This is a genomic window from Streptomyces sp. TRM68367, assembly GCF_014495685.1.
Taxonomy (GTDB): Bacteria; Actinomycetota; Actinomycetes; order Streptomycetales; family Streptomycetaceae; genus Streptomyces.
Window position 1 is genome coordinate 1 of record NZ_JACTVI010000031.1, and the last position, 55,944, is coordinate 55,944.

The window sequence follows — 55,944 nt, forward strand, 5'->3', positions numbered from 1 at the left end:
CCCGCCATCCACCAGGCCAACAGCAAGATCAACGCGCCCGCCGACACGCCCCAGGCGGCATAGAGGTTGACTCAGGAAACTCATGCGGGCACTGTATCCAGGGCGCTGAAGGGCACCGCGCCCGGCGCGTCCGGGGCATCGCGCCCACCTGGGTCCAGGCGCCGCGATCCGGCGCCGACCCCGCCTCGTATCCGAAAGCGCGGGCCACCGTATCCTGCGAGAACGCCCACGCCGACCACATGTCCAGACGTTCGGATTACACCTACACTCCACGTTCATGCTGCGCGCCCTGGCTGTCGACGACGAACGCCCCTCCCTGGAGGAACTGCTCTACCTGCTGAACGCGGACCCCCGCATCGGCAGTGCGGAGGGTGCGGGCGACGCGACCGACGCGCTGCGCCGCATCAACCGCGCGCTGGAGTCCGGACCCGACGGGCCGGAGGCGATCGACGTCGTCTTCCTCGACATCCAGATGCCCGGCCTCGACGGCCTCGACCTCGCCCGGCTGCTCACCGGGTTCGCCCAGCCCCCGCTGGTCGTGTTCGTCACCGCGCACGAGGACTTCGCCGTGCAGGCCTTCGACCTCAAGGCCGTCGACTACGTGCTCAAGCCCGTCCGCAAGGAACGCCTCGCCGAGGCCGTCCGGCGGGCCGTCGAGCTGCGCGGCGCCGCCCCCCGCATCCCCGTGCACGAACCCGACCCCGACCACATCCCCGTCGAGCTCGGCGGCGTCACCCGCTTCGTCGCCGTCGACGACATCACGCACGTCGAGGCCCAGGGCGACTACGCGCGGCTGCACACCGACAAGGGCAGCCACCTCGTCCGCATCCCGCTGTCCACCCTGGAGGAGCGCTGGCGCTCCCGCGGCTTCGTCCGCATCCACCGCCGCCACCTGGTCGCCCTGCGCCACATCGGCGAACTCCGCCTCGACGCGGGCACCGTGAGCGTCCTGGTCGGCTCCGAGGAACTCCAGGTCAGCCGCCGGCACGCCCGCGAACTGCGGGACCTGCTGATGCGCCGGACCACGAGCTAGCCGTACCAGGAAGCGAGGCGAGCACCCATGCCCCAGGACCCGACCGAGCGCCGTGCCGTCGTCATCGGCCCGCCCCGCCGCGCCCGCCCCACCTCCGGCTACTACCGTCCCCGCACCGAGATCGACGAGCAGACCACCCTCGGCCACACCTACGTCCGCTCCCTGATGCGCACCCAGCTGCGCGCCGCGCTCACCGTGTTCGCCATCCTGGTGCTGCTCGTCGGCCCGCTGCCGCTGGTGTTCGCCTCCATCGCGGGCGCCGCCCGCCTCGAATGGCTCGTGCTCGGCTTCTGCCTCTACGCCCCACTGGTCCTGCTCGCCCGCTGGTACGTCCGCCGCGCCGAACGCAACGAACGCGACTTCGTCCGGCTCGTCGAGGACCGCTGAGACCGAGGACCGATGCGCCCGTGAACTCCAGCTACGCCGTCCCCGCCGTCGCCCTCGTGGTCGTCGCGACGGTGCTCGTCGGGGCGTTCGGCCTGCGCATCTCCCGCACCACCTCCGACTTCTACGTCGCCTCCCGCACGGTCGGCCCGCGCCTGAACGCCGCCGCCATCAGCGGCGAGTACCTCTCCGCCGCATCCTTCCTGGGCATCGCGGGACTGGTGCTGGTCCAGGGCCCCGACATGCTCTGGTACCCGGTCGGCTACACCGCCGGCTACCTGGTCCTGCTGCTGTTCGTCGCCGCCCCGCTGCGCCGCTCCGGCGCCTACACGCTGCCCGACTTCGCCGAGGCCCGGCTCGCCTCCCAGGCGGTGCGGCGGCTCGCGGGCGCCTTCGTCGTCGGCGTCGGCTGGCTGTACCTGCTGCCCCAGCTCCAGGGCGCGGGACTCACCCTGACCGTGCTGACCGGGGCGCCGGACTGGCTCGGCGGGATGATCGTCGCCGTCGTCGTGACCGCCATCGTCGCGGCCGGCGGCATGCGCAGCATCACCTTCGTGCAGGCCTTCCAGTACTGGCTGAAACTCACCGCCCTGCTCGTCCCCGCCCTGTTCCTGATCCTGGCCTGGCAGGGCGACGGCGCCCCCCACCGCGCCTTCGACGAACCGGCCACCTTCCGCGAGCAGCGCGCGGTCCGCGTCGACGACACCCTCGACCTCAAGCTGGACCGGCCGCTGAGCGTCACGGTGAACGGCACCGTCGACGGCAGCGCTCACGACGGCTCCCGGCTGCGCCTGCCGGCCGGCACCCACCGCGTCGAGGCCGGCACCCGGCTGACCTTCCCCGCGGGCTCCCACGTCCCCGCGGCCGAGCCCAGCAGCGGCGGCGACCTGTCGCCCTCGCAGGCCGAGAGCCACGAAAGACGCCCCCTGTACGCCACGTACGGGCTGATCCTCGCCACCTTCCTCGGCACCATGGGCCTGCCGCACGTCGTGGTCCGCTTCTACACCAGCCCGCACGGGGCCGCCGCCCGCCGCACCACCGTCGCGGTCCTCGGCCTGATCGGCGCCTTCTACCTGCTGCCGCCGGTCTACGGCGCGCTGGGCCGCCTGTACGCCCCCGAGCTCACCCTCAGCGGCGACGCGGACGCCGCCGTCCTGCTGCTGCCCGGCCGCATGATCGGCGGCATCGGCGGCGACCTCCTCGGCGCCCTCATAGCGGGCGGCGCCTTCGCCGCCTTCCTGTCCACGGCGTCGGGCCTGACCATGGCCGTGGCGGGCGTCCTCACCCAGGACGTCCTGCCCTCGCGCGGTGTACGGCACTTCAGGCTCGGCACCCTGCTCGCCATGGCCGTGCCGCTCGCGGCGAGTGTGCTGGTCGGCGGGCTGCCGGTGGCCGACGCCGTCGGGCTCGCCTTCGCCGTGTCCGCGTCGTCGTTCTGCCCGCTGCTCGTGCTCGGCATCTGGTGGCGGCGGCTGACCCCGCCGGGTGCGGCCGCAGGCATGCTGGTGGGCGGCGGCTCCGCACTGCTCGCCGTCGCCGCGACCATGGCCGGTTATCCCCCCGGAGGGACGCTGCACGCCCTGCTCGCCTGGCCCGCACTGTGGTCGGTTCCGCTCGGCTTCCTCACCATGGTGCTGGTGTCCCTGGCCACCCCGGGCAAGGTGCCGGCCGGGACGTCGGCGATCCTGGCGCGGTTCCACCTGCCGGAGGAACTGCGGACGGAGGTGACGGCATGAGCGGATTCCTGGCGGGCCTGGTCGTCGCCGTGCTCCCGCTGCTGGCCGCCGGATTCTGGCTCGGCCGGCGCACCACACGGCCGCAGAACCTCGGCGGACTCGGCACCCCCGTCGAGCACGCAACCTTCCAGACCCTGCACACCGCCTCCCTCGCCGCGCCCCCGCTCCGGGCCGGCCTGACCGAGGAGACCGCCCGCAAGTCGGCCCGCAAACTGCGCTCCCTGCTCGGCACCGACGCCCTGTGCCTGACCGACCTCAAGGAGGTCCTGGTCTGGGACGGCGTCGGCGCCCACCACCGCGACGAGATCATGGAACACATCGCCGGCCCGCTGGAGACCGGTCGCGGCGAGGCCTTCCGGCTCACCTGCGACGCCCTCGACTGCACGGTGAGCTGGGCGGTCGTCGCCCCGCTCACCGTCGACGACCGGGTGCACGGTGCCCTCGTCGCCTGCGCGCCCCGCGAGTCCGCCGTCCTGGTCCGGGCGGCGGGAGAGGTGGCCCGCTGGGTCTCCGTACAACTCGAGCTGGCCGACCTCGACCAGTCCCGCACCCGCCTGATCGAGGCCGAGATCAAGGCCCTGCGCGCCCAGATCTCCCCGCACTTCATCTTCAACTCGCTCGCGGTCATCGCCTCGTTCGTGCGCACCGACCCCGAACGCGCCCGCGAACTCCTCCTGGAATTCGCCGACTTCACCCGCTACTCGTTCCGCCGGCACGGCGACTTCACCACCCTGGCCGACGAGCTCCACGCCATCGACCACTACTTGGCGCTCGTACGGGCACGCTTCGGCGACCGCCTCGCCGTCACCCTCCAGATCGCCCCGGAGGTACTGCCGGTCACCCTGCCCTTCCTCTGCCTCCAGCCGCTCGTCGAGAACGCCGTCAAGCACGGCCTGGAGGGCAAGGCCGTGTCCGCGGGCAAGTGCCACATCCAGATCACCGCACAGGACGCCGGCGCCGAGGCCCTCGTGGTCATCGAGGACGACGGCGCCGGCATGGACCCCGTCCTGCTGCGCCGCATCCTCGCCCGCGAGGTCAGCCCCTCGGGCGGCATCGGCCTGTCCAATGTCGACGACCGGCTCCGCCAGGTCTACGGCGACGACTACGGGCTCGTCATCGAGACCGCCGTGGGAGCGGGCATGAAGATCACCGTCCGGATGCCGAAGTATCAGCCGGGCGTGCACTCGGCGGGGCGGCTCACCCGGGAGTGAGCCTCACGTGCTGCGGGTGGCCACCATCCCCAGGGTGATCAGGCCCAGCACGACCCAGCCGAACCACAGCCAGCCGTTGCTGCCGAGCGCCACTGTGTAGGCCGTCACCACGACGAGCCCGCCGAGCGTCAGCGCCCCCATCGTCTTCGTTGAACCGTCCGTGGAACCGGGCATCGCAACACCCTCCTCATGGTTCGTTACCCTCCATGGTGCCCCCGTTCTGCCTGCCGACGGTGCATACGACGGCATGCGTGCCGGATTTCCACGGTCCCTCACCGGTCAGAGCGCCGCTCTTGTAGACGGAGGGGTCGAATCCGTAGTCGCGCGGCGGCACGTCCCGCGCGCACGCCCGGTCCGCCGCGGCACGCGCCTCGGCCCGCGTGACGCCGGCCCCCAGCCGGGTGAATCCGAGCACCACCTCCTCGTGCCGGCCCCCGCAGGGCACCAGCCGGACCTCCCGCCCGGACCGTACGTCCAGACAGTCCCGCCGCTGCATCGTCGTCGTGTCCGCGAACACCGACCCGAACCCGCGGTGCCCCGCGAGCGGCCCGTACACCGGCCCGTGCGCGCCCAGCACCAGGCAGGCGGTGCGCCGCCCGGCCGCCGCGAACCCGTCCCCGGTCGGTACGACGGCGTAGGAGCGGACGTCGGCGAGCTTCCCGCGCACCTCCCGCGTCCGCTCCTCGCACCGCACCGGCCCGTAGGCGCGCGCCTCCTCGGCGGAGCCGGCCTCGACGAACGCCAGCACCTGCCCGTCCGGCGCCTTGTCCCGGCACGTCGGATCCAGGCTCAGCCGGGGCGTGCCGGTGAACCGCTCGCCCGGCCAGTCGGCGAGCACGCAGTCACCGTCCTCCAGCGGCTCGGCGAGCCCCACACCGTCGCCGTACGGCGCCGCCGTGCCCTCGTCCGCCCGGTCGGCCAGCGCGTACCAGACGCCGCCGAGGGCGAGACCAAGCCCGAGGCCGCAGGCCAGAGCGGCCCGCAGGACGCGAGAAGGCGGCCGCCGATGCTCACCGGCCCCCGCCACGCCGGGCTCCTGACCGGCCCCGGCGACGACACGATGTTCACCGGCCACGAGAGGACCGAAGCCCACCGGCGCCGCCGCGGACGACACGGCCCACGGCGGATCGGACCCGGGATCGGTCCGGTGCCGCGGGTACATGACGATCCACGGCAGGCCCTCGTGCTCCAGCACGTCGTGCACGGTCACCACATGCGGATGACCGCGCAGTCCCGCCGCGTGCCGGGCCTCCGCACGAGCCCGGGCGACCCGGGCATCCCGCCCGCCACCGGCCTCGTCCGGATCGCGGAACACGATCTCCTTGAGCGCCACCTCACAGGCGAGGTGCTGGTCGTGCGCCAGCCATCATGTCCCATCCCGCCGCCGCCCAGGCGGCGCAGCAGCAGATAACGGCCGGCGACCCCGGCCCACGCCCGACGCCGACGATCCCGCAGGCATCAGTGCGCTGTCCCGGCCCCGTGCACGAACGCACGCAGTGACATCACCGCTCCCCCCGGCGATTCCCCCCGACGCGCCTCATGCTACTGAAGGGCGCGGCCCCTCACTGCCCGCGTGCGTTCAGTGAGGCCAGATAGGCGTTGTATGCCTCAAGTTCCTTGTCACCGTCGCGGTCGGCGGCCCGGTCCTCGCGCCGGGCCTGCCGCTGCTCCGAGCCGTACCACTGGAACAGCAGCGCGAGCAGCACCAGCACGGACGGGACCTCGCTGAACGCCCAGGCGATGCCGCCGGCCATGTTCTGGTCGGAGAGCGCCTCGATGCCGAGCGAGGCCGACGGGTGCGTGAACGTCTCCACCATGGGCGCGGACGCCATCATCAGCGCGATACCGAAGAACGCGTGGAACGGCATGCCCGCGAACAGCTCCAGCATCCGCATCAGATAGCCCGACCGGTGCGGTCCCGGGTCCACGCCCATGATCGGCCAGAAGAAGACCAGGCCGACGGCGAGGAAGTGCACCATCATCGCGATGTGCCCGGCCTTGGAGCTCATCAGGAAGTCGAACAGCGGGGTGAAGTACAGCCCGTACAGGCTGGCGATGAACAGCGGGATGGTGAACGCGGGGTGCGTGATGATCCGCAGATAGCGGCTGTGCAGCAGCTTCAGCAGCAGCTCACGCGGCCCCGTGCGGCCGCGGCCCGCCGGCGGCAGCGCGCGCAGCGCCAGCGTGATCGGGGCGCCGAGCAGGATGAAGATCGGCGACACCATGCTGATGATCATGTGCTGGACCATGTGCACGCTGAACATGACCATGCCGTAGTCGTTCAGCCCCGTACACATCGTCAGCGCGACACTGAGCACACCGACCACGTACGCGACGATCCGCCCCACCGGCCACTTGTCACCCCGCCTGACCAGCCGGACGACCCCCCACCCGTACAGCGCGAGCCCCACCACACAGCCGACGAGAAAGAACGGGTCCGTGGACCATGCGAGCCCTCGTCCCAGCGTGAACGGCGGCAGATCCATCATCATGCCGTGCCCGCTGTGATCCATCCGCCGGCTCCTGTTTCATGGGGTTGTGGGCCATCTGTCCGCACTCAGAGTACGGTCGGCCCCGGCCGCGCTTGCGACCGGGGTCCGTGCAGCCAACCCAGGGGCGCGGGGCTGTGCTCAACTACAGAACGCACTCCGCCTCGGCGTACCGGTCCTCCGGCACCGTCTTCAACGTCTCCACGGCCTCCGCCAGCGACACCATCACAATGCCGGTCCCCCGAAGCGCGGTCATCCGCCCGAACTCCCCCCGATGCACCGCCTCCACCGCATGCCAGCCGAACCGGGTAGCGAGCACCCGGTCGTACGCCGTCGGCGTCCCACCCCGCTGCACATGCCCGAGGATCACCGGCCGCGCCTCCTTGCCCAGCCGCTCCTCCAGCTCGACCGACAGCTGCCGCGCGACCCCGGCGAACCGCTCGTGCCCGTAGACGTCCTTGCCGCCCTCGTCGAACTCCATCGAGCCGGGCCGCGGCTTGGCCCCCTCCGCCACCACGACGATCGCGAACCGCTTCCCCGCCGAGAACCGCTCACCGACCCGCTCGGTCAGCTCCTCGATGCAGAACGGCCGCTCCGGTACGACGATGGCGTGCGCGCCGGCCGCCATGCCGGAGTGCAGCGCGATCCACCCGGTGTGCCGGCCCATGACCTCCACGATCAGCACCCGCTGATGGGACTCGGCGGTGGTCTTCAGCCGGTCCAGCGCCTCCGTCGCGACCCCGACGGCCGTGTCGAAGCCGAACGTCACGTCGGTCACCGCGATGTCGTTGTCTATGGTCTTCGGCACGCCCACGATCGGCAGGCCGCCGTCGGAGAGCAGCCGGGCCGCCTTCAGCGTGCCCTCACCGCCGATCGGGATGATCGCGTCGAGGCCGAGCTCCTCGACGTGCTCCCTGGCCCGCGCCACGCCGTCCCGCAGGTGCTCGGGCCGGACCCGGGAGGACCCGAGGATGGTGCCGCCGCGAGCCAGGATGCCGCTCACCGCGTCGAGGTCGAGCTTGAGGTAGTCGCACTCCAGGAGGCCCTTCCAGCCGTCCCGGAAGCCGATGACCTCGTCGCCGTGGTCGACGACGGCGCGGTGCACGACGGACCGGATGACGGCGTTCAGGCCGGGGCAGTCACCGCCGGACGTGAGGACACCAATGCGCATAGCCCGAAATACCTTCTCAACGTGGGCCGGGTACCGGACCACGTTGTCCGGCTGAATCGCGGCCACCATACCGGCGTGAGGGGGTGACTCCGTACCGTGCGTCCGCCTGGTGGACGCGCCCGCACATGTGAGCGGACGGGCCGTCAGGCGGGCCTGTGATCACCTGCCCGGACTGTCTTGCGCACACCTTGCGCAGAGCTGGAGCGCACATGACACGGGGCTGAAGGGACCCCCGCGCACACCCCCGTACGGCGCCGCGCAACCCCGCGCGACGCCTACGCAGGCTGCTGAGCGGCGGCGACCCGCTCGTTGCGGAGCGCCTCGTACCAGCGGTCGTCGGTCGGCGGCAGCGCGTTGACGTCGAGCGCCAGCTTCAGCAGCAGGTCGGCGATCTGCGGGTTGCGGGCCAGTACCGGCCCGTGCATGTACGTACCGAAGACAGTGTCGTTGTACGCACCCTCCGTACCGTCCCCGGTGCCGTTGCCCTGGCCCAGGCGGACCCGGGCCAGGGGGCGGGCGCCGGGACCGAGGTGCGTGACGCCCTGGTGGTTCTCGAAGCCGGTCAGCTGGGGCAGGCCCAGGCGCGGGTCGATGTCCGCGAGGACGTCACCGACGCACCGCTCGCCCTCGCCGCGCCCCGAGACCACGTCGAGCAGGCCGAGGCCGGGCTCGCGCTGCCCGAGGTCGTTGATGAACTCGTGGCCGAGGATCTGGTAGCCGGCGCACACCGAGAACACGATCGCGCCGTTCTCCACGGCCCGGTGCAGCCCCCCGTCGCGGCGCAGCCGCTCGGCCGCGAGCCGCTGCGGGCGGTCCTCGCCGCCGCCGATCAGATAGATGTCGCCGGAGGTCGGGATCGGCTGGTCGCTGCGCACGTCGAGCCGGGCCACGTCCAGGCCACGCTGCCGGGCCCGGCGCTCCACGACGAGGACGTTGCCCTGGTCGCCGTACGTGCTGAGCAGGTCCGGGTAGATCCAGACGACCCGCAGGCTGTTGTCGCTCACAAATTCCCCTGAATGTGTCAGTTGCCGACGCGGCGGCGCAGGTCCTGGAACGCGGTGTAGTTGGCGATGACCTCGATCCGGCCGGGCGGGCACATCTGCACGGCCTGGTCGAGGTTCTCGTACACCTGGAAGTGCTGGCCCGCGACCTCCAGGCGCACCGCGAGGTCCAGCCTCCGGTCGCCGATGACGCAGATCGGGTGTCCGGTCAGACGCGTGTAGTCGACGTCCCACAGCCAGGAGGTGTCGGTGCCGTCGGCGGAGCGCGCGTTCACCGACAGGATCACCGGGGAGGGCGGCGGGTCGATCAGCGAGAACGTCTCCAGCCAGCCGGCCGGGTTCTTGGCGAGCAGCAGCCTGAGGTCCCGGCCCTGGAACTGGACGATGTCGTAGCGCCCGGCGACGGCCTGCACCTGGTACATGCGTTCCAGGGCGACCTGCGGCGGCACTCCGAAGACGGCGGCGACGGCCGCGGAGCTGGTGGCGTTGGCCTTGTTGGCGCGGCCCGGCAGCTGGAGGTGGATCGGCCAGGCGGAGCCGTGCGGGTCGATGACGTGGTCACCGCGCAGCGCCCAGCTCGGCGTCGGGCGGCGGAAGCCGCACTCGCCGCAGTACCAGTCGTCGCCGGGGCGCTGCATCACACCGCCGCAGGACGGGCAGGACCAGGCGTCGTCCTTCCACATCTGGCCGGCGGCGACCCAGATCACGTTGGGGGAGGAGGAGGCGGCCCACACCACCAGCGGGTCGTCGCAGTTGGCGACGATCACTGCCTTCGACCCGGCGAGACCCTCACGCCAGTTCTCGGCGAGCATCCGGGTCTCGGCGGCGCGGTCGAGCTGGTCGCGGGAGAGGTTGAGCAGGGCGATGCACTTCGGCTCGGTGTCCCGGGCGACGCCGGCGAGGTACTTCTCGTCGACCTCGATGACGGCGTACCGGGCTTCCGAGTCGCCCGCGAGTGCCGAGGTGATACCGGCCGGCATGTTGGCGCCGAGCGCGTTGGAGACGACCGGCCCCGCCGCGCGCAGGGCCTCGGCGATGAGCCGGGTGGTCGTGGTCTTGCCGTTGGTCGCCGAGACCAGGATGCAGTCCAGGCTCTGGGCGAGCCGGCGTAGGAGGTCGGGGTCGAGTTTGAGGGCCACCCGGCCACCGATCACCGAACCGCTGCCGCGCCCAGCGGCGCGCGATGCCGCCGCGACCGCCTTGCCCGCGGTCACGGCCAGCTTGGCCCGCGGCGAGAGCGGGTCCGAGTTGCCTGCCATCAGTTCTCGATCCTCCTTGCGTACGCGCCGCGCCTTGAAGCCTGACGGCCACGTGGTGTGGACCTCAGCCTATCGAGATCCATTCGCACTCCCGAATCGCGCACCACCGTGAGGCCCGCGGCGCGGGCGCTGGTCGAGAGGACCATACTCTTGCCGCCATGCGACACGGCTCGATCCCCGGCGCCCGCGGGCGCGTGCGGCCCCTTTCTTTGCTCGGTGACCCGATTCTCCACGGCTCATGCGCCGAGGTCACCGACTTCGGTCCCGAACTGGCCGGTCTCGTCGAGGACTTGTTCGCGACGATGTACACCGCGCAGGGGGTCGGCCTGGCCGCGAACCAGATCGGCGTGCCGTTGCGGGTGTTCGTGTACGACTGCCCCGACGACGAGGAGGTCCGTCATGTGGGCCACGTCGTGAACCCGCGGTTGATCGAGACGGACGGCGTGGTGATGCGCGGCCCCGAGGGCTGCCTGTCCCTGCCGGGCCTGGAGGCCGGAACGGAACGCTACGACCACGCCGTCGTCGAGGGCGTCACGGTGACCGGTGCCCCGGTCACCGTGCACGGCACGGGTTTCTTCGCCAGGTGCCTCCAGCACGAGTACGACCACGTGGAGGGCCGCGTCTACGCCGACCACCTCACGGGCTGGCGCCACCGAAGACTCATGAGACAGGCGAACCGAGCTTCATGGCACCGGTGAGCGTGCCGACCCGAAAGGGGCGCGGGGCTGTATCGATATGCGGCTCCGCCGCGTGGGCGCGACCAGCCACAGATAACCCGCACCCGGCAGACAGCCGTCAGAACCCCGGACCTCCCATCCTGTCCCCCGCAGCCGCAAGACGACCCCACAACAGGTCAGCCAAACTCCGCACCAACTCGACCCGCGAACAGGGCCGTTCTCCCAGCCACCAGTCCCCGGCAGCATGCATCATCCCGACGATCCCATGCCCCCACACCCGAGCCAGCCGCTCACTCTCGGGCCCGAGATCCAGCCGCTCCTCGATCACCTGCGCCAGTTCCTCGCCCATCCTGCGGAGCAACGGCGCCGAGTGCTTGCCGATGTCGAACCCGGGCTCGCCCGCCTGGCCACCCTCCGCCGGATGCATCAGGAACCGGTACACCTGAGGCCGCGCCTCGATCGCGGTCAGATACGTGTCCAGCGTCGCCTCCACCCGCTCCCGCCGCTCCGCAGGCGCGTCCAGCGCCGCCCGCAGCGAGTCCAGCAGTGCATCGGTGTGCCGCTTGGCCAAAGCGGCGTACAGTCCCCCCTTGTCACCGAAGTGTCGGTAGAGGATCGGCTTGGTGATACCCGCCTCGGCGGCAATCGCGTTCATCGAGGCCTGCGGACCGTCGCGCAGCACCACCCGGTCGGCGGCCTCCAGCAACTCGCGTCGTCGGCGGTCGGCGGACCGCTGTTGTTCGGTCCGCTGTGTGGTGTCCATGAGCTCTCCCCCACCCGTCCTCAATCGGTGATGCCTGCGCAAAGTAACACCCAACACCCACGGCATCGAACGGGCTGCCGACCGGTCGGTAGGAGTTGACTTTTCCTACCCGCCAGTAACAGACTGGTGTTACCGCAAGTAACATTATGCAGTTTCCGCCGCTGGAGGGGACATGGCCGAGTTCACCATGGAGCTCAACGACGAACAGAAGGAGGTCAGGGACTGGCTCCATGGCTTCGCCGCGGATGTGATCCGCCCCGCGGCCGCCGAATGGGACGAGCGTGAGGAGACTCCCTGGCCGGTCATCCAGGAGGCTGCGAAGGTCGGCATCTACTCCCTCGACTTCTACGCCCAGCAGTACTTCGACCCCACCGGCCTCGGCATCCCGATGGCCATGGAGGAGCTGTTCTGGGGGGACGCGGGCATCGCCCTGTCCATCGTCGGCACCGGCCTGGCCGCCGTCGGCGTCCTCGCCAACGGCACCGAGGAGCAGGTCGGCACCTGGATCCCGCAGATGTACGGCGACGCCAACGACGTCAAGGTCGCTGCGTTCTGCTCGTCCGAGCCCGACGCCGGCTCCGACGTGGCGTCCATGCGGACGCGCGCGGTGTACGACGAGGCCAAGGACGAGTGGGTGATCAACGGCACCAAGACCTGGGCGACGAACGGCGGCATCGCCAACGTGCACGTCGTGGTCGCGGTCGTCGACCCGGAGCTGGGCTCCAAGGGCCACGCGTCCTTCATCATCCCGCCGGGCACGCCGGGGCTGTCCCAGGGGCAGAAGTTCAAGAAGCACGGCATTCGTGCATCGCACACCGCCGAGGTGGTCCTGGACGACGTTCGCGTGCCGGGTGCCTGTCTGCTGGGCGGCAAGGAGAAGCTGGACGAGCGGCTTGCGCGGGCGCGCGAGAGGGCGAAGGCCGGGGGTGAGCGGGTCAAGAACGCCGCGATGGCCACGTTTGAGGCTTCGCGGCCGGCGGTGGGGGCGATGGCCGTCGGTACGGCCAGGGCCGCGTACGAGGTCGCCCTCGACTACGCCAAGACGCGTGAGCAGTTCGGGCGGCCGATCATCGACAACCAGGGTGTTGCCTTCCAACTGGCCGACATGCGCACGCAGATCGACGCCGCCCGGCTGCTTGTGTGGCGTGCCTCGTGGATGGCGATCAACGGCAAGCCGTTCACTGCCGCAGAGGGTTCGATGTCCAAGCTGTTCGCAAGTGAGACGGCGAAGAAGGTCACGGCCCAGGCGATACAGATCCTGGGGGGCAACGGGTACACACGGGAGTATCCGGTGGAGCGGATGCATCGGGATGCCGCGATTTACACGATCTTCGAGGGTACGAGTGAGATTCAGCGGCTGGTGATTGCGCGGACCCTGTCGGGGATGCCGATTCGGTAGCGCCGTAGGGGGTGTGCGTTGCGGACTGCGGGCTGTCTGTTGCCGGGGCACAAAACACCCGCACACGGCACCGAACGCGCACTCCTACGGCGAAACGCCGAACCGTTAGTCGCGGGCCCCACTGCTATGCGCAATGCACGCCACATCAATCCGGTCAGCCAACTTCGCCAGCTCAATGGTCAACGCAGCGACGGTGTCCTCATCGAGCCCGTCCTCACCCGCTTCCACCAGCCGCACCCACCGCCCGCCCACCATGCGGAGCAGCTTGCTCACGTCGGCCGCAGCCACCTGCAAGGTCCCGCGGTCATCGACGATCAGAGGCAGAGTCACTTCGCGGTTCACACCCGCGATCGTAACCGCGCAGCGCTCACGCACCGTGCCAAACCGTCGTGATGTTGCAGAACTCCCGGATTCCATGCCCGGACAGCTCACGCCCGTACCCCGACCGCTTCACGCCACCGAACGGAAACGCCGGGTGAGACGCCGTCATCCCGTTGAGGTACACACTCCCCGCCTCCAGATCCCGCACGAACCGTTCGACCTCCTCCCCGTCCCGCGTCCAGACGTTGGAACTCAGCCCGAACGGCGAGTCGTTGGCGATCAGCAAGGCCTCGTCCAGGTCACCCGCCCGGTACAGCGCGGCCACCGGCCCGAACGCCTCCTCCCGGTGGATGCGCATCTCCCGGGTGACACCGGCGAGCACGGTCGGCGGGTAGTACCAGCCGGGCCGGTCGGGACGCTCCCCGCCGCACAGCACGCGCGCGCCGCCGCGCACCGCGTCGTCCACCAGCTCCTCAAGGTCGTCCCGGCCCTTCTCGCTGGACAGCGGCCCGACCTCGGTGTCCTCGTCCAGTGGGTCACCGGTCTTCAGCGCGTTCATGCCCCGCACGAACCGCTCGGCGAACGCGTCGTAGACGTCCGTGTGCACGATGAACCTTTTGGCGGCGATGCACGACTGCCCGGTGTTCTGCACCCGCGCGGTCACCGCGACCTGCGCGGCCCGGTCCAGGTCGGCGGACGGCATCACCACGTACGGGTCGCTGCCGCCCAGCTCCAGCACCGTCTTCTTGACCATCTCCCCGGCGGTGGAGGCGACCGCCCGGCCCGCGGGCTCGCTGCCGGTGAGCGTCGCCGCCTTCACCCGCTCGTCGCGCAGGATGTCGTCGACCGTGCGGGCGGGGACGAGCAGGGTCTGGAAGCAGCCCTCGGGGTAGCCCGCCCGGTGCAGCAGGTCCTCCAGGTACAGCGCGGTCTGCGGCACGTTCGAGGCGTGCTTGAGCAGGCCGACGTTGCCCGCCATCAGCGCGGGCGCGGCGAACCGGACCACCTGCCACAGCGGGAAGTTCCACGGCATGACCGCGAGCACCGGGCCGAGCGGCCGGTAGCGCACCCGGACGCGGGAGGCACCGGAGTCCTTCACGTCGTACTCGGCGGGCTCCTCGTCGGCGAGCAGTTCCTCGGCGTGCTCGGCGTACCAGCGCATCGCCTTCGCGCACTTCGTCGCCTCCGCGCGGGCCTGCCTGACCGGCTTGCCCATCTCGGTGGTCATCATGCGCGCGACGTCCTCCGTGTCCTCGTCGAGCAGCTCCGCGGCCCGGCGCAACAGGCGCGCCCGCTCGTCGAAGGACGTCGTGCGGTACGTACGGAAGGTGGCCTCGGCGAGCTGGAGCCGGCGCTCGATCTCCTCCTCGCCCATGGCCTCGTACGTCCTGACCGTCTCGCCGTTCGCCGGGTTCACCGTCGCGATGGGCATGGCTGACCTCCCTCGGAGCGACCTGTGTTTCGACCTTCCCGCGCGGCGGTGGGCGCCGCAACGCATGGACGGCTGTTCAGTCCGAGTGCTCCGCCAGCCGGTCGAGAAACGCGGCCTGCGCCTGCACGATCACCTCGCGCGCCCGGTCCAGGCCGAACCACGCCACCCGGTCCAGCTCGGCGAACTCCTGGAAGCGCCCGGACCGCGGCGGCCACTCCATCGTGAACGTGCCGGGGTCGATCGTCGCCGGGTCAAGATCGGCCTCGACCGCCCAGGCGGTGACGATCTTGCCGCCGGTCTGCCGGACCTCGCCCAGTGGTACGGCCTCGCCGTCGGGCGGCGGCAGCCCCAGCTCCTCCTGGAACTCCCGGCGGGCGGCCTCCCACGCGGGCTCGTCCGGGTCGTACTCGCCCTTCGGCACGGTCCACGCACCCGCGTCCCGCTTCGCGAAGAACGGGCCGCCCATGTGGCCGAGCAGCACCTCCAGGCCGTCGTCGGCTCGCCGGAACAGCAGCAGGCCGGCGCTCCGCCAGCCCTTCACGGCCGTACCTCCGGGTGCGCGGCGAGCAGGGTCTCCACCGTGTCGGCCTCCTCCGGGCGTTTGTCCTCGCGGTAGCGGACGACGCGGGCGAAGCGGAGGGTGACGCCGGCCGGGTAGCGGGTGGACCGCTGCAGGCCGTCGTAGGCGATCTCGACGACGAGTTCGGGGCGTACGGTGACCACCCAGCCGTTGTCCTCGACAGCCAGCTCCTGGAGCCGCTCGGTCTGCCAGGCCAGCATCGCGTCCGTCATGCCCTTGAAGGTTTTGCCGAGCATCGCGACGCCGCCGTCGGCGGTGCGGGCACCCAGGTGCAGATTGGACAGCTTGCCGGTGCGGCGGCCGTGGCCCCACTCGGCGGCCAGGACGACGAGGTCGAGGGTGTGGACGGGCTTGACCTTCAGCCAGGCCGCGCCGCGCCGGCCCGCACTGTAGGCGGCGTCGAGCGCCTTGACGACGACGCCCTCGTGGCCGCGCTTCAGCGTCTTGGCCAGGAACTCTTCCGCCGTGCGGACGTCCTCCGGCCCGGACACCGGCGTGCGCCGTACCCGCATCGGCTCCGGCACGAGCCGGGCCAGCTCCGCGTGCCGTTCGGCGAACGGCAGGCCGAGCAGGTCGCGGCCGTCGACGGACAGGGCGTCGAAGAACACGGGGGAGACCGGGACCTCGCGGGCGGCAGTGGCCACGTCGACGCGGGAGCCCACCCGTCCGGCGGTCTCCTGGAAGGAGCGCGGCCGTCCGTCCGCGTCGAAGGAGATCACCTCGCCGTCGAGGATGAACCGCTCGCCCCTCAACCCGAGTGCGGTGGCGGTCAGTTCGGGCAGGCGGTCGGTGATGTCGTCCAAGGTGCGGGTGTAGATCCGTACGGTGTCGCCGTCCCGGTGGACCTGAACGCGGATGCCGTCCAGCTTCTCCTCGACCGCGCAGGCGCCCAGCTTGTCGACCGCCTTGGCGACCGAGGAGGCGCTGTGCGCCAGCATCGGCAGCACCGGGCGGCCGACGGTCAGCCGGAACCGCTCCAGCGCGGCGGGCCCGTCCGCGAGCAGGGCCTCGGCCACCGCCTGCAGGGAACCGGCGAGCATCACCGCCCGCCGGACGTCCGCCGGGGGCGCCCCGGTCGCCCCGGCCAGGCCCTCGACCGCGACCGCGTCCAGTGCGCCCTGCCGGACCTCGCCGGTGAGCAGCCCGAGCAAAAAGCGCTGCTCGTCCGCAGTGGCCGCGCTCATCAACTCGCCGACGAGCCGGGATCGTTCCGCTTGGGAGCCGGGGCCGGACACCGCACCGAGCTCGGTCAGCCGGGCATCGACCTCGCGCACGGTGAGGCCGGGCTCGGGGGCCGGGGCGACCGGGCGGCTGAGCACCTTCCAGCCGACGCCGAGCCGCCCCTGGGGCAGCCGTCCCGCCAGATACGGGATCACGACCGGCACGTCGTCCGCCTCCGCGTCCCGGAACAGCTCCGCGAGCAGCGCGATCTTCCGGGACCGCGCCGAGGTGGCGGCGACCTCCCGGGACACCTGGGCCAGGCGGGCCAGCAACATGCAGCCATGGTGCAACGGAGGCGGGGCCTCCACACCCGGACGACGGCGGATGTGCGCCGCCGGGGCCGGGTGGCGGCGGATCTGTGTCGTCACACGGCCGTGGGACGCCGGTCCGGCGCTGCCGCGGATGGGGCGGTGGCGGTCCTGCGCCGGCCCGGCCGGCGGTGGCGGTCCCGTGCCATCCCTGCCGGGCAGCCCGCGCCCGCGCCGGGAAGCGCGGTGCGGCGGCGGTTCCAGTCGCCATACCTGGGTGTCGGCTCCTGTCGTCGCGGCTGTGTCGGGCTCGGCTGTTCGGGGATGGCGGTGGGCCCGTTGTGCCCGCGTGGCGACTTTTGGCTGTCCGGGGTGGGGGCGCGGTTGTGTGTCGTCTGTGTGTTGGCCTCCGGCTCTCCTGGGTGGTGTCGGCTCCTGTCGTCGCGGCTGCGTCAGGTTCGGCTGCTGAGGGATGGCGGTGGGGCCGTGCTGCCCGTGTGGCGGCCTTTGGCTGTCCGGGACGGGGGCGCCTGCGCTGCCCGTGTGGCAGCCCCCGGCTGTCCGGGACGGCGGCGCGTCAGTGCTGCCCGTGCGTGGGCCCCTGGCTGTCCGGGACGGCGGCGGTTCTGGACCGCCCTTCGCGTCGCCCCCGGCTGTTTCTGGTGGCGGCACCCTACGCCGCCACCGCCGTGTCCAGGTCGGTCATCAGCATGTCCCCGACGATCGCGGCTGCCGCGCGGTAGCCGCCGCCGGCCGCGTGGACGACCTGTTCGGCGCATCCGATCGCGTTGCCCGCGGCCCAGACGCCGGGGACGGTCGTCAGGCCCGTCGGGTCGACTACGGGATACGCGCCGAACGGGGTCTCAGCTCGGCGCCCGGCCGCTCCAGCAGGCCGGTCTGCGGGACGGGACGCGGCCCGACGTACAGCACCGAGCGGGCGTGCGTCGTGCCGTCCGCGAGGCGGAGCCCGGTGAGCCGGTCGTTCTCGACCAGCAGCTCAGTGACCTCGCCGGGCACCACGTCCACCCCGGCCGCGGCGAGCCGGCGCAGGTCCTGGCCGGACAGTTCCTCCTCGGGGACCGTGTGCAGGAACAGCCGTGTGTCCTTCGACCACTGCGACACCATCAGCACCTGGTGCACGCTCATCGGGCCGGACGCGAGCACCCCGAACCGCTCGTCGCGCACCTCCCAGCACGTCTCGGTCATCGTGACCACCTCCACCACGACAGTCGCCCGACCGCTGCGGGATTGACAAACAGCATTGCCGAAACTGCAATACGTCCATGACGACGGACGAGGTTCTCGCGGGTGTGGGTCCCAGGCTGAGAAAGATCCGGAAGGACCGGGAGGTGACCCTCGCCGCGCTCTTCGAGGCGACCGGCATCTCCGTCAGCACCCTCTCGCGCCTGGAGTCGGGGCTGCGCAAACCCAGCCTCGAACTGCTGCTGCCGATCGCGCGGGCGCACGGCGTGGCGCTGGACGAGTTGGTGGGCGCCCCGCCAGTAGGGGACCCCCGGGTGCGGGCCGAGCCGATCACCCGGGACGGCCGGACGATGATCCCGCTCACCCGGCAGCCCGGCGGGCTCCAGGCGTACAAGGTGATCGAGCCTCCGCGCCGCCTCGAACCCGACCCACGGGTCCACGAGGGCTACGAGTGGATGTACGTGCTGTCCGGGCGGCTGCGGCTGGTGCTCGGCGACCACGACGTGGTGCTGGGGGCGGGGGAGGCCGCCGAGTTCGACACCCGGGTCCCGCACTGGTTCGGGTCCACGGGGGACGGGCCGGTCGAATTCCTCAGCCTGTTCGGGCCGCAGGGCGAGCGGATGCACGTACGGGCACGGCCGAAGAAGGCGGGCTGAGAGCCTGCGTGACGCACGCGACTGTTCCCTGATCGTCAAGCGACCGCTTAGTATGCGGTGACCCCGGTCAGACACCGCAGCCCCGTGGAGGCTCCGCATGCAGGCATGGCAGGTGCACGAGAACGGCGAGCCGAGCGAGGTGATGCGCCTGACGGACGTGGCGCCGCCGACGCCCGGCGACGGCCAGGTCCTGCTGAAGGTGCGCGCCGCGAACATCAACTTCCCGGACGCCCTGCTGTGCCGGGGCCAGTACCAGGTCAGGCCGCCGCTGCCGTTCACCCCGGGCGTGGAGATCTGCGGCGAGAGCGAGGACGGCCGGCGCGTCATCGCCAACCCCGCGTTGCCGTACGGCGGTTTCGCCGAGTACGCCGTCGCGGACGCCGCCGCCCTCCTGCCCGCACCGGACGCCCTTGACGACGCCGAGGTTGCCGCCCTGCACATCGGCTACCAGACGGGCTGGTTCGGCCTGCACCGCCGGGCCCGCCTGGAGGCCGGCGAGACACTGCTCGTCCACGCTGCCGCAGGAGGGGTCGGCAGCGCGGCCGTGCAGCTCGGCAAGGCGGCCGGAGCGACCGTCATCGGCGTCGTGGGCGGCGCCGAGAAGGCCGCCGTGGCAAGGGAGCTGGGCTGCGACGTGGTCATCGACCGGCGCGCCGAGTCCGCCGAGGACGTGGTCGCCGCCGTGAAGGAGGCCACCGGCGGCCGGGGCGCCGACGTCATCTACGACCCCGTCGGCGGCGAGGCCTACGCTCAGTCCGCCAAGGTCGTCGCCTTCGAGGGCCGGATCGTGGTCGTCGGCTTCGCGAGCGGCTCGATCCCCAGCCCAGGGCTGAACCACGCACTTGTGAAGAACTACTCGATCCTCGGCCTGCACTGGGGCCTGTACAACACCAAGAACCCCAAGCTGGTCCAGCACTGCCATGAGCAGCTCACCGAACTGGCCGCCCGGGGCGCGATCCGGCCGCTGGTGAGCGAGCGGGTGCCGCTCGGCGGGGCCGCGAGCGCCGTGCAGAAGGTGGCGGACGGTCTGAGCACCGGCCGGATCGCCGTCGTGATGGAGGGGGCAACATGACCGACGCCGAAGAACTGCGCCGCCGCACGCGGGGGTTGCTGGCGGACCATCCGCCCGCGACCACGGACCGCCCGGACTTCCTCAAGGCCCGCTTCAACGCCGGACTCGCCTGGGTGCACTACCCCGAGGGCCTCGGCGGACTCGGTGCGCCCCGCTCCCTCCAAGCCGTCGTGGACGCCGAGTTGGAGGCCGCCGGCGCTCCCGACAACGACCCGCGGCGCATCGGTATCGGGCTGGGAATGGCCGCGCCGACCATCCTCCGTTACGGCACCGAGGAGCAGCAGCGGCGGTACCTGAGGCCGCTGTGGACAGGCGAGGAGGTCTGGTGTCAGCTGTTCAGCGAGCCCGGCGCCGGATCCGACCTGGCCGCCCTCGGCACGCGGGCCGTTCGGGAAGGCGACGGCTGGGTGGTCAACGGGCAGAAGGTGTGGACGTCCAGCGCGCACGTGGCCCGCTGGGCGATCCTCATCGCCCGCACCGACCCGGACGTGCCCAAGCACCAGGGCATCACGTACTTCGTCTGCGACATGACCGACCCCGGCGTCGAGGTGCGGCCGCTGCGCCAGATCACCGGCGAGGCCGAGTTCAACGAGGTGTTCCTGACCGACGTCCGCATCCCGGACTCGCGGCGCCTCGGTGAGGTCGGCGACGGCTGGCGGGTCGCGCAGACGACCCTGATGAACGAGCGCGTCTCCATCGGCGGCATGCGTATCCCGCGCGAGGGCGGCATGATCGGCCCGGCCGCCAGGACCTGGCGCGAACGCCCCGACCTGCGCACCCACGACCTGTACCAGCGGCTGCTGAAACTCTGGGTGGAGGCCGAGGTCGCCCGCCTCACCGGCGAACGGCTGCGCCAGCAGCTCGTCGCCGGCCACCCCGGCCCTGAAGGCTCCGGCTTGAAGCTCGCCTTCGCCCGCCTCAACCAGGAGATCAGCGGCCTGGAGGTGGAACTCCTCGGCGAAGAGGGCATGTTGTACGACGACTGGACCATGCACCGCCCGGAGCTGGTCGACTTCACCGGCCGCGACGCCGGGTACCGCTATCTGCGTTCCAAGGGCAACAGCATCGAGGGCGGGACCAGCGAGGTCCTGCTGAACATCGTCGCCGAGCGCGTCCTGGGTCTGCCCGCCGAGCCGCGCACCGACAAGGACGTCGCCTGGAAGGACCTCGCCCGATGAGCACACAGCCCGACCTGCTGTACTCGGAGGAGGAAGAGGCGCTCCGCTCCGCCGTCCGGGACCTGCTCACCGACCACTGCGACGCGGCGGGCGTGATCGCCCGCACCGAGTCCGACGCCCCGCACGACCTGTCGCTGTGGAAGGCGCTCGCCGACGGGATGGGCCTCGCGGGCCTGCTGGTGCCCGAGGAACGGGGCGGCCAGGGGGCCACGCACCGCGAAGCCGCCGTGGTCCTGGAGGAGTTGGGGCGGGCCGTCGCCCCCGTGCCGTATCTCACCAGCGCCGTCGTCGCCACCGAGGCGCTGCTGGCGTGCGAGGCCGAAGAGGGCCTGCTCGCCGACCTGGCGTCCGCACGGCGGATCGGCGCCCTCGCCGTCGCGCTGAACGTGGCTCCGGGCAGCGCGTACAAGGTCGTACGGCATGAAGGCGGCGCCCTGCACGGTGAGCTGACCGGCATCGCGGACGCGGCCGTCGCCGACGTGCTGCTGGTGCCCGCGGACGACGGCGGGCTGTACGCGGTAGTCACCTCGGACGCAGCCGCCGTGACCGTCACCCCGCAGGTGTCCCTGGACCTGACCCGGCCGGTGGCGACCGTGACGCTGGACGCCGCGCCCGGCCTCCTGCTGGGCGATGCCGAGCCCGCCGTACGACGCGCCCTGCGCGCCGGGGCCGGTCTGCTGGTCTCCGAGCAACTCGGCGTCGCCGACTGGGCGCTGACCGAGACGGTCCGCTATCTGAAGGACCGCAAGCAGTTCAACCGGCCCGTCGGCGGCTTCCAGGCGCTCAAGCACCGTCTCGCCCAGCTGTGGCTGGAGGTCGTCAACCTGCGCGCCGCCGCCCGTAACGCGGCCGACGCGCTGGCGACCGGCGAGTACGGCGACGAGGGGGCCGTGGCGGTCGCCGTCGCGCAGGCGTACGCGGCGCCCGTCGCCGTGCACGCCGCCGAGGAAGCGCTGCAACTGCACGGCGGCATCGGCATGACCTGGGAGCACCCGGTCCATCTCTGCCTGAAGCGGGCCAAGGCCGACTCGATCGCGTACGGCACGGCGGGCGCCCACCGCGCCGCCCTGGCCGAACTGGTCGACCTGCACGCCCCCTGACGTACACCTGGTTGACGACCGCGAGAAGCCCGCCCCACCTGGGGCGGGCTTTTTCGTGCCCCTCCCGGGGAGGCGGTGAACACCCGACGGCAGTCCAGCCAACTCCTGCCACGCAACGCCTCTTTGACGGCCGGGGACCGCATACTCTCCCCCAGTCTCGACTTCGCTCGACCGGGTGGTACCCCATCCGGTCCCACACGGCACTCCCCGGGAGGCAGCGCATGGCCCTCACCACCCGTCGCAGAGCCCTCACCACCCTCGGCGCCGCCCTCGCGGGCACCGTCGCCCTGCCCGCCACGCGCGCGCTGGCGGGCGAACAACGGCACTGGCCACGCCCGTTGTGGCGCGCCCACGCCCACAACGACTACGAGCACCCGCGGCCCCTCCTCGACGCCCTCGACCACCGCTTCGGCAGCGTCGAGGCCGACATCTACCTGGTCGGCGACCAGCTCCTCGTCGCCCACGACCCGGAGGACCTCGACCCCACCCGCACCCTTGAGTCCCTCTACCTCGACCCGCTAGCCGCCCGCGTCCGGGCGGGCCACGGCTCCGTGTACCGCGGTCACCGGGGATCCCTGCAACTCCTCGTCGACATCAAGACCGAGGGCTCCTCGACGTACCTCGAACTCGACCGGCACCTGGCGCGCTACCGGCACCTGTTCACGACGTACGCCCACGGCCGGGTGTTCCCCGGCCCGGTCACCGCGGTGATCTCCGGCGACCGCGCCGCCCGGAAGCCCATGGCGGCACAGCGCGTCCGCCGCGCCTTCTACGACGGCCGCCTCGCCGACCTCGGCAGCTCCGCACCGGCCTCCTTCATCCCGCTGGTCAGCGACAACTGGACGCTCAACTTCACCTGGCAGGGCATCGGCGCCTTCCCCGACGCCGAGCGGCGCAAGCTGCACGGCATCGTGCGGGCGGCGCACGCGCACGGGCAGAAGGTGCGGTTCTGGGCCACGCCCGACACGGCGGGCGCCGCCCGGGACGCGCTGTGGACCGAGCTGCTCGCGGCGGGCGTCGACTACCTCAACACCGACGACCTCGCCGGCCTGGAGGCCTTCCTCGACGCCCACGGCGCGGCCTAGCACCACCGAACGGCACCGCCGGAAGCGGCGTCGACACCACACGTTCGGCGGACAGGCCAGCCGCACGGACGAACCCTCCGCTACGCCACACTTGCGGCCGAACGCCGTGAACCCTGACAAGGCGGCGTGGCGGAGGAGGTTGACGATGGCCGTTTCCATTTCTGTGGTGCTGTTGCTCGCGATCCTGGCGGTGATCTTCGTGCGCAACGGCGGGCTGAAGGTCTCCCACGCGCTGGTGTGCCTGCTACTCGGGTTCTACCTGGCCAGCACGAACGTCGCCCCGACCATCCACAGCGGCCTCACGGCCACCGCGGACATCGTCAGCAGCCTCAGACCGTGAGTCACGGCGCCGCGAACACCCCGATGCCGTTGGGTACGGGGCGTTCCGCGCCGCCGCTGGGATGGTTGCGCACGGACACTGCGGCCGCGCCCGGCGCGCGGGCCACCAGCGTCGACGACCCGCCGCCGTCCAGGCTGAAGGCGTCCACGGAGCCCAGCGTCCGCATGACGTCGGCCACTTCGGCGATCGTCAGACCGGTGCGGTACGGGGGTGCGCCGTCGAGTGCGAGCAGCACCAGGCGCCGCCCGCCGTCCGCGATGCCGGCGGCGGTGCGCACCGCCGAGGTCACGCCGTCCAGGCCGGGCAGCGGCTGCCCGCCCCTGAGCACCGGGTAGCCGCCGACGACGAACTCGTACGCCACCCGGGACGCGGCCGCCAGAGCGTGCCGCACCTCGACGGCCTCGCCGACGGCGAACTTCCGCAGCTGCTGGGCGCCCGCCTCGCGGCCGACCAGTACGGTCGTCCCCGGCGCGACGGGTCCGCTGCCCGGGGTGTCGGCGGCCGAGGCCACCCGGCCGTGGCGGACCGTCACCTCGTAGGTGTCCGTGCTGCACGGAGCGGCCCGGTCGGTGTCCGTGCCGCACACGGCGCGCAGCCGCGACACGCTGCCCCACTGCGAGGTGAACGCCCCGATCGAGCCGACCGGCAGCGCGTACTGGTTGAGTCCGCGCAGCGGCAGCTCGCCGGCGGGCGTGCGGATCGAGCCGTCGAGGACCACGCGGTCCAGCCGGGCCAGCCGGTCCGTCCCCACGCCGATCACGTCCTCGGTGGTCGTGCCGGGCGGCAGCGCGGGCCCGAAGCGCTGCCCGTCCGGCACCGCCGCCTTGAGCGCCCGGCCCTGCGCGATCGCCGGTCCAACGCTCGCGCCGGTCGCCTCGACGCCCGGATGCTGGGTCTCGGTGATGTTGAAGAAGTCACCGTTGACGCCCGCGACGGCACCCTGTGCGTCGGCCAGCCGCGACACCGTGGCCCGCGCGGCGACCGCCCCCGGGTACAGCAGGCCGACGCGGACGTGCGGGTCGCTCAGGTCGACGCTCAGCACGTGGGCGTGCGTCACACCTTTCGACGCCCGGATGTCGAACTGCTCGTACGTCACGCCGGGTGCGATCCGGCCGGCGCCGTTCGGCGCGGCGCCGGCCGGGGCCGCGCCCAGCAGGGCCGCCCCGGCCAGTGCGGTGAGCGCCGCGAGAAACGCCCGTACGGATCTGCCGGTTCTGCCCGCTGCGCGCCGCTGCCGGTGACGTGTCACGGTCCCCCCTGATGTCTCGTCAACTTCTCCTGGGCTCGCGAGAAGTGCACCAGACGACGGAGACCGTCGAGACGGCTAGGCGCCGACTACACGGGAACGGATGAGAAAACGCACCCCCTCGGGTGCCTCCAGCGAGAAACCGCTGCCGCGGCCGGGTACGACGTCCACGATCAGCCGGGTGTGGCTCCACACCTCGTACTGGCTGCGCGACATCCAGAACGTCACCGGCTCCTCGACGCCCTCGACGTCGAGTTCCGCGAGCAGGACGTCCGAGTCGCCGGTGCGGAACTCGCCGGCCGGGTAGCACATGGGGGCACTGCCGTCGCAGCAGCCGCCGGACTGATGGAACATCAGCGGGCCGTGGGCCGCGCTCAGCCGGCGCAGCAGGCCGGCCGCCGCCGGGGTGAGCTCGACGCGGGGGTTCTCCTCGTACATGCCGTCCGTCCCAGTGAGTGCCGCTGCGGTCACCGGCCCGTCGTCGGCCCGGTCACCGCCAGCACAGCACGGCGGAGGTTGCGAGAGGGTTGCGCCCCGCACGCTGCCCCGGTCGGTCGATCGGCACAGTCGGCTCAGCCGTCGAGGGCCGCGCCGCGCGACAGCACGGTCACGCGGTGGAAGTTGCAGCCGGCGTGCGGCACCGCGCCGGTCGCGGGCCAGGCCTGATGGGACTTCAGGGCGATGCTCACCAGGCTCATCAGCAGGGCGATGTCCGCTTCACAGTCGAGGTGGACGGTCACCCAGTGCGATCCCGGGATCAGGTGGATCGCACTGGAGCCGACGAGGTCGTAGTGGAACCGCTGTATGGCCCGGCTGGTGAGGTGCAGGTCCACGTCACGGTCGGAGTGGAAGTGGACGATCTCGTCCCGGCCGGAGCTGAGCGCCCGCCCGATGCCGCAACTGGCCGGGGCTGCCGTCAGGTCGGGCCAGGCTTGCAGTTGCTCCCGGGCGCGCTGGGCCAGTGTCATGCCCTCATCGTCGCCCGCTCACTGCACCGCAACCGCAGGTTGAGGGATTCGTAACCGGGCTGTGAGGTGACGATCCGTCGGCAATCGATCACCCACGGCGGCCCCGGGAGCCGTCCGGGTGCGGCTCAGGACAGCGGCGCCGTGGAGCCCCTGATCACCACGCGGCAGGGCAGGGCCTCGACGCCCGAGCGGCGGGTGCCGGTGAACGCGCTGAACAGGGCCTGCGCGGCGGTGCGGCCGACCTGTTCGCGTGAACGAGGACGGTACCGAGGCCCACCTCGACTCCGCCACCGCGAAGCAGGTCTACGACACCTACCGCGGCTGGGTGAACGACGACATCGTGGCCCCCGGCGCACGTGACGAGACGGGCACGACCTGGACCGGCGTCTTCCCCAAGGGCAAGGTCGGCGTCATGCCGATGCCGTCGACCACGCTGGGCCTGATGCCCAAGAACCTCGACCTCGGCGTCGCGCCCATCCCGGGCCCCGACGGCGGCAAGTCGACCTTCGTCGGCGGCGACGCCATCGGCATCTCCGCCACCAGCGAGTCGGCCGACCAGGCCTGGAACTTCCTCGCCTGGTCCCTGGACGAGAAGGCACAGGTCGACGTGGTCGCCGCGCACAAGGACGTGGTGGCGCGCACCGAACTCGCGTCCAACAAGCACTCCAAGGCCGACCCGCGGCTGGTGACCATCAGCGCGCCCGTCTCGCTGCTCGCGGCGGTCGTACGGCAGTGGGAGGCCACGGTCGCCCGGCGGACGTATCTGACCGGCGGCATGGGCTCGCACCACCGGGACGAGTCCTTCGGCGACGACTTCGTGCTGCCGCCGGACCGCGCCTACTCCGAGACCTGCGCCGCCGTCGCGTCCGTGATGCTCAGCTGGCGGCTGCTGCTCGCCACCGGCGAGCCGCGCTTCGCCGACCTGGCCGAGCGGACCCTGTTCAACGTGGTCGCCACCTCCCCCTCGGAGGACGGCCGGGCCTTCTTCTACGCCAACACCCTGCACCGGCGCCACCGCGGCACCGTGCCCGCCCCGGACGCGCCGAGCCCGCGTGCCGAATCGAGTCTGCGCGCCCCGTGGTTCGAGGTGTCCTGCTGCCCGACCAACGTCGCGCGCACCCTGGCCCTCCTGCCCGGTTGTCTGGCGACTGAGGACAACGGTGGCCTGCAACTGCACCAGTACGCCGGTGCAGAGATCACCACCTCCCTCGCCGCGCTGCGGGTTCGTACCGAGGGACGGGGCCGGTGGAACCGTGACCGTCGCCGGGGACCCCACCGCACACGGCGACACGCCGTGGCCGTACCAGCCGCTCGGACACCCGGCCGCGGAGGCCGCCACCGTCGGCATCGCCCTGGTGCCCTACTACTTCTGGGCGAACCGCGGGCCTTCGACGATGCGCGTGTGGCTTCCGACGGCAACACCCAAGGGGAGGTAGCCATGCACGCACCGCGAAGACGCCACCGTCGGGGAACCGTGGCCGGAGCGCTCGCCCTGGCCTTGCTGGCCTCGCTGGCCGCCACCTGCCCGGCCGCCGCGGACAACTCGGCCATCGGCTACCCGGTCTACTCCGGATCCGCCCCCCCCGTGCCGGAACTGCCCGCCGGTTTCGCCCCGCACCGCACCCTGCGCGCCCAGTACGAGGCCGACCGCAGGGCCGGGGACGGTACCGACTTCTGGATGGACCGCATGCTGGCCCGCAAGGGTGAGGACCCGGCAGGCGACTGGCTGTTCACCCGGGGCCGGGCGGTGTTCATGAAGGAACACGACCCCGCGCGGCTCGGCTTCGCCGGCCAGGTCGCGTACTGGAGAGCATCGACAACCGCTCCGCCTACACGCTCACCCTGGCCGTGAACGGCGAGAACCTCACCCTCCGGGAGGACACCAGCGCCCGGACACAGACCCCCAGTCACTGGCGCAGCGAGTTCACCCACGAGGCCACCGGCCTGGAGGTGACCCAGACCAAGTTCATCACCGACGCGAACGTCGCCTTGACGAACCTGGCCCTCACCAACACCGGTTCCGTATCCACCAGAGCGGGCGATCTCCTCGGTGACGAAGCCGAGTTGGAACCTCGCCCGGTACGCGGAACAGAACGTGCGGGGCCAGCTGGAGCACTACGACCACGACGGCAACGGCCTGATCGAGTACGACTGGGGCGCCATGACCGGCAACGACGCCGACGCGGTGTCCTTCGACTGGCGGCCCGGGAACCTCGACCGCGGAATCGGCGTACGTGTACGCAATGCCCTGGCGGCGGCCCGCGCGTACGAGCTGCTCGGCGAGACCGCGAAGGCCCGCGCGTCGCCACGACCGTCGCGCGCTTCACCGAGGCGGGTACATACACACTCGAACTCACCGCCAGCGACGGCGCGTCGGAGTCCTCGAAACGGGTCGTGGTGAAGGCGGAGGGGCTGGGCCACGGCAGGCGTCACGGTGACCGTGAACGGGGTCCGGCAGCGGGTGCAGGCCGTGCCCGGCAGCTATCTCACGCTGAGCAGGAGGTGGCGCAGCGGCGACCGGGTGGGCATCTCCACGCCGTACCGGCTGCGCGTCGAACGGGCCCCGGACGACCCCGCCGTCCAGTCGCTGTTCTACGGGCCGGTAACTCCTGGTGGCCCAGAACCCCGAACAGGCGTTCCGCACCTTCTCCTTCTACCGGCACTTCACGCTCCGGGGCGACCTGGCCGACGCGATCCGGCCCGAGGGCAGGCCCCTGCACTTCACCACGCACGGACTGACCCTCGCCCCGTTCCACATCGGGGACGACACCCGCTACCACGCCTACTTCAGGCGCTCCGAGCCTGTCGTCGTGTTCGGCGCCGCTGACTCGGGCGTCCCCAACCGCGCCCGCGCCGACGGCCTGACCTTCCTCGACGCGCTCTGGCAGCAGGCGCCGTTCGCGGCCTCCGCCCAGTTCGTGCGCGCGGTGCGCGGCCTCGCCGACACCTATCTGTCCGCGGGGCTGTTCAGCAGCACCGAGCGCGACCGGGTCGTCGCGGCCGCGGTGGACGCGGACCTGAGACGGTGAGACCAGGCGTTGAGAGCGGGCGTTGAGACCGCGCCTGCGGGCCTGTCGTAGGCGGGAGCGCCTGCGTGTACGTGACGTAGGGGCGGCGAGGCGTTTTATAGTCGTTTGATGCAATTGGTGCCGAGATGGATCCTGCTCTCGTCGGGTTGTGCGCCCTTGTTGCTGATCGCGGGCTGGACGATCGCGGCGGCGCTGGAAGGGTCCGCGTACGACCCCGTCACCCAGACGATCAGCGTCCTGGCGGCCTACGGGTCGCCGGGATTCTGGGTGATGTCCGGAGCACTGCTCGCGCTCGGCGTCTGCCATCTGCTCACCGCCTGGGGCCTGCGCCCGGCCGCACTCGCCGGACGCCTGGCGCTGGGCGGCGGGGGAGTGGCGGCGCTCGCGGTGGTCCTGATCCCGGCGCCGAGCAGCGGCGGCTCCCTGCGCCACGGTTCGGTCGCCGCGGTGGGCTTCGGCCTCCTGGCGGTGTGGCCGGTCCTGGCCGCAGACCGCAGCGCCACCGCGCCCTGGGGACTGCGGCCGACGCCCGCTCTCGCGGCGACCGCGCTGATGACCGTCGGCGCGGCGTGGTTCGTCGTCGAGATGCACCACCACGGCGCCCCCGGAGTCGCCGAACGCGTGGTGACCTCCATGCAGTCCCTGTGGCCCTTCGTCGTCGCCGCCTCCTGTCTCCGGCACAGGGAACACGCGAAACCGCCTGCTTGACCGTCAGTCCTGGTCCAGGAACTCCGCGACGCTCGCCACGAACCGGTCGGCATCGTCGAGCCACGGGTAGTGCCCGGCACCGGGCTGGACGACGAGCCCGGCGTTCGGGAACAGCCGGGCGAATTCGGCTGTCGTGGCCGGAGGCGCACCCGGATCGACCTCCCCGGCCAGCAACAGCACCGGCGCGGTGAACCGGGCCAGGGCGGCGCGGGTGGCGTCCGGGCCGAACGCGCCCTCGGCACCGAACGCGGCCACGATCTCCGTGTCCATCCGCTCGTTCCCGGCCGCCTGATGGGCCCGGGCCGCCTCGTCCCAACGGCCGTAGTTCAGCGGTGCGATGGCCTTCCACCTGTCGTCGGTGGCCTGGCCCGCCGCGATCGCCGCAAGGGCGGCGATCGCCTCCGGGAACCACGGTTCGTGCCGACGCAGCCGCGCGGTCCGCAGCCGGAGATCTCCGGTGATCGTGATGCCCACGGCCCGCACACTCGGCGTGACCAGCGCGAGTCTGCTGACGCGTTCCGGATGCCGGGCCGCGTACTGGACGGCCGGATTCGCTCCGGCGCTGTGCGCGAGCAGGTCCATCCGCTCCAGGCCGAGGTGGCGGCGCAGGGCCTCCACGTCGTCGACGAGCCGGTCGCTTCGGCAGGAGGAGAGGTCGTCCGGCATCGCCGACCGGCCGGTGCCGCGGAGATCGAGCCTGATCACCTGGCGGTGCCCGGACAGTCCACCGAGGTCTCCCAGGTATGCGGAGTCCGTCGGTCCTCCTGGCAGGCAGATCACGGGACGGCCGTCGCCGACGACGTGGTACGCGAGCTTGGTTCCGTCATATGAGTCGTATGAGTCATATGCGCCGTATGAAGGGAAGGCGAGCATGGCAGGGCCTTTCGGGGCTGCGTTAGTGTCGCCCCATGGAACAGCGCATCAGCCTGGTCACGCTGGGAGTTTCCGATGTGGCGCGTGCTCGCGCCTTCTACGAGGCCCTGGGCTGGCGGGGGCAGGAGGTCGAGGAGACCGTGTTCTTCCAGGCGGGCGGTCTGGCCCTGGTCCTGTGGGGACGCGCCAAGCTCGCCCGGGACTGCGCGCTGACGGACAGCGGGACGGCCGACTTCGGCGGGATCGTCCTGGCGCACAACGTGCGCTCCGACGCAGAGGTGGACGCGCTGCTGGCGGCAGCGGAGCAGGCCGGAGCGACCATCACCAAGCCCGCGGCCGTCAACCCCATCGGCTTCTACGCCGGCGCCTTCGTCGACCCCGACGGCCACGCCTGGGAGATCGCGCACAACCCCGGATTCACGCTCGCGGAGGACGGCTCGCTCATCCTCCCCGACTTCGGCAGCATCGGTTAGGCGTGGCCATCGCGGGGAGGACCACCGCTCCCGCGATGCGGGCGCGGCCCGTGAAACGCGTGAACGTGTCGACGTTGGCCTCCATCTCCGCCGCCACGTCCACATACGGGATCCCCGCGCGCAGGGCCGCCTCGATCAAGGGGGCGGCCGTCGCGGCTAACGGCCCGGCACAGTTGATCACGGCCGCCGCCGTACCGGCCCAAGGGCCGGTCCCTTCTCACCGGTCTTTCTCACCGGTCCCGGTCGGGCTGATCGGGCGCGTCGATCGCGCCACCGGCGCCTCCGCCCGGCCGCCCTCGATCGGCCGGGCACTGGCGTGCCGCAACCGGGCCGCCTCGTCGGCCAGTTCGGCCAGGGCGATCGGGTAGCGGTGCACGGGTTGCAGGTCAGGGAGCAGGCCGGGCCAGACGGTGTCGATGACGTGCGCGGGGGCTACTTGCCCCAGAGCTTCCGGTAGGCCTCGCGGTAGCCCTTCGGGTCCCAGGTGGAGGCGCCGCCGCTGTTCTTGGCCGTGGCGATGTGTGCGGGCGCGACGTATCCGCTGGCCGGTTTGCCGGAGAAGGCGCGGTTGAACTCGTCGATGATCTGCCAGCCCTGCTCGTTGAGCGGCTCGGGCACGGTCGCGGACTGGAACTGCTTGTCGTTGATGCGCTGGAAGGCGGAGGAGTCGCCGTCGCCCGCGCCGATGTTGAAGGGGGTTCCGCCGCCCTGCTTGCCGCCGGAGCGCAGGGCGGGCGCCGCGTCGCCGAAGTACAGGTCGTTGATGGCGACGGAGTACGTCCACTTGTTGCGGTAGCGGGCCAGGAGGGAGCTGACTTCTGTCGGGGTGCGGCTGCTGGAGTCCGGGATCGGGATGTTCTCGGTCGCCAGCAGATTCACGTCGGAGCAGGTGCCGAGTTCCTTCTTGATCAGGCTCGCCTTCATGTCGGCGAAGGGGATCGAGGCGTCGGTGAAGACGACGACGCCTGCGGTGCCGTTCGACTGGGCGATGACCCAGTCCGCGCTGATCTTCGCGACCTCCTTGACGTCGGTGGTGACGTTGGTGAACAGCTTCGGATTCTTGCTGGGGCCGGGGTTGTCGACCGCGTGCCAGCCGATGAGGGGGATGTTCCTGGCGTTCGCCTGGCGTACCTGTTCCGAGGTCGTCTTCGGGTCGAAGCCGCCGATCACGATGCCGGCGGGGTTGAGCGCGATGGCCTGGCTGAACGCCTTCTGCACGCCCGCGGGCGAGCCTTGGCCGTCGATCACCCTGATTTTCCAGCCGATGGTCTTCGCGGCTTCTCGCACTCCCTGGGCCGCACCCGAGATTCCGGGGTTGGTCATGGTGTCGGCGACGTAGACGATGGTCTTCCGGCCGGAGACCGCGCGAGGGCCGCTGGTCGGCCCGTGCCAGGGGGTGTCGGTGGCCTCGGCGGCGGCGACCGCCTGCTTCGCGCGGGCGAGAGTGGAGGGACAGCCCGCCTTCGATGAACCGGCCGTGGCGGAGCCGCCCATCTGCGAGCCGCGGACGCAGCCGGTGAGGGATGCGGTGAGCACGGCCAGGGCTGCCACGGCTTTTACTGACTGCTTGCGGCTGGGGTGGTACGGCATGGGGCGGCTCCTTGGTGACGTGCGGAAGGCAGAGGGGCGGGCGAGCGGGAATGACCGGATGCGGTGGGGCGGCGAGTTACGGGACCCGGTGGTGCCCGGAATCCTGGGAGGGCGGTTCGGTGATCGCGCCGCCGGACTGCGAGCCTGACGTGCCGTCGGACAGCGCACCCGGTGTGCCATCGGACTGTGCGCCAGTCGTGCCGCCGGACAGTGACCGCCGGGTCGCGACGGCCCCGGCGCGCAGCCGGCGCCGCGCCGACAGGCCCGCGAGGCCGACGGCGATCAGCAGCGTGCCGCCGTTGAACAGCGGAGTGACCCAGAAGTCGGCCCCGGCCAGGGTGATGCCGGACAGGCCGACAGCGAGGACGGTGACGGCGACGATGGTGCCCAGGGCGTTGGCCCGCCCGGGTTTGATGGCGGTCGAGCCGAGCAGCGCGCCCACGAAGGCGGGCAGCAGATAGTCCTGGCCGCCGCTCGGGTTGCCGATCTGCTGCTGGGCGGCGAGTAGCACGCCGGACACGCCGACGACGAAGCCGGAGCCGGCGAAGGCGTAGATGCTGTAGCGGCGTGTCGGGATGCCGACGAGGTCGGCGGCCCGGGCGTTCGAGCCGATGACGTACAGGTAGCGGCCCAGCGGCAGGCGTTCGAGCACCAGCCACAGGACGAACGCGAGCACCAGGACGTAGAAGGCGGGCACCGGCAGGCCGAGGAACGTCGAGGTGTACAGGTCGGTGAACCAGGCCGGCAGGCCCTCGGGACCGGGGACGATGCGAGCGCCGTTGGTGATCCAGAGGGTGACGGCGTAGAGCACGCTGCCGGTACCGAGGGTGGCGATGAAGGAGTCGATCTTCGCCAGCTCGACGAGCAGGCCGTTCATGACGCCGACTACGGTGCCTCCGGCGATCGTCACCAGGCAGGCGAGCTGCCAGGGCCAGCCGCTGTGCACGATGAGCTGCATCGTCAGCACGTGCCAGAGGCCGAGCCCGTAGCCGATGGACAGGTCGAACTTGCCGGTGACGATGGGGATCATCGCGCCGAGCGCGAGCATCGCGGGGATGGCGTTGGTGGACAGCAGCGAGGTGAGGTTGTCCGACGTGGGGAAGGAGTCGGGCATCGTCACGGTGAAGATCAGGAAGAGCAGGGCGGTGAGCGCCAGGAGCCCGTAGGTGCCGATCAGGTGGCCGCGCAACCGGCTGCTGCCGCGCTGTTTGCCGTCACCCGAAGTGGTACGCGTCCTGCCGGGAGAGGGTTCGGTCTCGATGGCCATCAGTTGTCTGCCGTTCCGGTCAGCGCCGGCATCGCCGACGCGGCGTGGGTGAGTTCGGTGACGGTGAGGGAGGGGCCGCTGAGTTCGGCGGTCACGGTGCCGCGGGCGAAGACCAGGGCGCGGTGGCACACGTCGGCGACCTCCTCGAAGTCGGTGGAGATGAGGAGGACGGCGAGCCCTTGGGCGAGGGCCTGGTCCAGCAGCCGGTAGATCTCGGCCTTGGCGCCGACGTCGACACCGGCGGTGGGCTCTTCGAGGATCACCACTCGGCGGTCGGTACGCAGCCAGCGGCCGATCATGACCTTCTGCTGGTTGCCGCCGGAGAGGGTGGCGATCGGTGCCTCCGGGTTGGCGGGCAGGACGCCGAACCGCGCGACGAGCGAGACGGCCTCGGCCCGCTCGCGGCGCGGGCCGATCCAGCGCCACGGGGAGCCGTTGTCGGCACGCGGGTTGGCCAGGAAGTTCTCCCGGACGGTGAGTTCGAGGGCGCAGCCCTCCTCCTGGCGGTTGCTGGTGACGAAGCCGATTCCCTTGTCCACGGCGGCGGTGACCGAGGCGGGACGGTACGGCTCGCCGTCGAGGAAGGCCTCGCCGCCGGTGAGGGGCCGTGCCCCGGCGAGTGCGCGGCCGAGGTCCATGTGACCGGCGCCGGTCAGGCCGACCATGCCCAGCACCTCCCCGGCGCGCAGCTCCAGGTCGACGGGGCCCGCACTGTCCGCCGTGGCACCGGTGAGGCGCAGCACCGTGGCGCCACCGGGTCCTCCGGAGGCGTGCTGCGGACGGTGACTCTCGGGCTCGTGCCCCACGATGTCGTGGACGATCCGGTCGGGGCCGTGGTCGGCGAGCCGGCCCTGGCTGATCAGGTGACCGTCCCGCAGTACGGCGAAGGCGTCCGCGACCTGGAAGACCTCGTCCAGGCGATGGCTGACGTAGACGATGCCGTGGCCGCGGTCGCGCAGGGTGTGCAGCACGTCGAAGAGCCGGGCGCAGTCCGCCGCGGGCAGGCTGGCCGTGGGTTCGTCGAGCACGATGAGCCGGGCCCGGGTGGACAGGGCGCGGGCGATGGCCACGAGGGAGCGTTCGGCCCGGGTGAGGTCGGCCACCGGCGCGTCCGGGTCGAGGTGACCGGCGACGATGTCCAGGGCCTCGATGGCCCGCTTGCGGACCTGCCGCCAGGAGACGAGGCCGCCGCTGCGGGGGTAGCCCGTGCCGAGGGCGATGTTCTCGGCGACCGTCATCCACTCGACCAGTCCGAGGTCCTGGTGGATGAAGGACATCTCGTCCGTGGCGGCGTCGGCGCCGAGCGGATGGCCGGCCACGGTGATGTGACCTTCGTCCGCGCGGTGGACACCGGCGAGGATTTTGATGAGAGTGGATTTGCCTGCGCCGTTGTGGCCCAGGAGGGCCAGGACGCTGCCCGGGTGGATGTCGAGATCGACATCGGCGAGGGCGAGGGTGCCGCCGAACCGCTTGCGCAGTCCGCGGATGGTCACCAGAGGCGAGGTGTCGTCTTCGGAAGCGTCATACACGGACTTCTCCGAGGGTTCGGCCAGCCGAGGGTCACTCCATCGGCTCGCCCAGAATCCTGTATAGCGAGCAGCATTCTGGTCAATAGATCTGACTTTATTGATTTCTCCAAAGTTACGGCGGCCGTACGGAGAGGTGATCTCCGTACGGCCGCCGTGTGTGCGGTGTGTGGATGTGTTACCTGGTGCCGGTGGGTGCCTGCGGCAGCATCGGGTTCTCCAGCCCCGCCGCGATCGTGCGCAGGTCCTTCAGCAGCGCCTCGCGGAACTCGTCGTCCAGGCGCGCCTTGAGTGTGGTGACGCTGATCGCGAACGGTGCCGAGTCGGTGCGGAAGCCCCTGACCGGCACGGCCAGGCAGAGGATGCCGGCCGTGGTCTCCTCGTCGTCGACCGCGTAGCCGCGCTCGCGGGTGAGCTTCAGGTCGGCCAGCAGGGCGGGTACGGACGTGATCGACCGCTCGCTGAGGGCCGGCAGGGGGCGGCTGCGGAGCCGGTCCTCGGCCACCGCCGGATCGAGCGCGGAGAGGATGGCCTTGCCGGTCGCGGTGCAGTTCGCGGGGAAGCGGTCGCCGATGTTGGCGGTCAGCCGCAGCGGCTGCGTGCCGTCGTACCGGCCCAGGTAGAGCACGTCCAGGCCGTCCAGTACGGCGACCCTCGCGGTCTCGCGGGAGATGTACGTGCTGCGACGGCACAGGTCGTAGAAGTCGCGCAGCTGGTCCACCGTGGACAGGTAGCGCCCGCCCAGTTCGACCAGCTTGCGCCCGAGGGTGAAGCCCGTGCCGTTGCGCGTGATCATGCCTGCCGCCTCCAGTGAGGCGCACAGGTTGCCCGTCGAGGACTTCGGCAGTCCCAGGGCGCGCGCCATCTCGCTGACCGAGAGTGGGCGGCCCTCCGCCTCGCCGAGCGTGTCGAGGATCGCCACGGCTCGCGTCACCGCGGGAACAAGACTTCCCGGATCGCTTGCGCTCACCAGCAACTCCACCCATCATTCTGTTCGTCGTTCAGCATGTTGTTATTGTCCCTCGTGCGACCCCGAACGACAATGCCGTCGGCGCATGCTTTGCCGTCGAGACCTCCCGATCCTGCCGGGACCTCTCGACCGTAGCGCGCCCATGGGGCCGGCCGACGACATCCATCGAGCCTTGGAGCGCTGAACATCCCATGACCAGCAGCCCGCACGAATCCCCCCACCCCGGTTCCCCGCACCTGGACTGCTCCGCCCTCCCCGACAACGGCCCCGCGCTGACGCGCCAGGAGTTCGACGCCCTGTTCGACTCGGTAGGCACCTGGGGCCGCTGGACCCCCGCGGACCGCGGCGCCTGGAACCGCGTCACCCCCGAGCACGTACGGCGGGCCACCGCTCTCGTCCGTACCGGCACCACCGTCCCCATGGCCCTGCCCTGGAACACCGTGCCCGGCCCGGACAACGGCAAGCCCGCCCTGCACTACATGTCCGACCTCGGCGACGTCGAGGCCCCCGAGCCTTCCTGCCACAAGGACTTCATCGCCGTCGACTACCACGGCAAGGGAGTCAGCCACCTCGACGCGCTCTCCCACATCGCCTACCGCGGGCAGCTCTACGACGGCCGCACCGCACGCGAGGCCGTCGACGCGGCCGGCGCCCACTTCGGCGCCGTCTCCTCCCTCGGCCCCCTGGTCACCAAGGGTGTTCTCCTCGACCTGCCCGCCGTTCTCGGCACCGACTGGCTGGAGCCGGGCCGGGCCGTGCACGCCGAGGACGTCCTGGCCGCCGAGAAGGCGCTCGGCGTGACCATCGCCGAGGGCGACGCCGTACTGCTGCGCTCCGGGCACTTCCGCCGCCGCGCCGAACTCGGCGCCTGGAACCCGGACAACGCCAGCGCCGGTCTCCACGTGGACGCGATGCCGCTGCTGGCCGAGCGCGGGATCGCCCTGCTCGGCGGCGACGGCGACAGCGACGTACGGCCGTCGCCGGTCGAGGGCCTGCACTCTCCCGTGCACGCGCTCGCCATCACCGCGATGGGCGTGCCCCTGCTGGACAACCTGGACCTCGAACCGCTCTCGACGGCGTGCGCCGAGGCCTCCAGGCACGAGTTCCTGATGGTCGTCGCGCCGCTGAACATCCCCGGCGGCACGGGCTCGCCCGTCAACCCGATCGCGGTGCTGTGATGACGGGCGAACGCTTCACCGCCGGCGTCAGCCGGGACTTCCTGGACGCCCACGGCCGCAACGTATGGGGGGACATCCGGCTCGGCGAGCTGGACGCCGCGGGTGTCGACTGGCACTACCTGCCGCGCGACACCGGCGAACTGCTCGCGGCCGACGTCGACGGACTCGACGCCGTCCTGTTCGCGGGGCCCGCCGTCACTGAGCGCACCTTCGCGGGCGCCGCCCGCCCGCCGGCGCTGTTCGCCCGCTTCGGCGTCGGCTACGACACCGTCGACCTCGACGCGTGCACGCGCCACGGCTCCCTGGTCACCATCACACCGGACGGTGCCCGCCGACCGGTCGCCACCGCCGCGCTCACCCTGCTGCTGGCCGTCCTGCACAACCTCGCCGCCAAGGACCGGCTGGTGCGGGAGGCACGCTGGGCCGAGAAGGAGCAGTGGATGGGCCTCGGCCTCACCGGCCGCCGCGTCGGTCTGCTCGGCCTCGGCAACACGGCTCGCGATCTGGTCGGTCTGCTGCGGCCGTTCGAGGTCGACGTCGTGGCGTACGACCCGTACTGCCCGCCGGAGACGGCCGAGGAGCTGGGCGTCCGGCTGGCGGACGCCGACACGGTGATGGCCGAGGCCGACGCCGTGATCGTGATGTGCGCGCTCACCGAGGAGACACACCACCTCGTCGACGCGCGACGGCTGTCCCTGATGATGCGGACGGCCGTACTGCTGAACGTGGCGCGCGGACCGATCGTCGACGAAGCCGCACTGGTCGAGGCGCTGCGACTGCGCCGCATTCGCGCGGCGGGCCTCGACGTGTTCGAGACCGAGCCGCCCGCCCCCGGACACCCGCTGCTCACCCTGGACAACGTCACCCTCAGCCCGCACGCCCTCGCCTGGACCGACGAGATGTCCGCCGGGAACGGCGGCAGCGCCGTCCGGGCCGTCCTGGACGTGGCGGCGGGCCGCGTCCCGCGGTTCGTCGTCAACCGCGCGGTGCTCGACGAGCCACGGCTCGTGGACCGCCTGGGCTCACGGGCGGCTGCGCGGACCGAGGCCCCGGTATGAGCGGGCAGCCGCGGACGGTCGGCTTCGTCGGGCTCGGCGCGATGGGGCTGCCGATGGCGCTGAACCTCGCCAAGGCCGGGTTCGACGTCCTGGCCTGGAACCGCAGCCGTCCCGCGCTGGACGCCGCAGCAGCCGCAGGCTGTCGTATCGCCGAAAGCCCGGCCGAGGTGGGCGCCGCGGCGCCGGTCGTGCTCACCATGCTGCCCGACCTGCCACAAGTCACCGATGTCGTAGGCGCGTTGCTCAGCGCGGACCCGGTCTCGGACACGCTCGTCGTGATGGGCACCGTCTCCCCGGTCGGCGTACGGGAGTTGGCCGTGCAACTGCGGGCCCGACGCGTCGCGGTCGTCGACGCTCCCGTCAGCGGCGGCGTGACCGGTGCCCGCGACGCCGCCCTGTCGATCATGGCGGGCGGGGCCCTGGACACCGTCGAGCGGGTCCGCCCGTACCTGGCGGCGATGGGCTCGACCGTACGGCACATGGGAGACGTCGGCGCCGGCTCACTCGCCAAGGCCTGCAACCAACTCGTCGTCGCGGGGACCCTGGTGGCCCTCGCCGAGGCCGTGGTCCTCGGCGAGCGCGGCGGTCTCGAACCGGCCGCACTCCTCGACGTACTGGGGGGCGGACTCGCCTCCTCCGAAGTACTGGCACAGAAGCAACGCCACCTCGCCGAAAGCGACTTCACTCCCTCGGGTCCCGCCCGTTACCTCCACAAGGACCTCGGATTCGTGCTGGACAGCGCGGCCGCCAAGGACCTGACCCTGCCGCTGTCCGGCACGGTCGCCCGCCTGTACGCGGAGGTCGAGGCGCAGGGACTCGGCGACCTGGACAACAGCGTCGTCCTGGAACTCCTGCGCGGCCCCGGCACCCACCACCCGCACCACTCGAAGGACTGACCAATGCAGGTAGGAATCGTCGGACTCGGACGCATGGGCGGCAACATGGCGGCCCGCTGGCGGGACGCCGGACACGAAGTGCTCGGCTACAGCCGCACCTCCCCGGACCGTGATGTGACGTCCCTGGAGGAAATGGCGGAGAAGCTCGCCGCCCCGCGCGTGGTGTGGCTCATGCTGCCCGCGGGCGAGCCGACCCGTCAGGCCCTGCGGGACCTGGCCGGGCTGCTGTCCCCCGGGGATGTGGTCGTGGAAGGCGGCAACTCACGTTTCAGCGACGACCCCCAGCACGCCCGACTGCTCGCCGAGCACGGCATCGGCTACGTCGACTGCGGCGTCAGCGGCGGGGTGTGGGGCCGGGAGAACGGCTACGCGGTGATGTGCGGCGGCGAGGACGAGCACGTGCGGAAGGTGTGGCCGTTGCTGCAGTCGCTCGCTCCGGAAGAGGATGGGCTGGTCCACGCGGGCCCGGTGGGCGCCGGTCACTACGCCAAGATGGTCCACAACGGCATCGAGTACGGCATGATGCAGGCCCTCGCCGAGGGCTACGAGCTGCTGGAGGCCTGCGAGTACGTGCCCGACGTCCCCAAGGTGCTCGCCTCCTGGCGGCACGGCACGGTGGTCCGCTCCTGGCTCCTCGACCTACAGGTGCGGGCCCTGGAGGAGGATCCCGAACTGGCCGCCCTGTCCGGCCGGGTGGACGACTCGGGGGAGGGCCGCTGGACGGTCGAGGAGGCCGTACGCCTCGCGGTCTGCGCACCGGCCATGACCGCCGCGCTCTACGCCCGCTTCGCCTCCCGCAAGCCGGACGCCGCCCAGTTGAAGGCGCTGGCGGCGATGCGGCAGCAGTTCGGCGGCCACGCTGTGCATGCCGCGCCGGCGCCCGCCGGCCAGGGCTGACGTCCCGTCGCCCACCTGGTCCGGCGATTCCGGACCCCGTTCCGCGCAGCCGGACCAACCACGACGGAGCACCGCGTGGACCGGGGGACGCTTCCCACCGCCCACGCGTCCCAGCCGTAGCGGTGGACCGCCCAGGCGCGTGCGCCGCGTTGGAGAGCGAAGGACGACATGCGTACGGAAGAAGACGAAAGAAGTCAGACTGACGCTCCATCCGTGAGCCGCCGGGGCTTTCTGGCTTCGGCGGCAGCCGTCGGCACGGTGGCCGCGGTCGCGCCACGTGCCGTACCCGCCGCGGCTGCCCCGATCGCCGACACGACTGAGTACACGGAGAACCCGGCTGCGTCGACACGCCGGCCGGCAGGGGGTACGACCGGCGTGTCGAAGCCCCGATACCGGACCCTCACCTCTTACCTGGACCCGCTGCCCATCCCCCCGACCGTCGAAAAGGCCCGTGAAGCGTCGCCGTCAGCGGCGGCTCCGGCGACACCGCCGGCGTTTCGTACGCCACCATCCGGATGCGCACCACACGGGCACGACTCCACTCACAGCTTCCGCCCACTCCCCTCTGGGCCTACGACGGTCACTTCCCGGGCCCCACGATCGAGGTCCGCCGCGGTGAATGGCTCCGCGTCACCTGGAAGTGGCCCGGCCCCAGGGGGCGAACCTGCGGTGGAGCGGCCTGTCCAATGAACTCCGTCCGGGATCTCTCAGTGCGCCGCGCGCAGGAGCCGGTACAACTGCTCGGTGAGCGGCCGGGCGGCGGCCATCTGGCGGGCCGCCACCGGATCGGGGAACACAGTCCGGTGGGCGCGTGCCTCCGCCTGAACCGGAGCCGACGTGAGCGTCGGCAGGCCGCCGAGCGCGCGCCGGCCGAGCAGCGCGGCTCCGTGACCGGACCCCGCCGCATCGTCGATGATCTCCAACGGCATGTCGAGGGCTGCGGCCATGACCTCCGCCCAGAGCGGGGAGCGCAGGGCGCCGCCCGTGGCCCGTACCGTCGAGACGGGTGCGCCTGCGGTCGGCATCGAGTCGCGGACCAGGGCCAGTTGCTGCCCGACCCCCTCGATCAACGCCCTGGTCATATGGGCCCGGCCGTGCCCGCGGCGCAGGCCGATCAGGGCGCCGCGGGCGTCCGGGTCCCACCACGGCGCACGTTCGCCGAGCAGGTGGGGGAGTGCGACCAGGCCCTCGGCGCCGGGCTCGACCTCGGCCGCCTCGTTGAGGAGGTCGGCGACGTCGACCCCGCCGAAGGAGTCGGCGGCCCACTGGGCGACGACCCCGGCGTTGCTGACCGCGCCGCCGAGCACCCACAGGCCGTCGGCCAGGTAGTAACAGAACACCCGGCACTGCTCGTCCACGCCCGGCCGGTCGCGTACGACCCGGAGCGCGCCGCTGGTGCCGAGGGACAGCGCGGCGGTCGCGGGGGCGGTGGCGCCGACGGCGAGATTCGCCAGCGGACCGTCCCCCGCGCCCGCGACCACGGGCAGGCCCGAGGGGAGCCCCAGCACGGCGGCCGGTTCGGAACACAGGGCGAACACAGCCGTGGGTGGTACGAGTTCGGGCAGCCGCCCCGCGGACACTCCGGCGACCTCCAGTGCGGGCGGGTGCCAGTCCGTGGTGTGCATGTTCATCAGCCCGGTGGCCGAGGCACAGGAGAGGTCCGTCACCAGGCGACCGGTCAGCATCGACAGGACGTAGTCCTTCAGACCGCACCAGACGGCCGCGCGCCGGGCGAGTCCCGGCTCACGGGCGCCGAACCAGGCGAGCTTGGTCAACGGAGTCATCGGGTGCACGGGGGTGCCGGTCGCCCGGTGCAGCTCCTCACCGCCCGCGCCGTCCGCGCGCAGGCGGCGCGCGACGTCGGCCGAGCGGGTGTCGGCCCAGCTCAGAGCCGGGGTCAGCGGGGCGCCCGAGGCGTCGAGCGCGAGCAGTGTGTGCAGGGCGGCGCTGAACGACAGGCCGCTCACCGTGTGTCCGTGGCGCGCGCACGCCGCGGCGCTCTCGCGCACCGCCTCGATCACTGCGCCCAGTACGGCTTCGGGGTTGTGCACAGCCGCGCCGTCCGGCGTGCTCCGCAGGGGTGTCGCCCGCTCGACCGTCGACACCGGTCGGAGGGCGCCGTCCACCGCGACCACCTTCGTCGCGGTGGTGCCCAGATCGATGCCGAGCACCACCTCGCCCGCGCGCTGCATGTCTGTCTCCGTTCTGGCGCCTGCCCGGACCGTAACAACATGTGGAGCATAATCCAATATACTGAACAGTATCGACTCCAGCATCACGCATTACTTGTCAATCTAAGAAATGCAGGACAGTATTCTGTTCTACGTACAGCATTTGGTTCAGGAGGCTTTGTGTCAGGACACAACGAAGTGGGGGTCGCCGGGCTCGGAGTCATGGGCTCGGCGATCGCCCGCCGGCTCTTGCGGCGCGAGCGCGCCGTGACGGTCTACGACATCCGACCGGACGCGATGGCCCCTCTCGCCCGCGCAGGGGCGGCCACCGCCGGTTCCGCCGCTCAACTGTCCGCCACCGCCACGGTGATCCTGTCCCTCAACACCGCCGAGATCGTCGAACGCGTCGTCTTCGGCCCGGACGGCATCCTCAGCGCCGCAACGGAGGGCGTGCTCGTCATCGATATGTCCAGCATCGACCCCGGCCGCACCCGCGACTTCGCCGAGCGCGCCGCGAAGCTGGGCGCGGGCTGGGTCGACGCGCCGCTGTCGGGCGGGGCTCCGGGCGCCGAGCGCGGCGAACTGACCCTGATGCTCGGAGGCGACGAGGAACATGTGGAGCGGGCGCTGCCCGTGCTGGGCGCGCTGGCGACACGCTTGACCCACCTCGGGCCCGCCGGATCCGGGCAGTTGGTGAAGTCCGTCAACCAGGTGCTGGTCGGCTGCGGTTTCGCCGCGCTCGCCGAGGCGGCCGCTGTGGTGCGCGCCGCGGGGCTCGCACCGCGGCAGGTGCTCACCGCTCTGACCGGTGGCAGGGCCGACTCCGCGCTGCTGCAGGAGTTCTTCGTGAAGTTCGCCGAGGCCGATCTCACGCCGACCGGCCGGGTCAGCAACATGGTCAAGGACCTGGAGGCCGCCCGCGAGTACGCCTGCTCCGTCGGCGTACCGCTGCCGGTCACCACCACCGTCTCCGAACTGCACCGCTGGCTGGCCGCAGCCGGCCACGGCGACGCGGACAACGCGGCGTTGATGCACTACTACGGCACTGCGGAGGTGCGGCCGTGACGCATCCCGACGGGGCCGGCCGGCTCCCTTCCCCCCCCGTATCCCCGAGAGGGCGCGCGTTGTTCGACCTGTCCGGCCGCCGGGCCCTGGTCACCGGCTCCAGCAAGGGCATCGGCCTGGCCCTGGCCACGGGACTGGCCGAGGCAGGAGCCGAAGTGGTGCTCAACGGACGGGGCGCCGAGGCACTGGAGCTCGCCCGCGCCGAACTCGCCCGGCACACCGGCAGGACCGTGCACGCCGCGCCGTTCGACGTCACCGACGAGGCCGCCGTACAGACGGCGGTACAGAGGATCGAGGAGCGGATCGGCCCCGTGGACATCCTCGTCAACAACACCGGCGTGCAACACCGCGAGCCGCTGCTGGAAGTGTCCGCGGCCACCTTCGAGCGCGTGCTGCACACCAACCTCACCAGCGCCTTCCTCGTCGGGCGCACGGTGGCCGCCGGCATGGTCGGGCGGGGCCACGGCAAGGTCGTCAACATCTGCTCCGTGCAGACGTGGCTGGCCCGCCCCGGCATCGCCGCCTACGCGGCCTCGAAGGGCGGCCTGGCGATGCTCACGCGCGGGATGTGCGCCGAGTGGGCCGGCTCAGGGGTCACCGTCAACGGCCTGGCCCCCGGCTACGTCGTCACGGAGCTGACCCAACCGCTCGTGGACGACCCCGCCTTCGACTCCTGGATCCGCGGACGCACCCCGGCCGGCCGCTGGGCATCGGTCGAGGATCTCGTCGGCACGCTGGTCTGGCTCGCGGCCCCGGCGTCCGACTTCGTCAACGGCCAGGTGATCGCCGTCGACGGCGGCCTGACCGCCGTCATCTGAGGTCATCCGAGAGGGGAACCATGGACACGAACAGCATGCGAGCGGTGGTGGCGCACGGGGCGGGCGACCTGCGTGTGGAGGAGCGCGACATCCCGGAACCCGGCCCCGGTGAAGTGGCCCTCGACATCCGCTACGGCGGCATCTGCGGCTCCGACCTGCACTACTGGCGGCACGGCGCGGTCGGGGAGTTCCGGATACGCGAACCGCTGGTCCTGGGCCACGAGGTCGTCGGCCAGGTACGCCAGTTGGGCCCCGGCACGCAGGCCCCGCCTCCGGGAACACCGGTGGCCGTGCACCCGCTGGCGTCGTGCGGAACCTGCCGGCAGTGCCGTACCGGACGGCGCAACACCTGCCTGGACGCCGGCTACCTCGGCAGCGCGGCCCGCGATCCGCACGTACAGGGCGGCTTCGCCCACGTACTGGTGGTGCCCGCGGAGCGGGTGCTGCCGCTGCCCGAGGGCCTGGCCCCGCGGCTGGCCGCGCTCGCCGAACCGGCCTCCGTCGCCTGGCACGCCGTACGCCAGGCCGGTGACGTACGGGAGAAGAGCGTTCTGGTCACGGGCGCCGGCCCGATCGGCTGCCTGGTGGTCGCTGCGCTACGTGCCGCGGGCGCCGGTGAGATCACCGTGACCGACGTCCACGAGGAACCCCTGGCCGTCGCCCAGGCGGTGGGCGCCACCTCGGTCGTACGCGTCGGCTCGGAGCCGGACGGCCTCGACGGTCTCGCCGCCGACCTGGCCATCGAGTCCTCGGGAAACCCGGCCGGACTGCGCACCTGCGTGTACGGCGTGGACAGGGGCGGCCTCGTGGTCGGCCTGGGGCTGCTCCCTCCCGGTGACACGCCGGTCGCCGCCAACGCCGTCATCACCCGGGAGCTGCGGCTGGTCGGCTCCTTCCGCTTCGACACCGAACTCGGCGAGGTACTGCGGGCCTTGTCCGACGGCCGGCTGCCGGTCGACCCGGTGGTCACCTCCGTCCTGCCGGTGTCCCGCACGGACGAGGCCTTCCCACTGGCGGCCGACCCGGCCCGCTCCTGCAAGGTGCTGCTCGACTTCGGCGACCCGGACGGGGCCTGACGTACATCCAGCAAATCACCAGTGGAGAAGCGGAGTTCACCATGACCAGCGGTACATCGCTGCCCCGGCCTCGGGTGGCGGTCAGCCGCGCCGGACTGCCGGGAGCGGGCGTCGAGCGCCTCGCCACCCGCTACCAGGTCACGGCCTGGGAGGGAACGGCACCGCCCGTCCCCGCCGAACTGGCCCGACTCGCCCAGGGCTGCTCGGCACTTCTCGTGCTCGGCACCGACCGCGTCGACGCCCCGCTGCTGGACGCGGCCGGACCGGACCTGCGCGTCGTGGCCCTGGCGTCGATGGGCTACGACGGCGTCGACCTGGACGCGGCCGCCGCTCGCGGTGTCGTCGTGACCCACACGCCCGGGGTACTGGCCGAGACGACCGCGGACATCGCGATGGCGCTGATCCTCATGGCGCGGCGCCGCCTCGGAGCCAGTGTGGACGCGCTGCGCCGCGGCGAGTGGGGCGCCTTCCGCATGGACGCCTTCCTCGGCCTCGACGTACAGGGGGCGACACTCGGGCTCATCGGCTACGGCCAGATCGCCCGCGCCCTGGCCCGCCGGGGCGCCGGGTTCGGGATGCGGGTACAGCACCACCACCCACGGCGCAGGGATGACGACGAGCTGTCCCGCTGGGTGCCGTTCGACGAGTTGCTGACCACCAGCGACATCGTCTCCGTACACACCCCGCTGACCCACGAGACAGCCGGCCTCATCGGCGCAGCGGAACTCGCCCGGATGAAACCCACCGCGACCCTGGTCAACACCGGACGGGGTGGCGTCGTCGACGAGGACGCGCTGCTCGCGGCACTGCGCGGCGGGCGGCTGCACTCGGCGGGTCTCGACGTGATGGCCGACGAACCCCGCTCCGACCCCGCGGATCCGCTGTTCGCCGAACCCCGCCTGGTCGTGCTACCCCACGTGGGATCCGCCACCGAGGCGACCCGCGCCGCGATGGTGGACCTGGCCGCCCACAACATCGAGGCAGTCCTCGAAGGCGGCCCGGCACCGAACCCGCTGCCGGGCGCGCCGGGGCGGCGACCGGCCCCGCACCGCGTCCAGAAGATACCCAGCTTCCGCGGCGAGTAGCTCACCAGCAGGTTCTCGGTCTGCTGGTGGTACACGCCTGGCAGGTTGTCGACCAGCCCAGACAGCGCCTGCCGAGACGGCGAGCGGGCCGCCGGCCCGTGCGGGCCCCTCCGAACGAGCCCGCTACCGGTCGGCCGCCTCAGCCCCGGGTTGCGATGTCGGGGTCCGGTTCCCGCCCCTCGCCCGTTGCGGACTGCGGGAAGGCCCGGCGCACGAACCCCGCGATGTGGTCGTACAGCAGGTGTGCGGCGCCGCTCGCGTCGCCCTCCAGCGCGCGGGTGAGGATCCACCGGTGCTCCTGCGCCTCCCGCTCCCAGCTGGGGGTGGACTCCCAGGCCACCGCCGAGACCAGCGCCGCCTGGTCGCGCAGGTCGTCGAGCATCTGCACCAGGAGCGGGTTGCCGCAGGGGCGGTAGAGCGCGCGGTGGAAATCCCGGTTGGCCAGGGAGCGGTCGGCTCGGTCCTCGGCGGCGTCGGCGCGGTCCAGGGCCTCCTGGGCGCCGGGGAAGCCCGAGTGTGCGAGAACACTGCGGCGCACCGCCTCCGGTTCGAGCATCAGCCGCACGTCGTAGACGGAGCGGGCCATGGTCGCGTCCACGGCCCGTACTGCCGCGCCCTTGAACTCGCTCATCACCACCAGTCCGCGTCCGGCCAGCGTCTTGAGCGCTTCGCGCACGGGGGTCTTGGACACCCCGAACCGCCCGGCCAGCTCGATCTCGACCAGCGGCTGTCCCGGCGGCAGTTGGCCGGTGAGGATGGCCTGCGTCAGGTGTTCGAGGACGAATTGGGTCCTGGAGGGGATGGGAACGGCCGGTGTGGTGCCAGGCACGGGCGCACTCATGCGGCAACAGCTCTCAGGTCTCGTCTACCGTATGTCATATGTAACGTACTCGGGGCGGTGCCGGCCGGGGCGGTATCGGGTGGTCATCCGAGACGGGTGCCGTCGTCCACCAGCCTCACTGGTCGGTGAGTGCCGGCCGAGGTGCTCGCCGCGACGCCCACGAGCACGCTGCGGATGCCGTCGCGGTACCCCGCCTGCCGACTCAGCGGGTCCCGGGTGGGGCCGCGGAAGACGTCGTCGAGCAGCAGCCGATCCCCGCCGCCGTGCCCGCCGCCCGCCCGCCCGCGGTCGCCCCCGTCATGGAGGGCGATCTCCTCCCGCGGGGACCAGTGCGGTTGCAGGGTCAGTCGTTCCCATGCCCCGTCGGCGTGCTCCTTGCTGCGCGCCGACGGGTCGACGGCGGCGCGTGGCGGCGTCCAGGCGCGTTCGCAGACCTCCAGCTCGGCCCGGCCCTCGGTGCCGTTCACCGCCACGCGGTACCCCTCGAAGGGTGCGTGGGCGTGCAGCGAGTAGGTCAGCATCGCGCGGTTGTCGTAGCGGACCAGCACCGCCATGGTGTCGTCGATGGTCACTCCGTCGCCGAACACGTCCTGGTCCCGCTGGTAGCCGTCCTCGTGCTCGGCGTCGAGATAGAGCCGCGCGAGCCGTTCGTCGCGGGACATGTCCAGCAGGAAGGGGTCGGTGTCGGCCGAGGGCGCTCCGGTGCCGCGCGCGGGCCGCGGGCCCAGGCCGCGTCCGCGGGCGTTCTCGCTGCCGTAGAAGAGCAGGTCCGCCTGGGCGAAGACCAGCTCGGGGCTGGCGTCCAGCCACCAGTTCACCAGGTCGAAATGGTGGGTGGACTTGTGCACCAGCAGCCCGCCGGAGCGCGTCCGGTCCCGGTGCCAGCGCCGGAAGTAGTCCGCGCCGTGGATGGTGTCCAGCACCCACTCGAAGTGCACGGAGGTCACCTCGCCGACGGCGCCGTCCGCGAGGAGACGCCGCAGCGCCGTGTTCCGGGGCGAGTAGCGGTAGTTGAAGGTGACGATGATGCGGGCGGTGCTGCGCTCGGCGGCGGCCGCGATCGCCGCGCAGCCCTCCGCGTCGGTGGTGAGCGGCTTCTCCACCACGACGTCCACCCCGGCGTCCAGGGCGGCGCACACGTAGGGGGCGTGGCTGGCGTCCACCGAGGTCACCACCACCGCGTCGGCGCCCTCCAGCATCGCGGTGAAGCCGTCCGGGCCGAAGCACGGCACGGGCCCCCGGCCTGTCGCGGCGATGCGCCGGTTGTAGAAGTCCATCCGGGTCCGGTTGCTGTCGCACAGCGCGACGATCTCTCCGGTGTCGCTCCAGTCACCGAGCAGCGCGTCGACGTACATCTGCGCGCGGTGGCCGAGCCCGACGACGGCGTAGCGCCGTTTCCCAGGCGATTCCACAGGCGGCTCCTCGAAGGCGGGTCTTCGGATGCAGACGGTTCACGCCGCGCGACGGCGTGCCGGGGCGACGAGCGGCCCGGCGGGTCAGGCCGGGCACGGCACGCCGGGCGTCAGCGGGGCGGGGCTCAGCCGAGCGTGCCGTTCGCCTCCTTCAGGAACCCCTCGGCGGCGTCCTTCGGGGTCTTGTTGCCGGAGATGACGTCCTGGCCGTAGCGCTTCAGCATGTCCGGGATGTCTGCGGCGCCGTCCGGATAGGCGGAGGGCGGATCGGCCAGCTTGTCGCGGACCTTGTCGACAAAGTCGAGCGACGCCTGGTCGGCTGCGGGCAGGTCGCTGCGGATCTCCTCGAGGACCTTGCTGTTCATCGGCAGGCCGCGGTCGCTGCCCAGGATCTTGCCCGCCTGCGGGTCGTTGACGAGGAAGTCGATGAGCTTGCCGGCCGCCTTCTGCTGCTTGCTGTGTGCGCCGACGGTCCAGAACATCGCCGGCTGAAGGAACATGCCGCTGCTCGTCGCCCCCGGTGCCTGCGGCATCTGTAGCAGGTCGATCTTCTCGCCGGAGGCGGTGTTGGCGGCGCTGAGCTGGTTGGTCCAGTACATCCCCATGCCGCCCTTGTTGGTGCCGATGAGGGACTGCTCGATGCTGTTGGCGTCCAGCTCGTTGCTGAGGGCAGCGTCGGGGGAGCCCTTGGTCTTGATCATGCCCGCGCTGAGCTGGTACCAGTCGGCGAGGGTGCCGGCCGAGACGCCTATCTTGCCGTTGTCGTAGAGCGATTCACCGCGCTGTGCGGCGAAGACGTTCAGGAAGGCGTCGTTGAAGTTGATCTGGGTGCCGTAGAGGCCGCTGCCGCCGGCCTTGGTGAGCTGGGTGCTGACGTCCTCGTAGTCCTTCCAGGTCCAGGACGAGTCATCGGGGAGGCTGACCCCGGCCTTCTTGAAGACGGAGGTGTTGGCCATCACGGCCCAGGCGTTGGCGCCGGTGGGGATGGCGTACTGGGTGTCGTCCACGGTGCCGCTGGAGAGCAGCTTCGGATCGAGATCGCCGGTGTTCACCAGCCCTTTCAGATCGGCGAGGGTGTTCTTGCGGGCGAACTCGCCGAGCTTGCGGATCTCGATGGCGAAGACGTCCGGGGCGTCCCCGGCGGCGACCTTGGTGGTCAGCTGGTCGTAGTAGGAGTCCCAGTTGGAGTACGACGACTTGACCGTGACGTCCGGATTCTGCTTCTCGAAGAGGTCGATGGCCTGCTCAGTGATCTTGTGCCGGCTGGCCTCGCCCCACCAGCTGACCTGAAGTGTGACCTTTCCGTGGCCGCCTGACCCCGAGTCGCCTCCGCAGGCGGCGGTGGTGGCCAGGGCGCCTGTGGCCGCGAGTGCCAAGCAGAGCCTTGCCGTTCTCTGTCGGTGAAGCACGGAAATCTCTCCTTCGGTACGTTGCTATTTCAGGCCGGTGACGGCGACCCCGCGGACCAGGTACTTCTGGCCCGCGAGGAAGAAGCCGAAGATGGGGCCGAGGGAGAGCACCGACATCGCGAACATCGGCCCCCAGGCGGATTGACCCGTCGAGTCGAGGAAGGTGCGCAGGGCCACCGGCACGGTCTGCTTGTCCGGCTCGGTCAGGAAGATCAGCTGGCTGAGGAAGTCGTTCCAGGTCCAGATGAAGGTGAAGATGGCGGTGGTGGCCAGCGCCGGCAGCGACAGCGGAATGATGATGCGGCTGAAGATCCGCCAGTGGCCGGCCCCGTCGATCCGCGCCGCCTCGTCCAGGTCGCGCGGCAGCGTCCGGATGAACTGCACCATCAGGAAGACGAAGAAGGCGTCGGTGGCGAGGAACTTCGGGACGATCAGCGGGTAGAACGTGTTGATCCAGTCCAGCTGCTTGAAGAGGATGTACTGCGGGACGATCACCACCTGCAGGGGCAGCATGATGGAGCCCAGCATGAGCGCGAACCAGAAGCGCTTCAGCGGGAACTCCATACGCGCGAAGGCGTACGCGGCCAGGGAGCAGGCGGTCAGGTTCCCCAGCACCGCGCCGCCGGTGATGATCAGTGAGTTGACCAGGTAGTGGCTGAAGGGGCTGCTCAGCGCGTTCCAGCCGTCGACGAAGTTCTGCCCGGTGATGCTCGTGGGGATCAGCCCCTGCTCGCGGAAGATGAGGCCGTCCGGTTTGAGGGAGCTGGAGATCATCCACAGCAACGGGTAGAGCGTCACCAGGCCGAAGAGGATCAGGCCGAGGTGGATCAGGAGCTTCTTTCCCCGCAGCGCGAGCAGAGCCCTGGCCAGCAGCGTGTTGTTCAGCCCGGCCTGAGCGGAGTTATCGGTTTTCGCCTCAGTTGTCACCGTAGAACACCCAATACTTCGACATCAGGAAGTTCAGCGCCGTCAGGCACGCGATGATGATCACCAGGAACCAGGCCATCGCCGAGGCGTAGCCCATCTCGAACGAGTTGAAGCCCTTGGTGTACACGTACATCGTGTAGAAGAGCGTCGAGTCCGAGGGGCTTCCGTTTCCGCCGCTGACCACGAACGCCTGGGTGAAGGACTGGAAGGCGCCGATCAGTTGCAGAATCAGGTTGAAGAAGATGACGGGGGTCAGCAGCGGCACCGTGATGTGGAAGAACTGCCGCACCTTGCCCGCTCCGTCGATGCCGGCCGCCTCGTAGTAGCTGACTGGAATCTGCCGCAGGCCCGCCAGAAAGATCACCATGGGCGAGCCGAAAGTCCAGACGTTCAGGACGATGAGCGTCCCCAGCGCGGTGGACGGGTCGCCGATCCAGCTGCGCCCGTCGACGCCGAACAGGCCGAGGAAGTGATTGAAGAGGCCGTCGTCCCCGAAGACCTTCCGCCACAGAATGGCGATGGCCACGCTGCTGCCGAGCAGCGAGGGAAGGTAGTACACCGAGCGGTAGATGGCGAGGCCCCGCACGCCCCGGTCCAGCACCAGCGCCAGCAGCAGCGCGAAGGCCAGTTGCAGGGGCACCGAGACAAAGACGTAGATCGTGGTGTTCTGCAGCGCCTTCAGGAACCGCGGATCGTCCGTGAACATCCTGGTGTAGTTGTCCAGGCCGACCCAGTCCGAGCCCCCGATGAGGCTGTAGTCGGTGAACGACAGATACAGAGAGGCCAGCAGCGGCCCCGCGGTGATGAACAGCAGTCCGCCGAACCACGGCGCCAGGAACAGGTAAGCGGTGAGCGCCTCTTTGCGCCGTCGCCGCTTGCGCGCCCGGTCGGCCTCCCGCGCACTCGCGGAGCGCCGGCTGTCGGGCCGTGCTCTCTCCGGGCGCGAACGCACCTGAGTGCCGGTCATGCAAAGCCTCCTGACATCGTGCGAACGGCCCGCCCGGACCGCCGTGGAGTGCTGCCCGCGGATGGGTCGGATGGCTCAACGGCATGTCATATATGACGTATGAAGTACGTCGTATGGCGTGGGAACGTAGAGCCGTCCGGGGGAGCCGTCAACACTGCGCGCACGATTCATGGCGGTCTCTCGTACATGGCATGCCACATACGTGATCTGATCGGGCCGCGGAGCAGAGGCGCTGAGCGAGGCACGAGGACGTGGACGCGGTCGAGATTGCTCCCGGAAGGCCTGGCGGCTGAAAGAGCTCAGCCATCTTTGTGTGGCCCTCAACGGGGCCTCCGTCGCCGGCCACGTCGTTCGTGCCCTGTGAAGCCGACGGCCATATCGAGGTCCCGGGCAGTTTCCTGATCCTGTGCCGCTGGAGCGCAAGCCGTGGCCCGAGGTGGTCGATGATGCGGTCTGCTGCGGACTTGGAGATACCGAAGAGCGGGGCGAGTTGGCGCATCGTCAAGTTCGTGCGCCAGTAGGCCACGCCAAGCAGCCAGGGCCGAGCCCGGTGAACGGCAATATCCAGGACGACTCCGACGCCGTGATCACACCAGCCGCGTCACCTTGGGGGTACCTACGTGGCCGGTCCGTTCGCCGAACGGCCGGCCGCCTGCGCGCGAGGCGTGCTCTCCCGGACGTGCACGGTCGTCGGGATGCGCACCGGGCGGGCCTCGTCGTCGGACAGCGCGAGCCGCACCGCTTCGATCCCGGCTTCTCTGAGTGGCACTGCGACGGTGGTCAGCGCGGGTACGACGTCGATCGCGGAGCTGATGTCGTCGAAACCGGCCACCGCGACGTCACGGCCGGGCTCCAGGCCCGAGTCGCGCAGCGCGGTCATCACGCCGATCGCCATCGTGTCGCTGACCGCGAAGACCAACTCGATGTCGCCCAAGCCGCGTTCAACCAGCTCGCGAGCCGCGTCGTAGCCTCCGCTGCGGGTGAACTGGGTGCGTATGAGTACTTGGTCGTCGGCCTCGATCCCGGATGCGCGCAGGCCGGTGGTGAACCCCCTGCACCGGTCGAGCGAGGTCTTGATGCGGTCGGGGCCACAGATGATCGAGTACCGCCGGTAGCCGGCCTCCGCCAGGGTCCGGGCCAGCGTTTCGGCTCCGTGCGCGTTGTCGATGGTGACGGTGGGGAACGGCAGTCCTGGCTGGCTGATCAGCACCACGCGGCCGCCGGTGGCCCGGTACTGCGCGAGTTCGTCGATGAGCTCCTGCTCGGTCTCGCTGTCGTCGATCCGGCTGCCGGCGACGACGATGATCTGCGGGCGGTGACCCCGCAGTCCTCTGACGAGCTCCAACTCGCGATGGGGGGAACGGTCGGCGACGGTCATGGTGACGACGAGCCCGTTCGCCTCCGCGGCGTCGGTGACCCCGGCGGCGATGGCGGAATAGTAGGGGTCGGCCACGTCGCTGACCACCAGCGCCACAGTCCGGGTCGATCCCTTGGCGGTGGCCTGCGCCGAGGCGTTGGGTACATAGCCGAGCCTGGCCGCGGCGGCGAGCACGCGCTCGCGGTTTTCCGACCGGACGCCGCGACTGCCGCCGTGGAGGGCTCGCGACGCCGTGGCGAGGGAGACCCGCGCTTCCGTGGCGACGTCCTGCAGGGTCACCGAGGCGGCTTCCGGGCCGGCGGCATAGTGGCGGCGTGGCGTTGTGCCGGACTCGGACCTGCTGTTCAGCGCGGGCATCGTGCGCGTTTCACCGCCAGTAACTCTCGACTCAAGGGTGGCAATCGCTTTCCAATGTGGCCGCAGGGTGCCGCGCGGTCAAGGGTGCGGCGCTCGCGGGCCCCTCGGCATGGTGCTGTCACGGACGACCAGGTGGCCCTGGACCATCAGGGTCGTCGGTTCGTGGCGGTCGGCCAACGCCATCCGGATGGAGGTCGCCCCCATGTCGGTCAGCGGCAGCGCGACCGTGGTCAACTGAGGCGTCACGTCGACCGCGAGCTGGATGTCGTCGATTCCCGTCACCGACACGTCGTGGGGCACCCTGACCCCGGCGGCGCGGAATGCCGACATCGCGCCGATGGCGACCGCGTCGTTCACGGCGAGGACGGCGTCGGTCGCCGCCATCCCCTGGTCGGCCAGTGCGCGGGCCGTCTCGAAGCCGCCTTGGCGGTCGCCCGTGCAGTTCACCGTGCGGATGGCCGCGGCGGGCACCCCTGCGCTGGTCAGCCCGTCGATGAAGCCGCAGACGCGCGCCGAGAGGTTCGCCGTGCCCTGTTCGGACCCGAGGATCACCACGTTGCGGTGACCGGACTGCGCGAGGTAGTTGCCGACGCAGTACCCGGCGCCGTGATTGTCCAGGTCGATCGAGTCGAACGCCTCCTCCGCGGCGCCGACGATGACGACTCGGCCCCCCTCGTGCTCGTATGCCTGCAGTTCCCTGAGCAGTCGCTCTTCGAGTCGGTTTTCCTGCAGTCGTCCGGAAGTGAGAACCAGCGCCTTCGGACGCAGGCCGCGCAGCAGTCGGACGGTCTGCAACTGCCTGTCCGGGGTCGCGCGGGTCGAGGACACGGTGACGAACGCGCCCGACTTCCGGGCCTGCCTCTCCATCGCCGCGACCACCATGCCCATGGAAGGTGTGGTCAGGTCGTCCGCGATGAGCGCGACCGCCTCGCTGGTCCGTCGCATCGCCCGTGCGGACGCGTTCAGCGTGTAGCGCAGGTCTGCGGCGGCCGTGCGCACGCGCTCGGCGGTCGCGTGCGAGACCGAGTGGGTACTGCCTCCCAGGACGCGGGATGCGGTCGTGATCGAGACGCCTGCCGCAGCCGCGACGTCACGCAACGTGACAGGGGATCTGGCTACTTCGGGCATCGGGTGCCTCCTCCAGTATCGGACGACCGACAGGCGCAACTGCACGCAACGGGACGATACGTGATCGAGAACGCCGGTGGGCGTCGCGCCGATGATCCTCCCTCCTGTGGCGACAAGGCGGCGGTGAAGGCGTTTTGCCAGCTCACGGGTGGTAGAGCTCGTTGGGTGATCCGCTCCGGTGGTTTCGCGGCCGGCCGGACGGGCGCGTTCTGATCGTCTGGCGGGACAGTATCGACGTGTGCATTGACACACATTCGGAGCCGGCCCTACGGTCCGGAAAGCGATTTCCTTCGCCGCCGCCGGGCACCGATGCCCGGTGATTGAGGAAGGCCTCTCCGATGAAGATCAGATCAGCCGTGCGTGTCGCTGGTTTGCTGGCCGCAGCACTGGTGGCTTCGGCCTGTTCGGCCCCTGACACCCAGTCTCTGCCCGAAGCGCCGGCTCAGGCTCCCGCACTGCCCGATTCCCCGGTCAAGCTGAACATCCTGGATGTGTCGGGCGACCTGGCCCACATGAAGCAGGTGATCGAGAACTACAAGGCGGCGCATCCCAAGCTCGTCTCCGGCATCACCTACGAGACGGGGTCACCCGCCGACGTGGCCGGCAAGCTCGCTGCCCAGCAGGCCGCCGGCCGTGTCTCGATCGACGTGGTGCTGACGGGTATCGAGGGCTTGTCCAACATGCGTGCGCAGAAGGCGCTGCTGCAACTCATGCCGGCCTACAAGTCGGCCCTGCCCGAGTTGTCGTCGCAGCTCACCGAGGCGGGTTCGGTGATGCAGAAGGCAGGTGACGGCTTCGGCATCACCGACTCCGCCGACCCCAACGGCCCGCTGCTCACCTACTCCAAGTCCCGCGTCGGCACCCCGCCCACCACGCCGGAAGCGTTGCTGGCATGGGCCAAGAAGCACCCCGGCCGGTTCAGCTACGCCAACCCGACCGGCGGTTCCGGCCCGGCCAACCAGTTCATCGACGCGCTGCCGCACATGCTCGGCGACACCAACCCGGACGATCCCAAAACCTGGGACAAGACCTGGGCGTACCTGGCCGAGCTCAACAAGTACACCGGGACCTA

General features: G+C 71.3%; 53 protein-coding genes and 5 pseudogenes (1 of these 58 only partly in view). 27 read left to right on the forward strand and 31 right to left on the reverse strand.

Going from position 1 to position 55,944, the window contains the following annotated elements; genetic code table 11:
- Window positions 1–277: 277 nt before the first annotated feature.
- Genes H8R17_RS20760 through H8R17_RS20775 form a run of 4 tightly spaced genes read left to right on the forward strand, consistent with a single transcriptional unit; the run spans window position 278 to window position 4,364 of the window.
- Complete coding sequence (locus tag H8R17_RS20760) at window positions 278–1,033, forward strand: LytTR family DNA-binding domain-containing protein (protein WP_187824714.1); 756 nt, start codon at window positions 278–280, stop codon at window positions 1,031–1,033.
- Window positions 1,034–1,060: 27 nt separating this feature from the next.
- On the forward strand, window positions 1,061–1,420 hold the full coding sequence (locus H8R17_RS20765) for a hypothetical protein (protein ID WP_187824715.1): 360 nt from the start codon (window positions 1,061–1,063) through the stop codon (window positions 1,418–1,420).
- A gap of 20 nt (window positions 1,421–1,440) precedes the next feature.
- Window positions 1,441–3,153 (forward strand): cation acetate symporter, encoded by a 1,713-nt coding sequence (locus tag H8R17_RS20770; protein ID WP_187824716.1) that lies wholly within the window; start codon window positions 1,441–1,443, stop codon window positions 3,151–3,153.
- Window positions 3,150–4,364: a sensor histidine kinase gene (locus H8R17_RS20775; protein WP_187824717.1), complete on the forward strand. Its 1,215-nt coding sequence runs from the start codon at window positions 3,150–3,152 to the stop codon at window positions 4,362–4,364. Before H8R17_RS20770 ends, H8R17_RS20775 begins: the two co-directional genes overlap by 4 nt.
- A 3-nt stretch (window positions 4,365–4,367) precedes the next feature.
- Here H8R17_RS20775 and H8R17_RS20780 read toward each other — a convergent pair whose 3' ends face one another.
- The 6 genes and pseudogenes from H8R17_RS20780 to H8R17_RS20805 form a co-directional block, all read right to left on the reverse strand.
- Window positions 4,368–4,538 carry a hypothetical protein gene (locus H8R17_RS20780; RefSeq protein ID WP_187824718.1) on the reverse strand — a complete coding sequence of 57 codons (171 nt, stop codon included), beginning with the start codon at window positions 4,536–4,538 and terminating at the stop codon, window positions 4,368–4,370.
- Window positions 4,539–4,551: 13 nt separating this feature from the next.
- A pseudogene (locus tag H8R17_RS20785) lies at window positions 4,552–5,823 on the reverse strand (septum formation family protein).
- 103 nt (window positions 5,824–5,926) lie between these two features.
- Window positions 5,927–6,877 (reverse strand): cytochrome c oxidase assembly protein, encoded by a 951-nt coding sequence (locus tag H8R17_RS20790; RefSeq protein WP_187824719.1) that lies wholly within the window; start codon window positions 6,875–6,877, stop codon window positions 5,927–5,929.
- Between the two features lie 121 nt (window positions 6,878–6,998).
- On the reverse strand, window positions 6,999–8,024 hold the full coding sequence (locus H8R17_RS20795; RefSeq protein WP_187824720.1) for a 6-phosphofructokinase: 1,026 nt from the start codon (window positions 8,022–8,024) through the stop codon (window positions 6,999–7,001).
- A gap of 275 nt (window positions 8,025–8,299) precedes the next feature.
- Window positions 8,300–9,028, reverse strand: a complete 729-nt coding sequence (locus H8R17_RS20800) for a type 1 glutamine amidotransferase (protein WP_187824721.1) — start codon at window positions 9,026–9,028, stop codon at window positions 8,300–8,302.
- Between the two features lie 17 nt (window positions 9,029–9,045).
- A complete protein-coding gene (locus H8R17_RS20805; protein WP_187824722.1) occupies window positions 9,046–10,284 on the reverse strand; it encodes a MurT ligase domain-containing protein in 1,239 nt (412 codons plus the stop codon).
- Between the two features lie 158 nt (window positions 10,285–10,442).
- On the opposite strand from H8R17_RS20805, the gene def reads away from it, so the two are divergent.
- Window positions 10,443–10,982, forward strand: coding sequence for a peptide deformylase (gene def / locus H8R17_RS20810; protein ID WP_187824723.1), 540 nt, complete (start codon window positions 10,443–10,445; stop codon window positions 10,980–10,982).
- 97 nt (window positions 10,983–11,079) lie between these two features.
- Here def and H8R17_RS20815 read toward each other — a convergent pair whose 3' ends face one another.
- Window positions 11,080–11,724, reverse strand: a complete 645-nt coding sequence (locus tag H8R17_RS20815) for a TetR family transcriptional regulator (RefSeq protein ID WP_187824724.1) — start codon at window positions 11,722–11,724, stop codon at window positions 11,080–11,082.
- Window positions 11,725–11,896: 172 nt separating this feature from the next.
- On the opposite strand from H8R17_RS20815, the gene H8R17_RS20820 reads away from it, so the two are divergent.
- Window positions 11,897–13,123 carry an acyl-CoA dehydrogenase family protein gene (locus H8R17_RS20820; RefSeq protein WP_187824725.1) on the forward strand — a complete coding sequence of 409 codons (1,227 nt, stop codon included), beginning with the start codon at window positions 11,897–11,899 and terminating at the stop codon, window positions 13,121–13,123.
- Between the two features lie 105 nt (window positions 13,124–13,228).
- Here the strand turns inward: H8R17_RS20820 and H8R17_RS20825 are convergent, their stop codons facing one another.
- The 5 genes and pseudogenes from H8R17_RS20825 to H8R17_RS20845 form a co-directional block, all read right to left on the reverse strand.
- Window positions 13,229–13,465 carry a DUF6213 family protein gene (locus H8R17_RS20825; RefSeq protein ID WP_187824726.1) on the reverse strand — a complete coding sequence of 79 codons (237 nt, stop codon included), beginning with the start codon at window positions 13,463–13,465 and terminating at the stop codon, window positions 13,229–13,231.
- Window positions 13,466–13,490: 25 nt separating this feature from the next.
- Window positions 13,491–14,876: an NADP-dependent succinic semialdehyde dehydrogenase gene (locus H8R17_RS20830; RefSeq protein WP_187824727.1), complete on the reverse strand. Its 1,386-nt coding sequence runs from the start codon at window positions 14,874–14,876 to the stop codon at window positions 13,491–13,493.
- 76 nt (window positions 14,877–14,952) lie between these two features.
- A complete protein-coding gene (locus H8R17_RS20835) occupies window positions 14,953–15,417 on the reverse strand; it encodes an NUDIX domain-containing protein (RefSeq protein ID WP_187824728.1) in 465 nt (154 codons plus the stop codon).
- Window positions 15,414–16,952: an ATP-dependent DNA ligase gene (locus H8R17_RS20840; protein ID WP_187824729.1), complete on the reverse strand. Its 1,539-nt coding sequence runs from the start codon at window positions 16,950–16,952 to the stop codon at window positions 15,414–15,416. The genes H8R17_RS20835 and H8R17_RS20840 overlap by 4 nt, the downstream gene beginning before the upstream one ends.
- A gap of 646 nt (window positions 16,953–17,598) precedes the next feature.
- Window positions 17,599–18,116: pseudogene (locus tag H8R17_RS20845) on the reverse strand (FAD-dependent oxidoreductase); the annotation flags it as partial.
- Window positions 18,117–18,208: 92 nt separating this feature from the next.
- Here H8R17_RS20845 and H8R17_RS20850 point away from each other — a divergent pair.
- The 6 genes from H8R17_RS20850 to H8R17_RS20875 all read left to right on the forward strand — a co-directional run bounded on the left by H8R17_RS20850 (window position 18,209) and on the right by H8R17_RS20875 (window position 23,559).
- A complete protein-coding gene (locus H8R17_RS20850) occupies window positions 18,209–18,784 on the forward strand; it encodes a helix-turn-helix domain-containing protein (RefSeq protein WP_187824730.1) in 576 nt (191 codons plus the stop codon).
- A gap of 97 nt (window positions 18,785–18,881) precedes the next feature.
- Window positions 18,882–19,856 (forward strand): NADPH:quinone oxidoreductase family protein, encoded by a 975-nt coding sequence (locus tag H8R17_RS20855; RefSeq protein ID WP_187824731.1) that lies wholly within the window; start codon window positions 18,882–18,884, stop codon window positions 19,854–19,856.
- Window positions 19,853–21,034 carry an acyl-CoA dehydrogenase family protein gene (locus H8R17_RS20860; protein ID WP_187824732.1) on the forward strand — a complete coding sequence of 394 codons (1,182 nt, stop codon included), beginning with the start codon at window positions 19,853–19,855 and terminating at the stop codon, window positions 21,032–21,034. Before H8R17_RS20855 ends, H8R17_RS20860 begins: the two co-directional genes overlap by 4 nt.
- Window positions 21,031–22,134, forward strand: coding sequence for an acyl-CoA dehydrogenase family protein (locus H8R17_RS20865; RefSeq protein ID WP_187824733.1), 1,104 nt, complete (start codon window positions 21,031–21,033; stop codon window positions 22,132–22,134). The genes H8R17_RS20860 and H8R17_RS20865 overlap by 4 nt, the downstream gene beginning before the upstream one ends.
- Window positions 22,135–22,355: 221 nt before the next feature.
- Complete coding sequence (locus H8R17_RS20870; RefSeq protein WP_187824734.1) at window positions 22,356–23,219, forward strand: phosphatidylinositol-specific phospholipase C/glycerophosphodiester phosphodiesterase family protein; 864 nt, start codon at window positions 22,356–22,358, stop codon at window positions 23,217–23,219.
- A gap of 145 nt (window positions 23,220–23,364) precedes the next feature.
- Window positions 23,365–23,559 (forward strand): hypothetical protein, encoded by a 195-nt coding sequence (locus tag H8R17_RS20875; RefSeq protein ID WP_187824735.1) that lies wholly within the window; start codon window positions 23,365–23,367, stop codon window positions 23,557–23,559.
- A 1-nt stretch (window position 23,560) separates the two neighbouring features.
- On the opposite strand, the gene H8R17_RS20880 is transcribed toward H8R17_RS20875, so the two are convergent.
- From H8R17_RS20880 to H8R17_RS20890, 3 genes are all read right to left on the reverse strand, one after another.
- Complete coding sequence (locus tag H8R17_RS20880) at window positions 23,561–24,808, reverse strand: phosphodiester glycosidase family protein (protein ID WP_187824736.1); 1,248 nt, start codon at window positions 24,806–24,808, stop codon at window positions 23,561–23,563.
- 75 nt (window positions 24,809–24,883) lie between these two features.
- A complete protein-coding gene (locus tag H8R17_RS20885; protein ID WP_187824778.1) occupies window positions 24,884–25,243 on the reverse strand; it encodes a DUF779 domain-containing protein in 360 nt (119 codons plus the stop codon).
- A gap of 134 nt (window positions 25,244–25,377) precedes the next feature.
- Window positions 25,378–25,773: a luciferase family protein gene (locus H8R17_RS20890; RefSeq protein WP_187824737.1), complete on the reverse strand. Its 396-nt coding sequence runs from the start codon at window positions 25,771–25,773 to the stop codon at window positions 25,378–25,380.
- Between the two features lie 274 nt (window positions 25,774–26,047).
- Between H8R17_RS20890 and H8R17_RS47070 the strand changes: the two are divergent.
- From H8R17_RS47070 to H8R17_RS20920, 5 genes and pseudogenes are all read left to right on the forward strand, one after another.
- A pseudogene (locus H8R17_RS47070) lies at window positions 26,048–26,842 on the forward strand (extracellular solute-binding protein); the annotation flags it as partial.
- 286 nt (window positions 26,843–27,128) lie between these two features.
- Complete coding sequence (locus H8R17_RS49310) at window positions 27,129–27,209, forward strand: hypothetical protein (protein ID WP_399477040.1); 81 nt, start codon at window positions 27,129–27,131, stop codon at window positions 27,207–27,209.
- A gap of 614 nt (window positions 27,210–27,823) precedes the next feature.
- On the forward strand, window positions 27,824–28,174 hold the full coding sequence (locus H8R17_RS20910; RefSeq protein WP_187824739.1) for a hypothetical protein: 351 nt from the start codon (window positions 27,824–27,826) through the stop codon (window positions 28,172–28,174).
- A gap of 211 nt (window positions 28,175–28,385) precedes the next feature.
- The gene (locus H8R17_RS48730) at window positions 28,386–28,802 is read left to right on the forward strand and encodes a hypothetical protein (protein ID WP_316959482.1); all 417 of its coding nucleotides are present in this window, start codon (window positions 28,386–28,388) and stop codon (window positions 28,800–28,802) included.
- 108 nt (window positions 28,803–28,910) lie between these two features.
- Window positions 28,911–29,510, forward strand: coding sequence for a DUF998 domain-containing protein (locus tag H8R17_RS20920; protein WP_187824740.1), 600 nt, complete (start codon window positions 28,911–28,913; stop codon window positions 29,508–29,510).
- Between the two features lie 3 nt (window positions 29,511–29,513).
- Here the strand turns inward: H8R17_RS20920 and H8R17_RS20925 are convergent, their stop codons facing one another.
- Entirely contained in the window at window positions 29,514–30,383 is an 870-nt protein-coding gene (locus H8R17_RS20925) for an alpha/beta fold hydrolase (RefSeq protein ID WP_187824741.1), read from the reverse strand.
- A gap of 35 nt (window positions 30,384–30,418) precedes the next feature.
- Here H8R17_RS20925 and H8R17_RS20930 point away from each other — a divergent pair, with 35 nt between their 5' ends.
- A complete protein-coding gene (locus H8R17_RS20930) occupies window positions 30,419–30,856 on the forward strand; it encodes a VOC family protein (RefSeq protein ID WP_187824742.1) in 438 nt (145 codons plus the stop codon).
- A 4-nt stretch (window positions 30,857–30,860) separates the two neighbouring features.
- Here the strand turns inward: H8R17_RS20930 and H8R17_RS47085 are convergent.
- The 6 genes and pseudogenes from H8R17_RS47085 to H8R17_RS20955 form a co-directional block, all read right to left on the reverse strand.
- Window positions 30,861–31,046, reverse strand: a pseudogene (locus tag H8R17_RS47085) (saccharopine dehydrogenase); the annotation flags it as partial.
- A gap of 27 nt (window positions 31,047–31,073) precedes the next feature.
- On the reverse strand, window positions 31,074–31,232 hold the full coding sequence (locus H8R17_RS20935; protein ID WP_187824785.1) for a hypothetical protein: 159 nt from the start codon (window positions 31,230–31,232) through the stop codon (window positions 31,074–31,076).
- Between the two features lie 56 nt (window positions 31,233–31,288).
- Complete coding sequence (locus tag H8R17_RS20940; RefSeq protein WP_187824743.1) at window positions 31,289–32,446, reverse strand: substrate-binding domain-containing protein; 1,158 nt, start codon at window positions 32,444–32,446, stop codon at window positions 31,289–31,291.
- A 76-nt stretch (window positions 32,447–32,522) separates the two neighbouring features.
- Window positions 32,523–33,713 (reverse strand): ABC transporter permease, encoded by a 1,191-nt coding sequence (locus tag H8R17_RS20945; RefSeq protein ID WP_187824744.1) that lies wholly within the window; start codon window positions 33,711–33,713, stop codon window positions 32,523–32,525.
- The gene (locus H8R17_RS20950) at window positions 33,713–35,242 is read right to left on the reverse strand and encodes a sugar ABC transporter ATP-binding protein (protein WP_316959472.1); all 1,530 of its coding nucleotides are present in this window, start codon (window positions 35,240–35,242) and stop codon (window positions 33,713–33,715) included. The genes H8R17_RS20945 and H8R17_RS20950 overlap by 1 nt, the downstream gene beginning before the upstream one ends.
- Before the next feature lie 175 nt (window positions 35,243–35,417).
- Window positions 35,418–36,209, reverse strand: a complete 792-nt coding sequence (locus tag H8R17_RS20955) for an IclR family transcriptional regulator (RefSeq protein WP_316959473.1) — start codon at window positions 36,207–36,209, stop codon at window positions 35,418–35,420.
- 191 nt (window positions 36,210–36,400) lie between these two features.
- On the opposite strand from H8R17_RS20955, the gene H8R17_RS20960 reads away from it, so the two are divergent.
- The 4 genes from H8R17_RS20960 to gnd are packed head-to-tail and all read left to right on the forward strand — an operon-like array spanning window position 36,401 to window position 40,238.
- Entirely contained in the window at window positions 36,401–37,387 is a 987-nt protein-coding gene (locus H8R17_RS20960; protein WP_187824745.1) for a cyclase family protein, read from the forward strand.
- Entirely contained in the window at window positions 37,387–38,445 is a 1,059-nt protein-coding gene (locus H8R17_RS20965) for an NAD(P)-dependent oxidoreductase (RefSeq protein ID WP_187824746.1), read from the forward strand. Before H8R17_RS20960 ends, H8R17_RS20965 begins: the two co-directional genes overlap by 1 nt.
- Entirely contained in the window at window positions 38,442–39,341 is a 900-nt protein-coding gene (locus tag H8R17_RS20970) for an NAD(P)-dependent oxidoreductase (RefSeq protein ID WP_187824747.1), read from the forward strand. The genes H8R17_RS20965 and H8R17_RS20970 overlap by 4 nt, the downstream gene beginning before the upstream one ends.
- Before the next feature lie 3 nt (window positions 39,342–39,344).
- Window positions 39,345–40,238: a phosphogluconate dehydrogenase (NAD(+)-dependent, decarboxylating) gene (gnd, locus tag H8R17_RS20975; protein ID WP_187824748.1), complete on the forward strand. Its 894-nt coding sequence runs from the start codon at window positions 39,345–39,347 to the stop codon at window positions 40,236–40,238.
- A gap of 707 nt (window positions 40,239–40,945) precedes the next feature.
- On the opposite strand, the gene H8R17_RS20980 is transcribed toward gnd, so the two are convergent.
- On the reverse strand, window positions 40,946–42,430 hold the full coding sequence (locus H8R17_RS20980; RefSeq protein WP_187824749.1) for a gluconokinase: 1,485 nt from the start codon (window positions 42,428–42,430) through the stop codon (window positions 40,946–40,948).
- A 159-nt stretch (window positions 42,431–42,589) separates the two neighbouring features.
- On the opposite strand from H8R17_RS20980, the gene H8R17_RS20985 reads away from it, so the two are divergent.
- From H8R17_RS20985 to H8R17_RS21000, 4 genes are read left to right on the forward strand one after another with little or no spacing between them, the layout of a single operon-like run.
- Window positions 42,590–43,474, forward strand: a complete 885-nt coding sequence (locus tag H8R17_RS20985) for an NAD(P)-dependent oxidoreductase (RefSeq protein ID WP_316959474.1) — start codon at window positions 42,590–42,592, stop codon at window positions 43,472–43,474.
- Between the two features lie 59 nt (window positions 43,475–43,533).
- Entirely contained in the window at window positions 43,534–44,292 is a 759-nt protein-coding gene (locus H8R17_RS20990) for an SDR family NAD(P)-dependent oxidoreductase (RefSeq protein ID WP_187824751.1), read from the forward strand.
- A 20-nt stretch (window positions 44,293–44,312) separates the two neighbouring features.
- Window positions 44,313–45,368 carry an L-idonate 5-dehydrogenase gene (locus H8R17_RS20995; protein ID WP_187824752.1) on the forward strand — a complete coding sequence of 352 codons (1,056 nt, stop codon included), beginning with the start codon at window positions 44,313–44,315 and terminating at the stop codon, window positions 45,366–45,368.
- A gap of 41 nt (window positions 45,369–45,409) precedes the next feature.
- Window positions 45,410–46,453: a D-glycerate dehydrogenase gene (locus H8R17_RS21000; RefSeq protein WP_187824753.1), complete on the forward strand. Its 1,044-nt coding sequence runs from the start codon at window positions 45,410–45,412 to the stop codon at window positions 46,451–46,453.
- A gap of 139 nt (window positions 46,454–46,592) precedes the next feature.
- Here the strand turns inward: H8R17_RS21000 and H8R17_RS21005 are convergent, their stop codons facing one another.
- The 8 genes and pseudogenes from H8R17_RS21005 to H8R17_RS21040 form a co-directional block, all read right to left on the reverse strand.
- On the reverse strand, window positions 46,593–47,294 hold the full coding sequence (locus tag H8R17_RS21005) for a GntR family transcriptional regulator (RefSeq protein WP_187824754.1): 702 nt from the start codon (window positions 47,292–47,294) through the stop codon (window positions 46,593–46,595).
- Between the two features lie 83 nt (window positions 47,295–47,377).
- Window positions 47,378–48,706 carry a Gfo/Idh/MocA family oxidoreductase gene (locus tag H8R17_RS21010; RefSeq protein WP_316959475.1) on the reverse strand — a complete coding sequence of 443 codons (1,329 nt, stop codon included), beginning with the start codon at window positions 48,704–48,706 and terminating at the stop codon, window positions 47,378–47,380.
- A 125-nt stretch (window positions 48,707–48,831) separates the two neighbouring features.
- Entirely contained in the window at window positions 48,832–50,082 is a 1,251-nt protein-coding gene (locus H8R17_RS21015) for an ABC transporter substrate-binding protein (RefSeq protein WP_223125303.1), read from the reverse strand.
- Between the two features lie 57 nt (window positions 50,083–50,139).
- Complete coding sequence (locus H8R17_RS21020; RefSeq protein ID WP_316959476.1) at window positions 50,140–51,042, reverse strand: carbohydrate ABC transporter permease; 903 nt, start codon at window positions 51,040–51,042, stop codon at window positions 50,140–50,142.
- The gene (locus H8R17_RS21025; protein ID WP_187824756.1) at window positions 51,032–52,009 is read right to left on the reverse strand and encodes a carbohydrate ABC transporter permease; all 978 of its coding nucleotides are present in this window, start codon (window positions 52,007–52,009) and stop codon (window positions 51,032–51,034) included. Before H8R17_RS21025 ends, H8R17_RS21020 begins: the two co-directional genes overlap by 11 nt.
- Window positions 52,010–52,403: 394 nt before the next feature.
- A pseudogene (locus H8R17_RS21030) lies at window positions 52,404–52,600 on the reverse strand (transposase family protein); the annotation flags it as partial.
- Window positions 52,601–52,625: 25 nt separating this feature from the next.
- Complete coding sequence (locus H8R17_RS21035; RefSeq protein WP_223125304.1) at window positions 52,626–53,666, reverse strand: LacI family DNA-binding transcriptional regulator; 1,041 nt, start codon at window positions 53,664–53,666, stop codon at window positions 52,626–52,628.
- A gap of 156 nt (window positions 53,667–53,822) precedes the next feature.
- The gene (locus tag H8R17_RS21040; RefSeq protein ID WP_187824758.1) at window positions 53,823–54,872 is read right to left on the reverse strand and encodes a LacI family DNA-binding transcriptional regulator; all 1,050 of its coding nucleotides are present in this window, start codon (window positions 54,870–54,872) and stop codon (window positions 53,823–53,825) included.
- 338 nt (window positions 54,873–55,210) lie between these two features.
- Between H8R17_RS21040 and H8R17_RS21045 the strand changes: the two genes are divergently transcribed.
- On the forward strand, window positions 55,211–55,944 hold the 5' portion of the coding sequence (locus tag H8R17_RS21045) for an extracellular solute-binding protein (RefSeq protein WP_187824759.1). The gene runs 463 nt beyond the window's last position; 734 of the gene's 1,197 nt are visible here — the first part of the coding sequence; its start codon is at window positions 55,211–55,213; its stop codon lies beyond the right edge, outside the window.

What these genes read in the sequence shown, in the direction of transcription:
- H8R17_RS21000 (WP_187824753.1), top strand. Translation starts at nt 45,410, where the DNA reads ATGACCAGCGGTACATCGCTGCCCCGGCCTCGGGTGGCGGTCAGCCGC.
- H8R17_RS21005 (WP_187824754.1), bottom strand. Translation starts at nt 47,294, where the DNA reads ATGAGTGCGCCCGTGCCTGGCACCACACCGGCCGTTCCCATCCCCTCC.
- H8R17_RS20960 (WP_187824745.1), top strand. Translation starts at nt 36,401, where the DNA reads ATGACCAGCAGCCCGCACGAATCCCCCCACCCCGGTTCCCCGCACCTG.
- H8R17_RS20790 (WP_187824719.1), bottom strand. Translation starts at nt 6,877, where the DNA reads ATGGATCACAGCGGGCACGGCATGATGATGGATCTGCCGCCGTTCACG.
- H8R17_RS20970 (WP_187824747.1), top strand. Translation starts at nt 38,442, where the DNA reads ATGAGCGGGCAGCCGCGGACGGTCGGCTTCGTCGGGCTCGGCGCGATG.
- H8R17_RS20875 (WP_187824735.1), top strand. Translation starts at nt 23,365, where the DNA reads ATGGCCGTTTCCATTTCTGTGGTGCTGTTGCTCGCGATCCTGGCGGTG.
- H8R17_RS20925 (WP_187824741.1), bottom strand. Translation starts at nt 30,383, where the DNA reads ATGCTCGCCTTCCCTTCATACGGCGCATATGACTCATACGACTCATAT.
- H8R17_RS20775 (WP_187824717.1), top strand. Translation starts at nt 3,150, where the DNA reads ATGAGCGGATTCCTGGCGGGCCTGGTCGTCGCCGTGCTCCCGCTGCTG.
- H8R17_RS20980 (WP_187824749.1), bottom strand. Translation starts at nt 42,430, where the DNA reads ATGCAGCGCGCGGGCGAGGTGGTGCTCGGCATCGATCTGGGCACCACC.
- H8R17_RS20865 (WP_187824733.1), top strand. Translation starts at nt 21,031, where the DNA reads ATGAGCACACAGCCCGACCTGCTGTACTCGGAGGAGGAAGAGGCGCTC.
- H8R17_RS20855 (WP_187824731.1), top strand. Translation starts at nt 18,882, where the DNA reads ATGCAGGCATGGCAGGTGCACGAGAACGGCGAGCCGAGCGAGGTGATG.
- def (WP_187824723.1), top strand. Translation starts at nt 10,443, where the DNA reads ATGCGACACGGCTCGATCCCCGGCGCCCGCGGGCGCGTGCGGCCCCTT.
- H8R17_RS20860 (WP_187824732.1), top strand. Translation starts at nt 19,853, where the DNA reads ATGACCGACGCCGAAGAACTGCGCCGCCGCACGCGGGGGTTGCTGGCG.
- H8R17_RS20795 (WP_187824720.1), bottom strand. Translation starts at nt 8,024, where the DNA reads ATGCGCATTGGTGTCCTCACGTCCGGCGGTGACTGCCCCGGCCTGAAC.
- H8R17_RS20805 (WP_187824722.1), bottom strand. Translation starts at nt 10,284, where the DNA reads ATGGCAGGCAACTCGGACCCGCTCTCGCCGCGGGCCAAGCTGGCCGTG.
- H8R17_RS20965 (WP_187824746.1), top strand. Translation starts at nt 37,387, where the DNA reads ATGACGGGCGAACGCTTCACCGCCGGCGTCAGCCGGGACTTCCTGGAC.
- H8R17_RS20850 (WP_187824730.1), top strand. Translation starts at nt 18,209, where the DNA reads ATGACGACGGACGAGGTTCTCGCGGGTGTGGGTCCCAGGCTGAGAAAG.
- H8R17_RS20945 (WP_187824744.1), bottom strand. Translation starts at nt 33,713, where the DNA reads ATGGCCATCGAGACCGAACCCTCTCCCGGCAGGACGCGTACCACTTCG.
- H8R17_RS20760 (WP_187824714.1), top strand. Translation starts at nt 278, where the DNA reads ATGCTGCGCGCCCTGGCTGTCGACGACGAACGCCCCTCCCTGGAGGAA.
- H8R17_RS20765 (WP_187824715.1), top strand. Translation starts at nt 1,061, where the DNA reads ATGCCCCAGGACCCGACCGAGCGCCGTGCCGTCGTCATCGGCCCGCCC.
- H8R17_RS21040 (WP_187824758.1), bottom strand. Translation starts at nt 54,872, where the DNA reads ATGCCCGAAGTAGCCAGATCCCCTGTCACGTTGCGTGACGTCGCGGCT.
- H8R17_RS20920 (WP_187824740.1), top strand. Translation starts at nt 28,911, where the DNA reads ATGCAATTGGTGCCGAGATGGATCCTGCTCTCGTCGGGTTGTGCGCCC.
- H8R17_RS20930 (WP_187824742.1), top strand. Translation starts at nt 30,419, where the DNA reads ATGGAACAGCGCATCAGCCTGGTCACGCTGGGAGTTTCCGATGTGGCG.
- H8R17_RS20940 (WP_187824743.1), bottom strand. Translation starts at nt 32,446, where the DNA reads ATGCCGTACCACCCCAGCCGCAAGCAGTCAGTAAAAGCCGTGGCAGCC.
- H8R17_RS20885 (WP_187824778.1), bottom strand. Translation starts at nt 25,243, where the DNA reads ATGTACGAGGAGAACCCCCGCGTCGAGCTCACCCCGGCGGCGGCCGGC.
- H8R17_RS20830 (WP_187824727.1), bottom strand. Translation starts at nt 14,876, where the DNA reads ATGCCCATCGCGACGGTGAACCCGGCGAACGGCGAGACGGTCAGGACG.
- H8R17_RS20815 (WP_187824724.1), bottom strand. Translation starts at nt 11,724, where the DNA reads ATGGACACCACACAGCGGACCGAACAACAGCGGTCCGCCGACCGCCGA.
- H8R17_RS21025 (WP_187824756.1), bottom strand. Translation starts at nt 52,009, where the DNA reads ATGACCGGCACTCAGGTGCGTTCGCGCCCGGAGAGAGCACGGCCCGAC.
- H8R17_RS20780 (WP_187824718.1), bottom strand. Translation starts at nt 4,538, where the DNA reads ATGCCCGGTTCCACGGACGGTTCAACGAAGACGATGGGGGCGCTGACG.
- gnd (WP_187824748.1), top strand. Translation starts at nt 39,345, where the DNA reads ATGCAGGTAGGAATCGTCGGACTCGGACGCATGGGCGGCAACATGGCG.
- H8R17_RS20995 (WP_187824752.1), top strand. Translation starts at nt 44,313, where the DNA reads ATGGACACGAACAGCATGCGAGCGGTGGTGGCGCACGGGGCGGGCGAC.
- H8R17_RS20840 (WP_187824729.1), bottom strand. Translation starts at nt 16,952, where the DNA reads ATGTTGCTGGCCCGCCTGGCCCAGGTGTCCCGGGAGGTCGCCGCCACC.
- H8R17_RS20890 (WP_187824737.1), bottom strand. Translation starts at nt 25,773, where the DNA reads ATGACACTGGCCCAGCGCGCCCGGGAGCAACTGCAAGCCTGGCCCGAC.
- H8R17_RS20820 (WP_187824725.1), top strand. Translation starts at nt 11,897, where the DNA reads ATGGCCGAGTTCACCATGGAGCTCAACGACGAACAGAAGGAGGTCAGG.
- H8R17_RS20870 (WP_187824734.1), top strand. Translation starts at nt 22,356, where the DNA reads ATGGCCCTCACCACCCGTCGCAGAGCCCTCACCACCCTCGGCGCCGCC.